This window comes from Zhurongbacter thermophilus, from assembly GCF_026184435.1.
In the GTDB taxonomy this organism is placed as follows: Bacteria; Coprothermobacterota; Coprothermobacteria; order Coprothermobacterales; family JAADFF01; genus JAADFF01.
The window spans coordinates 980,415-1,038,085 of sequence record NZ_CP046447.1; the positions used below are offsets into that span (position 1 = coordinate 980,415).

The 57,671-nt window shown below is 40.6% G+C and carries 57 protein-coding genes, 5 tRNA genes, 1 other RNA gene and 1 riboswitch (2 of these 64 cut by a window edge); of the genes, 14 read left to right on the top strand and 49 right to left on the bottom strand.

The features are described from left to right. The 6 genes from GM182_RS04840 to dcd all read right to left on the bottom strand — a co-directional run. On the bottom strand, nucleotides 1–2,252 hold the 5' portion of the coding sequence (locus GM182_RS04840; protein WP_449185994.1) for a DEAD/DEAH box helicase. Its footprint begins 517 nt before the window's first position; the window shows 2,252 of its 2,769 coding nt (coding positions 1–2,252); the start codon lies at nucleotides 2,250–2,252; its stop codon lies beyond the left edge, outside the window. Continuing rightward, nucleotides 2,197–2,778, bottom strand: coding sequence for an aminoacyl-tRNA hydrolase (gene pth / locus GM182_RS04845; RefSeq protein WP_449185995.1), 582 nt, complete (start codon nucleotides 2,776–2,778; stop codon nucleotides 2,197–2,199). The genes GM182_RS04840 and pth overlap by 56 nt, the downstream gene beginning before the upstream one ends. Before the next feature lie 3 nt (nucleotides 2,779–2,781). Then, nucleotides 2,782–3,426: a 50S ribosomal protein L25/general stress protein Ctc gene (locus tag GM182_RS04850; RefSeq protein ID WP_449185996.1), complete on the bottom strand. Its 645-nt coding sequence runs from the start codon at nucleotides 3,424–3,426 to the stop codon at nucleotides 2,782–2,784. A 71-nt stretch (nucleotides 3,427–3,497) separates the two neighbouring features. Next, entirely contained in the window at nucleotides 3,498–4,460 is a 963-nt protein-coding gene (locus tag GM182_RS04855; protein ID WP_449185997.1) for a ribose-phosphate diphosphokinase, read from the bottom strand. After that, nucleotides 4,441–5,829 (bottom strand): bifunctional UDP-N-acetylglucosamine diphosphorylase/glucosamine-1-phosphate N-acetyltransferase GlmU, encoded by a 1,389-nt coding sequence (gene glmU, locus GM182_RS04860; protein WP_449185998.1) that lies wholly within the window; start codon nucleotides 5,827–5,829, stop codon nucleotides 4,441–4,443. The genes GM182_RS04855 and glmU overlap by 20 nt, the downstream gene beginning before the upstream one ends. A 5-nt stretch (nucleotides 5,830–5,834) precedes the next feature. Then, nucleotides 5,835–6,404 carry a dCTP deaminase gene (gene dcd / locus GM182_RS04865; protein WP_449185999.1) on the bottom strand — a complete coding sequence of 190 codons (570 nt, stop codon included), beginning with the start codon at nucleotides 6,402–6,404 and terminating at the stop codon, nucleotides 5,835–5,837. Between the two features lie 57 nt (nucleotides 6,405–6,461). On the opposite strand from dcd, the gene GM182_RS04870 reads away from it, so the two are divergent. Further along, nucleotides 6,462–6,989: a cysteine hydrolase family protein gene (locus tag GM182_RS04870; RefSeq protein WP_449186000.1), complete on the top strand. Its 528-nt coding sequence runs from the start codon at nucleotides 6,462–6,464 to the stop codon at nucleotides 6,987–6,989. Here the strand turns inward: GM182_RS04870 and GM182_RS04875 are convergent. Continuing rightward, nucleotides 6,986–8,656 carry an NAD+ synthase gene (locus tag GM182_RS04875; protein ID WP_449186001.1) on the bottom strand — a complete coding sequence of 557 codons (1,671 nt, stop codon included), beginning with the start codon at nucleotides 8,654–8,656 and terminating at the stop codon, nucleotides 6,986–6,988. The genes GM182_RS04870 and GM182_RS04875 overlap by 4 nt on opposite strands. A 65-nt stretch (nucleotides 8,657–8,721) precedes the next feature. Here GM182_RS04875 and GM182_RS04880 point away from each other — a divergent pair, with 65 nt between their 5' ends. Beyond that, complete coding sequence (locus GM182_RS04880) at nucleotides 8,722–9,237, top strand: hypothetical protein (RefSeq protein ID WP_449186002.1); 516 nt, start codon at nucleotides 8,722–8,724, stop codon at nucleotides 9,235–9,237. On the opposite strand, the gene GM182_RS04885 is transcribed toward GM182_RS04880, so the two are convergent. Continuing rightward, a complete protein-coding gene (locus GM182_RS04885; protein ID WP_449186003.1) occupies nucleotides 9,212–9,484 on the bottom strand; it encodes a hypothetical protein in 273 nt (90 codons plus the stop codon). The genes GM182_RS04880 and GM182_RS04885 overlap by 26 nt on opposite strands. Nucleotides 9,485–9,513: 29 nt before the next feature. Between GM182_RS04885 and GM182_RS04890 the strand changes: the two genes are divergently transcribed. Next, entirely contained in the window at nucleotides 9,514–10,983 is a 1,470-nt protein-coding gene (locus tag GM182_RS04890) for an NFACT RNA binding domain-containing protein (RefSeq protein ID WP_449186004.1), read from the top strand. 16 nt (nucleotides 10,984–10,999) lie between these two features. Here the strand turns inward: GM182_RS04890 and GM182_RS04895 are convergent, their stop codons facing one another. The 33 genes from GM182_RS04895 to GM182_RS05055 form a co-directional block, all read right to left on the bottom strand. Then, on the bottom strand, nucleotides 11,000–12,247 hold the full coding sequence (locus GM182_RS04895) for a S41 family peptidase (RefSeq protein ID WP_449186005.1): 1,248 nt from the start codon (nucleotides 12,245–12,247) through the stop codon (nucleotides 11,000–11,002). 13 nt (nucleotides 12,248–12,260) lie between these two features. After that, nucleotides 12,261–13,457, bottom strand: a complete 1,197-nt coding sequence (locus tag GM182_RS04900) for a murein hydrolase activator EnvC family protein (RefSeq protein WP_449186006.1) — start codon at nucleotides 13,455–13,457, stop codon at nucleotides 12,261–12,263. Beyond that, a complete protein-coding gene (locus GM182_RS04905; RefSeq protein ID WP_449186007.1) occupies nucleotides 13,454–14,377 on the bottom strand; it encodes a cell division protein FtsX in 924 nt (307 codons plus the stop codon). The genes GM182_RS04900 and GM182_RS04905 overlap by 4 nt, the downstream gene beginning before the upstream one ends. Continuing rightward, nucleotides 14,349–15,062 (bottom strand): cell division ATP-binding protein FtsE, encoded by a 714-nt coding sequence (locus tag GM182_RS04910; RefSeq protein WP_449186008.1) that lies wholly within the window; start codon nucleotides 15,060–15,062, stop codon nucleotides 14,349–14,351. Before GM182_RS04910 ends, GM182_RS04905 begins: the two co-directional genes overlap by 29 nt. Beyond that, nucleotides 15,046–16,174 (bottom strand): peptide chain release factor 2 gene (prfB, locus tag GM182_RS04915; RefSeq protein WP_449186009.1). Its coding sequence is split into 2 segments (ribosomal slippage): nucleotides 15,046–16,101 and nucleotides 16,103–16,174, totalling 1,128 coding nucleotides; the frame shifts between segments, so codons are not numbered across the junction. Before prfB ends, GM182_RS04910 begins: the two co-directional genes overlap by 17 nt. Further along, nucleotides 16,174–18,543, bottom strand: coding sequence for a preprotein translocase subunit SecA (gene secA, locus GM182_RS04920; RefSeq protein ID WP_449186010.1), 2,370 nt, complete (start codon nucleotides 18,541–18,543; stop codon nucleotides 16,174–16,176). Before secA ends, prfB begins: the two co-directional genes overlap by 1 nt. A 6-nt stretch (nucleotides 18,544–18,549) precedes the next feature. Then, nucleotides 18,550–19,104 (bottom strand): ribosome hibernation-promoting factor, HPF/YfiA family, encoded by a 555-nt coding sequence (hpf, locus tag GM182_RS04925; protein ID WP_449186011.1) that lies wholly within the window; start codon nucleotides 19,102–19,104, stop codon nucleotides 18,550–18,552. Nucleotides 19,105–19,128: 24 nt separating this feature from the next. Then, nucleotides 19,129–20,946, bottom strand: coding sequence for a ComEC/Rec2 family competence protein (locus GM182_RS04930; protein WP_449186012.1), 1,818 nt, complete (start codon nucleotides 20,944–20,946; stop codon nucleotides 19,129–19,131). Beyond that, nucleotides 20,912–21,493 carry a ComEA family DNA-binding protein gene (locus tag GM182_RS04935; RefSeq protein WP_449186013.1) on the bottom strand — a complete coding sequence of 194 codons (582 nt, stop codon included), beginning with the start codon at nucleotides 21,491–21,493 and terminating at the stop codon, nucleotides 20,912–20,914. The genes GM182_RS04930 and GM182_RS04935 overlap by 35 nt, the downstream gene beginning before the upstream one ends. 1 nt (nucleotide 21,494) lies before the next feature. Then, nucleotides 21,495–23,969, bottom strand: a complete 2,475-nt coding sequence (gene leuS, locus GM182_RS04940; protein WP_449186014.1) for a leucine--tRNA ligase — start codon at nucleotides 23,967–23,969, stop codon at nucleotides 21,495–21,497. 5 nt (nucleotides 23,970–23,974) lie between these two features. Continuing rightward, nucleotides 23,975–25,363: a replicative DNA helicase gene (gene dnaB / locus GM182_RS04945; RefSeq protein WP_449186015.1), complete on the bottom strand. Its 1,389-nt coding sequence runs from the start codon at nucleotides 25,361–25,363 to the stop codon at nucleotides 23,975–23,977. A gap of 15 nt (nucleotides 25,364–25,378) precedes the next feature. Further along, entirely contained in the window at nucleotides 25,379–25,822 is a 444-nt protein-coding gene (gene rplI / locus GM182_RS04950) for a 50S ribosomal protein L9 (protein WP_449186016.1), read from the bottom strand. 74 nt (nucleotides 25,823–25,896) lie between these two features. Continuing rightward, nucleotides 25,897–26,124 carry a 30S ribosomal protein S18 gene (rpsR, locus tag GM182_RS04955; protein ID WP_449186017.1) on the bottom strand — a complete coding sequence of 76 codons (228 nt, stop codon included), beginning with the start codon at nucleotides 26,122–26,124 and terminating at the stop codon, nucleotides 25,897–25,899. 20 nt (nucleotides 26,125–26,144) lie between these two features. Then, nucleotides 26,145–26,687, bottom strand: a complete 543-nt coding sequence (locus GM182_RS04960; RefSeq protein WP_449186018.1) for a single-stranded DNA-binding protein — start codon at nucleotides 26,685–26,687, stop codon at nucleotides 26,145–26,147. A gap of 11 nt (nucleotides 26,688–26,698) precedes the next feature. Then, a complete protein-coding gene (rpsF, locus tag GM182_RS04965) occupies nucleotides 26,699–27,052 on the bottom strand; it encodes a 30S ribosomal protein S6 (RefSeq protein ID WP_449186019.1) in 354 nt (117 codons plus the stop codon). A gap of 65 nt (nucleotides 27,053–27,117) precedes the next feature. Continuing rightward, nucleotides 27,118–27,192: transfer RNA gene (locus GM182_RS04970), tRNA-Ala, on the bottom strand. A 14-nt stretch (nucleotides 27,193–27,206) separates the two neighbouring features. Then, a tRNA-Cys gene (locus GM182_RS04975) sits at nucleotides 27,207–27,283 on the bottom strand. A gap of 17 nt (nucleotides 27,284–27,300) precedes the next feature. Then, a tRNA-Gly gene (locus GM182_RS04980) sits at nucleotides 27,301–27,375 on the bottom strand. A gap of 85 nt (nucleotides 27,376–27,460) precedes the next feature. Then, nucleotides 27,461–28,201, bottom strand: a complete 741-nt coding sequence (locus GM182_RS04985) for an ion transporter (RefSeq protein WP_449186020.1) — start codon at nucleotides 28,199–28,201, stop codon at nucleotides 27,461–27,463. Nucleotides 28,202–28,267: 66 nt separating this feature from the next. Then, nucleotides 28,268–28,344, bottom strand: a tRNA-Asp gene (locus tag GM182_RS04990). A gap of 34 nt (nucleotides 28,345–28,378) precedes the next feature. Further along, nucleotides 28,379–28,737, bottom strand: an RNA gene (gene rnpB, locus GM182_RS04995) — RNase P RNA component class A. Between the two features lie 17 nt (nucleotides 28,738–28,754). Next, entirely contained in the window at nucleotides 28,755–29,102 is a 348-nt protein-coding gene (gene rsfS, locus GM182_RS05000; RefSeq protein WP_449186021.1) for a ribosome silencing factor, read from the bottom strand. Between the two features lie 5 nt (nucleotides 29,103–29,107). Continuing rightward, entirely contained in the window at nucleotides 29,108–29,674 is a 567-nt protein-coding gene (nadD, locus tag GM182_RS05005; RefSeq protein WP_449186022.1) for a nicotinate (nicotinamide) nucleotide adenylyltransferase, read from the bottom strand. Then, nucleotides 29,661–30,950 (bottom strand): GTPase ObgE, encoded by a 1,290-nt coding sequence (obgE, locus tag GM182_RS05010; RefSeq protein WP_449186023.1) that lies wholly within the window; start codon nucleotides 30,948–30,950, stop codon nucleotides 29,661–29,663. Before obgE ends, nadD begins: the two co-directional genes overlap by 14 nt. Nucleotides 30,951–30,956: 6 nt before the next feature. Then, nucleotides 30,957–31,241 (bottom strand): 50S ribosomal protein L27, encoded by a 285-nt coding sequence (gene rpmA, locus GM182_RS05015; RefSeq protein ID WP_449186024.1) that lies wholly within the window; start codon nucleotides 31,239–31,241, stop codon nucleotides 30,957–30,959. Further along, nucleotides 31,235–31,570, bottom strand: a complete 336-nt coding sequence (locus GM182_RS05020; protein ID WP_449186025.1) for a ribosomal-processing cysteine protease Prp — start codon at nucleotides 31,568–31,570, stop codon at nucleotides 31,235–31,237. Before GM182_RS05020 ends, rpmA begins: the two co-directional genes overlap by 7 nt. A gap of 2 nt (nucleotides 31,571–31,572) precedes the next feature. After that, nucleotides 31,573–31,887, bottom strand: coding sequence for a 50S ribosomal protein L21 (gene rplU / locus GM182_RS05025; protein WP_449186026.1), 315 nt, complete (start codon nucleotides 31,885–31,887; stop codon nucleotides 31,573–31,575). 73 nt (nucleotides 31,888–31,960) lie between these two features. Continuing rightward, nucleotides 31,961–32,707 carry an ABC transporter ATP-binding protein gene (locus GM182_RS05030; protein ID WP_449186027.1) on the bottom strand — a complete coding sequence of 249 codons (747 nt, stop codon included), beginning with the start codon at nucleotides 32,705–32,707 and terminating at the stop codon, nucleotides 31,961–31,963. Beyond that, entirely contained in the window at nucleotides 32,704–33,699 is a 996-nt protein-coding gene (locus GM182_RS05035; RefSeq protein WP_449186028.1) for a FecCD family ABC transporter permease, read from the bottom strand. The genes GM182_RS05030 and GM182_RS05035 overlap by 4 nt, the downstream gene beginning before the upstream one ends. Continuing rightward, nucleotides 33,696–34,901 (bottom strand): ABC transporter substrate-binding protein, encoded by a 1,206-nt coding sequence (locus GM182_RS05040; RefSeq protein WP_449186029.1) that lies wholly within the window; start codon nucleotides 34,899–34,901, stop codon nucleotides 33,696–33,698. Before GM182_RS05040 ends, GM182_RS05035 begins: the two co-directional genes overlap by 4 nt. Before the next feature lie 56 nt (nucleotides 34,902–34,957). Further along, nucleotides 34,958–35,132, bottom strand: a riboswitch (cobalamin riboswitch). A gap of 12 nt (nucleotides 35,133–35,144) precedes the next feature. Then, on the bottom strand, nucleotides 35,145–36,131 hold the full coding sequence (gene trmB / locus GM182_RS05045; RefSeq protein WP_449186030.1) for a tRNA (guanosine(46)-N7)-methyltransferase TrmB: 987 nt from the start codon (nucleotides 36,129–36,131) through the stop codon (nucleotides 35,145–35,147). Between the two features lie 27 nt (nucleotides 36,132–36,158). After that, nucleotides 36,159–36,863, bottom strand: coding sequence for a rhomboid family intramembrane serine protease (locus GM182_RS05050; RefSeq protein WP_449186031.1), 705 nt, complete (start codon nucleotides 36,861–36,863; stop codon nucleotides 36,159–36,161). Continuing rightward, nucleotides 36,863–37,714 (bottom strand): SDH family Clp fold serine proteinase, encoded by an 852-nt coding sequence (locus GM182_RS05055; protein ID WP_449186032.1) that lies wholly within the window; start codon nucleotides 37,712–37,714, stop codon nucleotides 36,863–36,865. The genes GM182_RS05050 and GM182_RS05055 overlap by 1 nt, the downstream gene beginning before the upstream one ends. 83 nt (nucleotides 37,715–37,797) lie before the next feature. Between GM182_RS05055 and GM182_RS05060 the strand changes: the two genes are divergently transcribed. Genes GM182_RS05060 through GM182_RS05095 form a run of 8 tightly spaced genes read left to right on the top strand, consistent with a single transcriptional unit; the run spans nucleotide 37,798 to nucleotide 45,387 of the window. Continuing rightward, on the top strand, nucleotides 37,798–39,027 hold the full coding sequence (locus tag GM182_RS05060) for a molybdopterin molybdotransferase MoeA (protein WP_449186033.1): 1,230 nt from the start codon (nucleotides 37,798–37,800) through the stop codon (nucleotides 39,025–39,027). Continuing rightward, nucleotides 39,024–40,886 carry a substrate-binding domain-containing protein gene (locus GM182_RS05065; protein WP_449186034.1) on the top strand — a complete coding sequence of 621 codons (1,863 nt, stop codon included), beginning with the start codon at nucleotides 39,024–39,026 and terminating at the stop codon, nucleotides 40,884–40,886. Before GM182_RS05060 ends, GM182_RS05065 begins: the two co-directional genes overlap by 4 nt. Beyond that, nucleotides 40,887–41,843, top strand: a complete 957-nt coding sequence (gene moaA / locus GM182_RS05070; protein ID WP_449186035.1) for a GTP 3',8-cyclase MoaA — start codon at nucleotides 40,887–40,889, stop codon at nucleotides 41,841–41,843. Between the two features lie 4 nt (nucleotides 41,844–41,847). Beyond that, the gene (locus tag GM182_RS05075) at nucleotides 41,848–42,603 is read left to right on the top strand and encodes a cyclic pyranopterin monophosphate synthase MoaC (RefSeq protein WP_449186036.1); all 756 of its coding nucleotides are present in this window, start codon (nucleotides 41,848–41,850) and stop codon (nucleotides 42,601–42,603) included. Between the two features lie 2 nt (nucleotides 42,604–42,605). Beyond that, nucleotides 42,606–43,262 (top strand): hypothetical protein, encoded by a 657-nt coding sequence (locus GM182_RS05080; RefSeq protein WP_449186037.1) that lies wholly within the window; start codon nucleotides 42,606–42,608, stop codon nucleotides 43,260–43,262. Beyond that, entirely contained in the window at nucleotides 43,259–43,771 is a 513-nt protein-coding gene (locus GM182_RS05085; RefSeq protein ID WP_449186038.1) for a MogA/MoaB family molybdenum cofactor biosynthesis protein, read from the top strand. The genes GM182_RS05080 and GM182_RS05085 overlap by 4 nt, the downstream gene beginning before the upstream one ends. Before the next feature lie 10 nt (nucleotides 43,772–43,781). Next, on the top strand, nucleotides 43,782–44,696 hold the full coding sequence (gene lipA, locus GM182_RS05090; RefSeq protein WP_449186039.1) for a lipoyl synthase: 915 nt from the start codon (nucleotides 43,782–43,784) through the stop codon (nucleotides 44,694–44,696). Next, nucleotides 44,662–45,387: a CBS domain-containing protein gene (locus tag GM182_RS05095; RefSeq protein WP_449186040.1), complete on the top strand. Its 726-nt coding sequence runs from the start codon at nucleotides 44,662–44,664 to the stop codon at nucleotides 45,385–45,387. The genes lipA and GM182_RS05095 overlap by 35 nt, the downstream gene beginning before the upstream one ends. On the opposite strand, the gene GM182_RS05100 is transcribed toward GM182_RS05095, so the two are convergent. The 4 genes from GM182_RS05100 to coaBC are packed head-to-tail and all read right to left on the bottom strand — an operon-like array spanning nucleotide 45,382 to nucleotide 49,949. Next, entirely contained in the window at nucleotides 45,382–45,852 is a 471-nt protein-coding gene (locus tag GM182_RS05100; RefSeq protein WP_449186041.1) for a hypothetical protein, read from the bottom strand. The two genes, GM182_RS05095 and GM182_RS05100, sit on opposite strands and share 6 nt — an antisense overlap. Beyond that, nucleotides 45,843–46,961 carry a radical SAM family heme chaperone HemW gene (hemW, locus tag GM182_RS05105; protein WP_449186042.1) on the bottom strand — a complete coding sequence of 373 codons (1,119 nt, stop codon included), beginning with the start codon at nucleotides 46,959–46,961 and terminating at the stop codon, nucleotides 45,843–45,845. The genes GM182_RS05100 and hemW overlap by 10 nt, the downstream gene beginning before the upstream one ends. Beyond that, nucleotides 46,958–48,757, bottom strand: a complete 1,800-nt coding sequence (gene lepA, locus GM182_RS05110) for a translation elongation factor 4 (protein WP_449186043.1) — start codon at nucleotides 48,755–48,757, stop codon at nucleotides 46,958–46,960. The genes hemW and lepA overlap by 4 nt, the downstream gene beginning before the upstream one ends. Further along, entirely contained in the window at nucleotides 48,741–49,949 is a 1,209-nt protein-coding gene (gene coaBC / locus GM182_RS05115; RefSeq protein WP_449186044.1) for a bifunctional phosphopantothenoylcysteine decarboxylase/phosphopantothenate--cysteine ligase CoaBC, read from the bottom strand. The genes lepA and coaBC overlap by 17 nt, the downstream gene beginning before the upstream one ends. Before the next feature lie 52 nt (nucleotides 49,950–50,001). Between coaBC and GM182_RS05120 the strand changes: the two genes are divergently transcribed. Further along, nucleotides 50,002–50,376, top strand: coding sequence for a helix-turn-helix transcriptional regulator (locus GM182_RS05120; protein WP_449186045.1), 375 nt, complete (start codon nucleotides 50,002–50,004; stop codon nucleotides 50,374–50,376). Nucleotide 50,377: 1 nt separating this feature from the next. On the opposite strand, the gene GM182_RS05125 is transcribed toward GM182_RS05120, so the two are convergent. The 4 genes from GM182_RS05125 to GM182_RS05140 form a co-directional block, all read right to left on the bottom strand. After that, nucleotides 50,378–50,467, bottom strand: a tRNA-Ser gene (locus tag GM182_RS05125). 12 nt (nucleotides 50,468–50,479) lie between these two features. Beyond that, nucleotides 50,480–51,682, bottom strand: a complete 1,203-nt coding sequence (locus tag GM182_RS05130) for a hypothetical protein (RefSeq protein WP_449186046.1) — start codon at nucleotides 51,680–51,682, stop codon at nucleotides 50,480–50,482. Then, nucleotides 51,675–54,485 carry an AAA family ATPase gene (locus GM182_RS05135; protein WP_449186047.1) on the bottom strand — a complete coding sequence of 937 codons (2,811 nt, stop codon included), beginning with the start codon at nucleotides 54,483–54,485 and terminating at the stop codon, nucleotides 51,675–51,677. The genes GM182_RS05130 and GM182_RS05135 overlap by 8 nt, the downstream gene beginning before the upstream one ends. After that, the gene (locus GM182_RS05140; protein ID WP_449186048.1) at nucleotides 54,460–55,047 is read right to left on the bottom strand and encodes a hypothetical protein; all 588 of its coding nucleotides are present in this window, start codon (nucleotides 55,045–55,047) and stop codon (nucleotides 54,460–54,462) included. The genes GM182_RS05135 and GM182_RS05140 overlap by 26 nt, the downstream gene beginning before the upstream one ends. Before the next feature lie 69 nt (nucleotides 55,048–55,116). On the opposite strand from GM182_RS05140, the gene murJ (GM182_RS05145) reads away from it, so the two are divergent. Together murJ (GM182_RS05145) and murJ (GM182_RS05150) are read left to right on the top strand one after the other, a co-directional pair. Beyond that, complete coding sequence (murJ, locus tag GM182_RS05145; protein ID WP_449186049.1) at nucleotides 55,117–56,619, top strand: murein biosynthesis integral membrane protein MurJ; 1,503 nt, start codon at nucleotides 55,117–55,119, stop codon at nucleotides 56,617–56,619. Further along, nucleotides 56,616–57,671, top strand: the 5' portion of a protein-coding gene (gene murJ / locus GM182_RS05150; RefSeq protein WP_449186050.1) for a murein biosynthesis integral membrane protein MurJ. The gene runs 465 nt beyond the window's last position; 1,056 of the gene's 1,521 nt are visible here — the first part of the coding sequence; it begins with the start codon at nucleotides 56,616–56,618; its stop codon lies off the right edge, out of view. The genes murJ (GM182_RS05145) and murJ (GM182_RS05150) overlap by 4 nt, the downstream gene beginning before the upstream one ends.

Genomic DNA, 57,671 nt, shown 5'->3' on the forward strand with positions numbered 1-57,671 from the left:
AAGAAACGGGGATCCTTTGTACGAGGAGTTTCCGTATAAAAGAAGTAAACCCTCCCCCTTCCATCCCCACTTCTTCCCACACGACCTTTTATCTGATACAGAGAGGCAAGGCCCAAATACTTAATATCATTGACAACAAGCACATTAAAGTCCAGAAGATTAAGTCCTACACCAACAATAGATGTGGCAACAAGAACATCAACCTTCCCTTCAAACACATCGGAAAGTACATTTTCAATCTCTCTATCTGGCATACGACCATGTAATACCTCCACCCTCGCACCGGGAATAGCACTGGCAATAAGACCGGCATATTTTGCAAGGTCTTTTATGCGGTTGTGAACAAAAATAACCTTTTCTCCAGCAGCTAGTTCATCTTTGATAACTTCGAGAACGTTCTCATCTCCGCTACGTCGGGCAACAACAACATCCACCGGCTGTCTACCTTTAGGAGGTGTTTCTATAAGAGATATGCTTTTAAGCCCAGACATACCATGAAACAGTGTACGGGGAATAGGGGTTGCCGACATAAACAGATGATGCACATGAGGATATCTCAGTCTATAAAATTCTTTCTTTTCCACCCCGAACAAGTGCTCATCGTCAACAATAACAAGTCCCAATTTATCTGCTGTAATTTTATCGGTAAACACAGAATGCGTGCCAACAAGAATATCTACCTTACCTTCTATAAACTTCCTAAGATTGTCTTTACCTTTACCCTTGGCATAGAAACCAACATTGATACCAGCAGGTTCAAATCGCTTAGAAAAATCGCCATATAGCTGATGAGCTAATACTCCTGTGGGTGCAGCAACAATGACTTTATAACCAGAAGAAACCACCCTTGCCGCAGCCCTTATGGCAACCTCTGTTTTACCAAACCCCGTATCACCACAGATAATACGGTCCATTGGCTTGCCAGATGAAAGATCAGCATACACATCTTCTATGGCCTTTTTTTGATCTTTGGTAAGTGTGTAAGGAAATCCTTTTTCTACAATTTCTTCTATTTCCGGGTCACCGGTCATTACCGGTGCCTCTATATGCCTACGAGTCCTTTCCAGCTCTATAAATCGCTCTACTGCTTGCTGTATAATCTCTTCAAGTTTCTTGATCTTTCTCTTCCAACCCCGCCTTTCCACTTCGGTGATTTCAATAACACCACTGGCATTGGAATAAGGGTAAAGCATGCTAAGCATTGTTATTGGGGTGCGAATACGTACATCTCCTTTATATTTAATAACAATATGGGGTGTAGGCTTCTCCTCTATGGCTTCAACAACACCAATGCCACCATAGAGACGATGTATTACATAACTGCCAACTTCTATAGAACCACTAACATTTCTCCGTCTAACCCCAACAATTTCAGGCCATAAATCGTAATCCGTTAGGAGTGATATGTCTTGCGACTGATAACCATCTTCAAAAAAGCCTGGAACAACCTCAACGTCATCAGAAAATGAAAGCTTTTCGGCCTTTTTGACAGAAAAACCCAACCCATTCAAATAATTTACCGTCCTATCAACAAATGCCGTGATTACCTTAATAGTAGAAGATTGCTTAAAATCATAAACAGAAGGTTCTATTGTCTCAACATACTGCATATCATATTTAAAGGGCATAGAACCCACTTCATAATTCCAAATACGAGGGGCAATCCAAATTCGTCTCTTATAGCCTGCAAATTCTAAGTTATCGTCTGTTAAAGGTATTTCTTCTATAGCTATAGGCAATGATACAGATGGTATAGACGCTATAGGTATCTGGTCATCGGGCGAAAAGATGCGCAAGCTTTCTACTATATCCTCATCAAATAGCACTCTCACAGGCTGGCCAAAATAAAAATCGACAACTTCTCCCCTTCTCGAATACTCTCCTTTGCCCCGCACATATGAAACTTTTTCATAGCCAGCGTTTTTCAAGATATCGACGAGCTCTTCTGGAGTCAGTTCATCGCCAATTTTCAGGGTAGAAATTCCCTTAGAATAGGCTATCTTTTTCTTTCTAACACTCCGAGGAGAAACAAGCCCTATAGGAAAAGTACCCATATCAACAGGTCCTATAGGAGGAATATCAAAATAAGGTGCAAGTTTCAAAATAGCAGATTCTATATAAGAAGGAACATATAAAAGTGTTCCTTTATTCAGCAATCCTTCCCTACCAAGCTGCCACCATAGGTGGGGAATACTCTTAAAGATCTTCTGGGTTTCTTGTGTTGTAGTATTGCATTGCCTTGTCTTTGCCATCTGTAATAAACAACCTCACCATCTCATAGGTCCTCTCAAGAGCTTTTCTAAACATGGGAAGTTCTATCTCAGGAGGAGGTGATAACACATATTCTGGGATAGGAGTACCATCAAGAGGCCTACCTATCCCAATCTTGGCACGCCAAAAATCAGGGGTTCCCAAATGGTTTACAATAGATTTAATCCCATTATGTCCACCACTTCCCCCATCAAACTTCAGACGAGTAACAGCCACAGGTAAATCAAGGTCATCGTGAACAACTATAAGCTCTTCCAGAGGAATATGCTTATCTCTGACTAGCGGAGCAACACCTTCGCCGCTAAGATTCATAAAAGTAAGGGGCTTATACAACATAAGCCCCTTACCTTCTATTTCTACTTCTGATAACTCCCCTTTATAAGAGAACGTCCATTTCTTTTTTACCCTATTGGCATGCTTATAGATGTAATCTACAGCCCAAAAGCCAACATTGTGCCGCGTGGGATAATACTTATCACCGGGATTTCCCAGCCCCACAATAAGCACTGATTATTCTTCCTCCTCTGTTTTACCCCTACCACCAATAAGCTCGGGCTCCTCCATCTCTTCAACCTCTTCCTCAAGAGCTGCTTCTTCCTCAGGTGCAGTAACGGTAACAACAACCTCTTCTGGATCATGGGTTGTTCTAACACCCTCCGGAAGCTGAAGGTCTTCAACATGAATTGTGTCATCTATGCCAAGGTCAGACAGGTCAACGACAATTTTTTCAGGAATCTTATTGGCTGGAGCCTCAATCTCAAGCTCGTGAAGAACAATCTCAAGGATACCGCCTTCTTTAACACCTTTAGGCTCACCAACAAATTCAATAGGAATATCAACGGTAATTTCTTCATCCTCAGCAATTTTGTGAAGGTCAAAATGGATAACCTCACGGGTAACATTATCTCTCTGGATATCCTGAAGAACAGCAAGAAATGGTTCTTTGCCATCAATAGATACTTTGAAAAACACAACACCACCGTGGGCCTCTTTAACAGTTTTTCTAAAATCCTTCATATTAACCTTTATAGGAATAGGGTCTATATCCTTTCCATAGACAACACCGGGCATATATCCGGCTTGGCGAAGTCTCCTCACAGGCCTTGTGCCCTGCTCCTGACGAAGCTCGGCCTTAAGCTCTATCTGTTTTATCATGATATACCTCCTCCTTTCCAGTCTACTATAGCACAGTCAAGTTAGCATTATACCAGAAACAACACAAAATTTTACGGATTAAATAATACACTCACCGATTCGTTATTTCTGATTCTTCTAATTGCCTCACCAACAAGCCCTGCTACACTGACAATCTCTATTTTATCAAATAAAACATCTTCTGGTATCCTAATTGTATCTGTAAATACTATTTTCTCTACTGGAGCCTCTCGCAGTCTCTCAGGAGCAGGTCCCGAAAGGAGTGCATGTGTTGCATAGATATAAACCTCTTTTGCCCCCCTATCCTTTAGAGCCTTAGCTGCAGATGTAATGCTACCTGCAGTATCAACAATGTCATCTACAAGGATAACCCTCTTACCGTCAACTTCACCTATAATGTTCATAACTTCTGAAACATTAGGTCTGGGACGTCTTTTATCTATGATAACCAAGGGTAAATCCCCCAGTTTAGAGGCAAGGTCCCTAGCACGTTTCACACCACCAATATCTGGTGATGCTATAACAACATCCTCGAGCTCCCCAAGGTTAGCCTTAATATGGTCTACAAATAGCGGAATAGCTGTAAGATTATCGACAGGTATATCAAAGAAACCCTGTATCTGTGAAGCATGCAGATCTATAGCAACAACCCTGTCGGCTCCAGCAGATTGAAGTAATGAAGAAACAAGTTTGGCTGTAATAGGCTCTCTAGGCTTAGCCTTTCTATCCTGTCTCGCATAACCAAAGTAAGGAATAACTACAGATATCTCGGCAGCTGAGGCTCTTCTCAGTGCATCTATCATAATAAGCAGTTCCATCAAATGCTCATTGACCGGTGGTGATGTTGATTGAATAACAAATACCTCTGCCCCCCTAACAGAACGAAGAATATGAATACCTATCTCACCATCGGCAAACCTAAATATCTCCCTTGGACACAGACGATACCCAATATAACTGGCTATTTTTTCCGCCAGTGGTTCATTGGCAGAACCACTAAGCAAAATAAGTGGTCTACTTGGAAGACCCACCATGCATGCCCCCTTCCTGTTTCTTTCTCGCTACATATTTGCTAACCCATCCTTCTTTATTTACCTGTCTGGAACGGCCTATACCGAGTGCCCCCGGTGGTATATCCTTTGTAATAACAGAACCAGCAGCAGTATAAGCCCCCTTACCTATTCTAACAGGTGCAACAAGAATACTATCAGAACCAATGAATACATCATCTTCAATAAATGTAGGATTCTTGCTAAAACCATCATAGTTGCATGTAATAGTTCCCGCTCCAATATTGACATTTTTACCAACTGTGGCATCACCAATATATGAAAGATGAGATGCTTTAGTGCCCTCACCTAGTGTAGATTTCTTTACCTCAACAAAATTACCTATCTTCACCTTTCTCTCAAGGTGAGCCCCAGGTCTCAGTCTGCCAAAGGGGCCAACAACAGAATCCGGGCCAACATATGCCTCTGTTAGATGGGAATACTGTATATGACAGTTTTCCTCGATAGTAGAATCTTCAATATAGGTAGAAGGACCAATAATACTACCTGTCTTTATAACCGTATTACCCTTCAAAACGGTGTATGGAAGTATCTCCACATCATTGTCGATGACAACAGTTTCCTCAATATACACCGTTTCCGGCATGCGAATTGTTACCCCATCCATCATGAGTTTTTTCAGGTACCTCTTTCTTGCTATATCCTCGGCAACAGATAACATGTACCTATTATTGACACCAATATATTGCTTCGCATCATCTGTAATAAACACTCCCACACTATACCCATCGGCTATCATCATGGGAAACACATCGGTTAAATAATATTCACCTTGGGCATTGGCTGGTGTCAATTTATCGAGATACTTCTTGAGACTTTCCCCTTTAAACACATATACACCTGTGTTGACAAGTTTTATTTTCTTTTCTTCGTCTGTGGCATCGGTATACTCAACGATGGACTTTAGATTGCCCTTGTCATCAAGAACAATACGACCATAATAACCTGGTTCATCAAGTTCCATAGCCACTACCATGGCATCGTAATTCTTACCCTTCTCCAAAACACGTCTTATTTCGTCAGCCGTTATAAGGGGCATATCGCCGGGTAAAACAATGACTACACTATCAAGATAATCATATGCCCTCTTTAGTGCATCACCTGTTCCCAAAGGGGTATCTTGCACCACAACAATATCAGGTTTATAACGGAGTGAAGATACTAGTTCCTTACCCCGAGGGGAAAACACACCGATAACCTCATCTACTTCGGCATCCCTTAGAGACTTAAAGATTCTCTCTACCATTGCAAATCCTAAAACTTTATGAAATACCTTCTCAAGAGATGATTTCATACGCTTTCCTTTACCTGCAGCAAGCACAACAGCCTTCATATCCATTACCTCCTATCCCACTTCAGTCTACTAACAGTGGGGCCCCTCTGGCCCTGATATTTGCTTCCCGTTTTAATTCCATACGGTCTTTCAGCAGGGCTTTGCATAGCTTCAAATGATATCTGACATATTCTCATACCCGGATATAACGCAACGGGCATAACATTGATATTAGTAATCTCCAGTGTTATTGTGCCCTCAAACCCCGGATCAATAAAACCAGCTGTGGCATGGATAATAATACCCAGCCTACCAAGGGAAGAACGCCCATCTACACGTGCAACAAGGTCAGCTGGAACTTTAACATATTCCTCCGTTGACGCCAGAACAAATTCACCAGGATGAATAATAAAGGGTTCATCTTCTGATAATACAACCTTTTCGGTAAACAAAGTAGGATCATCAGCAAATGGGTCAATAAATGGCTTTTTTTCCCTCCTAAAAACAATAAATTCTTTTCCCAGTCTTAAATCAACTGATGAAGGTCCTACCTGTATATCTCTATCTGGCTCCGGATCAATAATAATATCTCCTGTAGCCAACCTCTGCAATATCTCCCCGTCACTAAGTATCACAAAAACACCCCCTAAATCAATTTACTTGTATATCATATCAAAGGAGGTGATGTCATTGTGAAGGCATTAATGATCATCGATATGATACATGACTTTGTAGACGGAAAGTTTGGAAGTGACGGGGCTAAGGCCATTATTCCCAATATCAAAACACTCATAAACTACGCCCACGAAAAGAAAATCCCTGTTATATATCTAAAAGATAGCCATACAGAAGGAGATGTAGAACTCAAAGTGTGGGGCCCCCATGCCATGGAAGGTGAAGAAGGCAGTGAAATAATACCAGAGCTAACTCCCGACAGAGGAGATATTGTTATACCTAAACACACTTACTCTGGATTTTTTGAAACACATCTTGAGAGCATTCTCAGGGAACTAGAAGTTAGTGAAGTTATACTTACAGGAGTTAGCACCAACATATGTGTTCAACATACAGCAGCAGATGCATTCTTTAGAGGATTTAGTGTTACTGTTGTTGCAGATGGAACAGCTTCTATTGATCCACAAACACATGAATACGCACTCCAGTACATGAAAAACATCTATGGTGCTAACATTGTAAAAACAGAAGAGCTGGTAGGTTAATCCCACCAGCTCTTTTTCACAATAGGATATCTTCTATCTGTATAAAAGGACATTCTTTGTAATTTAGGGGAAGGTGGTAGCTGTTTGCGTTTATATTCCACTCGTTCTATTTTCTTCACAAGCTCAAGTGTAAATTTCTTACCATAAGTATCAACAAGGTAAGAAATAGGCATACGTCTATCAATATAATCTTTCAAAAATTCATCAAGCCTCGTATAAGATGGTAACGACTCTTCATCGTACTGTCCTTCTCTTAGCTCCGCAGATGGTTTTCTCTCAATAATTGACTGAGGGATAATTTCCTTTTCTCTGTTAATATATTCTGCAATGGCATATACATCTGTCTTATAAGCATCACCCAAGGGTGCAAATGCTCCTGCTGTATCACCATAAAGGGTATTGTAACCCACAGCTATCTCACTCTTATTACCCATAGATAAGGCAAGTGCACCAAGTTTATTAGACAAGTACATCGTAATGACTCCCCTAATGCGAGACTGAATATTCTCATCCGCCACATCAAATTTTTCTGACACATCGGTAGAAGATAAAATAACATCTCTCATAATGCTATAAGTTTCTTTAATGGGAATTTCGTATATTTTAACACCAAGATTATCAGCAAGTCTGTGAGCATCGTTTAAGGTTTCTGATGATGTAATATGGGAAGGCATTGTAAGCGCTATGACATTATCTTTCCCCAAAGCTTCCGTTGCCAGAACAAGTCCAACGGCAGAATCTATACCACCAGAAACGGGAACAATAACCTTCTGAAACCCACTCTTCTTTACGTAGTCCTTTATGCCAAGAATGATGGCTTTATACATATCCTCAGGATATGAGGGGTATTCCTCTATCTTGGCATCGGCAACAAAGTCATCTGACAAATTCACATCTATCTCTATAGGTGGAATATAAGACAACCCATCATAAGGCTTAGCCTTAACAACAGGTAGATAAGGAGAAAATATCTCGCTATCTTCTTCAAATGATCTAAGGAGCATCTGTACATCACCACTGGGGTCTAAAACAAATGAAGCTCCATCGAATACTATACCATCCTGTCCTCCGACAAGATTTGCGTACACAACATAACTGCCTTTTGATGCCCATACACGGGCAAAGTCTAGTCTTCTAGAAAACTTACCTGTTTCAAAGGGAGAAGCATTGACAAAAATATACATGGAAACCGCAGTACGATTAAATATTTCTTCAGGCATGGTCCACATATCTTCACATACCCCAACGGCAAATGTCATATTTCCAACACTAAACACCCCATGATAAGGTTCAATAACTGTAAAGTGTCTTTTCTCATCAAATGGGCCATATGTAGGAAGACTAAGCTTAGGAACGAAATGGCAATCACCATCCACACATACATAGGCCCCATTTTGAACATGTCCTCCTTCACATTTGATTCCACCAAATATGAGTACACCTTGCCCAGTAAATGCTTTAACAAGTTCATTTTGATAATAAACAAGTTTATATACAAAATCGGGATTGGTTAGCAAATCTCCAGGATAATAGCCTGATATAGCCAATTCGGGAAGTACAATAATGTCGGCCTCAGATTGGTGAAGTTTTTTGACTTTTTCTATATTTCCCTGAAAATCCCCAATCACCGGATTATGCTGAATAACTTCTACTTTCACTTTAAACATGCCTCCTTCTGTGATATGCTATCTGTGCTAACTAATTTTATTGTAAACCATGGGAGGAGAGGAGCATGTGGATAATATTAAGCATAATAGGATTACTTATAGCAACATACCTTCTACTATTTCTAGGTTGGCATATACCCAATCATCTAACCGAAAAGGGTAAACCACCATATTACATGGTTGTATTATCTATTCTATACGCTGTCGTAGGTTTTATGGCACTCTGGGACCTCATACAACGAAGAAATACCTTGAATATTTATTATCTCATATTTGAAGGTGGCAGCATTATGCTCAGTGTGGTTTATACATATGCCATGCGTACACGATACGAAGGTGGTACTGTAGGTGTTTGGGCTAGAATCCTATACGCCTTAGGCTTTGGAGCATTCATATTCGGTATTATGTACGCCATCACCTATCACCTCACGGTAAGTATTATCAACGGTATATTTTCAGGTTTACTATGTCTACTACCTATACCAAAATGGCTCGACAAATATCTAACACCACCCTCTAAGGAATCCACAGCATGGTATGCGGTGCTTCACAAATTTAGGTATCCTCGGAAAGAAGATTAATATCTACACCATATGCATCCAGTGCATCCTCTACATATGGCACAGCGTTATATAACTCTTTCTCCATTTTGATCTCAACAAGAACATAATCTCCTGCCTCTGCTAGTTCTATAGCCCGGAGAACCTCCCTAACAGGGGTCGTCTTCTTTGCCGATATATTCCATCTCATAACAATCTTTCCATCTTCAACCAAGATACCCTCTATACCCTGTCCCCTTTGAAGTTTAGCAATTACCTCATGATGCATGTATATCACCACCTGTTATAATACAGACTATGGATATTATAGACATAAAAACTTGGTTGTTATCAATAAGTGGAAAATACGATAAAAGACAGGTTACCGGTGTTTTTTATTGTAAAGAATTACATAGTTATATTGTTGGCCTGAAAAACACAAATCTGTGGATATCAGTCCATCCAAAGTATCCATATATCGATATAGCCGACAGCGATAGGAATTGCCCCCGGCATAACCTTTCTGACCATCTAAAAGACATGTACATATCAGGATTTACAATTCTAAACTTAGACGTTGTACTTGAAATTACATTAACGCACAAATATCTACCATCCCAACAGAAATATCTCTATTTTGAAATGCAGAGAAACAAGACAAATCTTATATTAACCGACAAAGACAAACGTATCTTATATGTTCATAGGGAAGTAGAAGACAAACGGTATGGTCGCATGCTCTGGGGGGGTAGTATATACACACCACCACCTATAGAGGGGACTTATAGCATAGAAGACATTCCTCTTCTTTCTTCCCAGGAACACTTCATACTAAGAGGAATAGCCAAAGAAAGGCGAAAGTACTTCTCACTTGATGAGATATATACCCTATGGCAAAGTATAAGGTACGGTGGAGACACAAAGGAACTGGATAGTTATCTTCATGTGGTAAAACCCTCTGAACAAAGTGTTATAGGACTATTTTACGAACATTACATAACATCATTGGAAATAGAACACCAAAAAGCTATACAGAGAGAAAAGGATAAAAAACTAAGGCGAGAACGAAAACGATTGGAAAAACTCCTCTCAAAACTAGAAAAAGAATTACAATCTACTGAAGATTTCGAGAAATACAAAAAGTACGGTGACGGCATACTAACCTATTTGCATCATCCTATTTATGAAAAAACATTCACATTTACCGACTGGGAAACAGGAGAAAATGTTACTGTACCCATAGAACCAGGTAAAGACCCCAAAGAAATGGCCACCCACTATTACAAGAAATATAAACACCTAAAAAAGAAACGAGAAAATGTCATCAGACGTATTGAAGAAGTGAAGAGACAAATAGAACATTTAGAACTTAAAACAGATGAGGATGAGGAAGCAACACAGCACGTAGGCAAACCATATATGAAATTTGAAGATGAGTATGGGAATATTTACCTTGTTGGGAAAAACCAGATAGGCAATCATATTGTTTCATTTCATCTCGCATCGAAAAAACATCTGTGGTTTCATGTTAAAGATTTCCCCGGCAGTCATGTCATATTAAAACCCAAAGATGGTGTAATAACGGAATACGCTATCATAACAGCAGCCAAACTTGCATCTTACTTTTCCAAAATGAAAGATTCTTCCAAGGTTGAGGTCATATATACAGAGCGTAAGAACATTAAACCTGTAAAGGGTGAAATAGGATTAGCTATATACAGAGGAGAAAAATCCATTCTCGTTGCCCCTGAATCACCTGAGGAGATGGAAATGAAAAGACTACTTTGAAAAGGAGAAACCGGGATCACTTACCCAGTTTCTCCTGAAGATAATCTTCTGCTGTCTTCAAAATGACATCTGTTGCAGTGCTAGCCGTCTTCATATCCACCTTAATATCAGGCTCTACTCCTTTTCCTTCTACATGATATCCACCGGCGGTAATGTACTCCGCAATGGTAAGTTTCACAGCACCAGCATCACCAAGCGGTTCTAATTCCTGAACTGTTCCCTTACCATAGGTGCGTGTACCAACCAAGATAGCTTTCTTATAATACTTTAAATTGGCAGAAAATATCTCAGAGGCAGAAGCGCTAAAACCATTAACAAGAAGTACCACAGGTACAGATACAACCCACTCATGCTTTTTGGCATTATATTCCTCTTTTTTATCTCTCGCTTGAATAGTCAAAACATGTTTACCAGGAACAAAATAACCTAAAAGGTCTACCACCTCAGACACTAACCCACCAGGATTATTTCTAATATCAAGAATAATAGCCTCTGCACCGGCATCTTGATATTGTTTTAGCACTTTTGCGACATCTTCTGCACTACCTCTAAAAAACATCGTAGAAAAATCAACATAGGCAACCTTATGCCCATTGATATCAAGCCACTCATCCTTAAGTACTGCGGGAATATGTATTGTCTGCCTCTCCACCTCAAAGTCTAGCAGATCCTCACCACGAAGGACAGTCAATTTAACTTTTGTACCTGCGGGCCCCTTAATCTTAGGGGTAACAGCCTCTATAGGAAGCCCCGTAATATCTTCCCCATTTACCTTGACAATAATATCCCCATTCTTCAAGCCTGCTTTTTCGGCAGGGGAACCGGGGAATACCTTGACAATGATAATTCCCTGTTTATCTTTATTTTCTTTAACAAGAACACCTATGCCACTATAGTTGCCAGCAGTAGACTGTAAAAACTCTTTGTACTCTTGTGGATCAAGATAAGCACTATAAGGGTCAGGTAACGCATCAACCATACCATGGGCAGCACCAATATTTAGCAATGTAGCCGTTACAGCCTCAGGCTTATAATACTTCTGTTTGATTATATCCCTGATAGCGTTAAGAAGCTCCCAATCATCAGAAGACAAATTGGGACCAACAAACGTACGCACTATTTTGTCAAGGATAGTCGGCTTTCCTGTGGCAACTTTCTTTGCTGTTTCATATTGACCTAATAAAAAACCAGAGGCAAACACAATAGATAAAATAAGCACATAAATTAGAAGATTTGTGAAACTAAAACCTCTCTGTCTCTTCAACAAAAACACCTCCCTATGGCATAGGCGGCAAATACTTCAGAGGATCGACAAATTCCTTCTTACCACCTATTTTTCTGTATATAGCAAAGTGCAAATGTGGTCCTGTAGACCAACCTGTACTACCTTCATATGCTATAACCTGTCCTTGATAGACCTTTTGTCCTTCTCTCACAATATACTTTGACAGGTGAGCATACAATGTATAAAAACCGTTAGGATGTGCAAGGATAACCGTGTATCCATATCCGCCAAACCAACCGGCATATGCCACTATTCCAGATGCCGCAGCCTTGATGGGGGTACCAAATGGTGCGGCAATATCTATGCCATAGTGGAACATCTTTGTATGGTATATCGGGTGAATGCGCCATCCAAATTTGGCAGTAAGTACTCCTGTCATAGGCCATATAAAACCGGTAAATTTGCCATCACCTTTATATGCTTCAAGAAGAGCCAATAGCTGATAGAGCACTTGTTCCTCTTTCTCTTTATAAGCTATAAGTTTTCTCTTCTTTGCAAGATTCTTGGAATACTCAGCACTCAGAGAAGTATATATACGGCTATATTCCTTGTACTGGGGTTCTAACTCTGCCACAATTTTATTGAGTTCATCAATCTTTTTCTGCCTTTCCTCTCTTAACGCTACTATCTGACTTTCTATCTCCTTCAATTTCTGCACCTTGAGAGTATACTCTGCAAGAATATTTCTATCCATATCTACTACAAGCATCATTTCATAGTTATCCCTCATAAATTCAGTAAAATTGCGGATGTTTCCAAGATATGTAGTCCAGCCATATTTAGAATATTTATACCAAGCAAGAACACGAATAGCCATATCTTTTTGCTTTTCATCAACCTTCTTCAGGTAAAGGTTCTTATCAACCTCCAACCTTTTCAGCCTTGCATCGAGCTCATCCACCTCACTGGCCAGCTGTTCCTGTTTGGCTTCTAATTCCTTAATTTGCTGTTGAACTGAATACAGTTTAGAATATATGCCACCCTTCTGAGCAGCCAAACGATTAAGCTCCCTTGTCAGCTCTTCCAGTTCTCTATTAAGTTGTTCTATTTTCTTCTTCTGCTCCTCTATCTTTTTCTTTACATCATCTGCAGATGATACCTTATTAGATGCAAAGACCACAGAACCTGATGCAAGAATAAATGACAGAGACAGCAGAATAGCAATAAGGATAGTCCATTTTTTTCTCATAAGCCCTTGACCTCCATCTCAACAAGAAATCTTCTTATAGAGAACATAGCGGCAATAAGCGCCAACATCAACCCTACAGCTATAGATACCATATAGACAGGCAACATATTACCTACGGAGATATTACCTATACCTATGATAGCCTGCCCAAGGGCTTGTATTCCAGGGGTAAGTGCTTTTATAGCAAATGCAGCTCCAATAGTACCTATAAATGCCCCAGCTATACCATATAGCACTCCCAACAACACAAACGGAAAATAAATAAATACGTAGCTGCCACCTAGAAGCCTATACAATACAATTTCCTCATGATGAGATAATATTGCAGACGATATCGTAAGAAATATCATTACGAAGGTAATAAACAGAAACAGCACCATAACAGACATCACAACCGTTCGCGACACACTGACAATCCGCATAATTTTATTGGCAAAATCGGTGGGTACAAGAATATCGTCAAACACCCCCATCTTCTTTAAAGCTGCAGCAACCTTTTCCAAATCTTCAGGATTCTTAACATATACCTCTATAGACGGAGGAATAGGATTGTACGGAAGACTCTCTATTAGCGCCGAATAATCGGCAAGAGATTTCTCCAAATTCTTCAAAGCCTCTTCAGGAGGAACATATTTTACTGATGTGACACCGGGTATTTTTTTTACATCGGCAATAATGTCGGAAACTCCAGCATCAGTAACACTATCATTGAAAAATGCTACAATACCCAAATTGCCATAAATTGCTCCGGCAAAGTTTTGAGTAAAAATCAGTAAATAAGACACGGTAATCCATACAAATACAGCAAATGCTACAGATAGCACAGCACTGAGTGTGGCTATACCACCACCCCAGAATATAGAAAGAGCCCTACTAAAATATCTATCTAAATTAGTCTTGCGGTATCTTGCCTTTACCATAAGCATCAACCCTCAACTTTCCACCTTCTATTCTAATAATTCGTGTTGCCCTACGTGCCGCTATATCCACATTGTGTGTGGCGATTAGCATAGTAATATTGTATTCATCTCTAATATGCTCAAGGGCCTTTAATACTCTTTCTGAGGTAATATTGTCAAGCCCCGCTGTGGGTTCATCGGCAAGAAGAAGTTTGGGCCTAAAAGAAATAGCTCTTGCCAGTGATACAAGCTGTTGCTCACCACCTGAGAGCATAGAGGGAAAGTCCTTATCACGATCCTTCATGCCTACAACTTCCAATGCTTTATAAGCAAAAGATAAAACATCCTCCCGGGCAAATCCCCTTAAAACAAGGGGAATGGTAACATTCTCTATAACCGTACGATCCATAAGCAGCTTATAATCCTGAAATGCAAATCCTATATCTCGTCTCCACTTCTCAAGTGGAGGTCTTTTACGAGGAGTGATCTCCATGCTATCAAAGTGAACAGAACCTGATGTAGGCTTCCAAACGCCGTATATGGTATAAAGAAGAGTTGTCTTTCCTGCACCAGTAGGTCCTAGTACATATACCCTTTCTCCCTGATATACATCGAAAGAAATATCTGAAAGCACCCTCCGCTTACTGTACCCAAGGTGTACAGTAATATTGCGGAGGGCCAATATAACATCACTTGCCACTTCCATCATCCTTTCCAGCAGACCACTTAAGATAAGCTATGATGAATTCGTCAATATCACCATCTAAAACAGCACCCACATTACCTACCTCATAACCTGTACGGTGGTCTTTCACCATCTGATAGGGTTGCATCACATAACTGCGTATCTGATTACCCCATTCTGCAGATTTGTGTTCTCCCTTTAGTTTTCGCAGTTCTTCTTCCCTCTGCTTCTCATAATGTTGCAAAAGGCGAGCCTTGAGAATCTTCATTGCCTTTGCCCTGTTCTGATGTTGCGAACGTTCAGATGTAACAATAACAGAAATACCTGTTGGAATATGGGTCAATCTTACACCACTTTCCCTCTTATTCTGATGCTGACCTCCCTTACCACCAGAGCGAAATGTATCCATACGAATATCTTCAGGATTGATATCAATATCTACATCTTCATCAAAATATGGAACAACTTCCACTTGGGCAAATGAAGTATGTCTCCTCTTATTGGCATCAAATGGAGAAATACGTACAAGACGGTGAACACCTTTTTCTGCCTTCAGTTTTCCATATGCATAAGGGCCTTTGATAACCATAGTGGCACTTTTAACCCCTGCCTCTTCACCTTCAGAAACATCAAGCACCTCTACACTATAGCCATTTTCTTCGGCCCACCTCATATACATGCGCATAAGCATGGAGGTCCAGTCCATAGCCTCTACTCCACCTGCACCGGCATGAAGAGATAGCACAGCATCTTTATCATCATATTTACCAGTAAACAAAGTCTTTACCCAAAAACTCTCTACAGCTCTTTCCAAATCTTCTACGGCCTGCGAAAGTTCCTGAAGTAGTTCTTCATCACCTGTCTCTTCATGAAGCTCAAAGTAAGCCTCTATATCGGCAAACTGATTTTCCAAGTCTTCTATTTCCTTCAAAATATTTTCTTTCTCCTGCAAAGTCTTCATTAAAGAAGAAGCCCTCTGGGGATCATCCCAGAGGTCAGGGGCAGAAGTTTGTTTTTTTAACTCTTCAATATCAGATTTTACTTTAGCAAGGTCAAAGACGATCCCTCGCTTCCCTGTATTTTTTTTCTATCTCTGACACCCTTTCTTTCAGCTGTACGATATTTTCTATCATTATCCTTTCCTCCCTTCCCTGTCAGGGGCGTTAACCGTAATATTTAGATTCAAAACAGACAGCGTTCTTATTGTATCTCTTCTAATATTATTGAGCATCATCTCAAACATATTCCTTGCCTCATATTGATATTCGACCAGTGGATCTTTCTGGCCAAATGCCCTCAATCCTATTCCCTGCCTTAGTTGTTCCATTGTTTGAAGATGATCTATCCAGTTTCTATCAATAGTACTAAGAAGCACCTGTTTCACCACCTGCTTCCAAACATCTTCACCCCACAACTCCTTCTTCAACTGAAGGACTTTTCTAATACTCTCTTCAAACCATTTCTCTAAATCTTCTTTATCTTCTGGAAGATATCCTTCCCACTCAACTTGTTTGCCAGTAAGAAGATATAGTTCCTGTTGTGCTTTTTTTACAATCTCTTCAGGAGTCAGCTCATCAGACCACACAACATCTGCCAAATACTTGGCATAGTTTCTAATAATAGAATCAAGTATATCTTCCACGTTATCTGAAAAGAGAATCTTCCTTCTCTGGTCATAAATAATATCCCTCTGCATATCCAAAACATTGTCATATTCAAGAAGTCTCTTTCTAATATCAAAGTGGTAATTCTCTACCCTCTTCTGTGCTTTTTCAACTGCCCTTGTAATCATAGGATGTTCTATAGGTTCATCGTCAGGAATATTAAGTTTATTCATAAGATTTTTAATGCTTTCTCCACCAAAGAGTCTCATAAGTTCATCCTCAAGAGAAAGATAAAACCGTGTAGAACCGGGATCTCCTTGACGACCGGAACGACCTCTCAGCTGGTCGTCTATACGACGGGCTTCGTGTCTCTCTGTGCCTATAATGTGGAGTCCCCCTAATTCTTTTACTCCGGGGCCCAGTTTGATATCTACACCTCTACCGGCCATGTTTGTAGCAATAGTGACCATACCCTTCTCACCGGCATGGGCAATAATTTCCGCTTCCTTTTCATGATATTTAGCATTAAGTACCTGATGGGGAATTCCCTTTTTCTTAAGAAGATTGGACAAATACTCAGATTTTTCAATAGACCTTGTACCTACAAGCACAGGTCTACCAATCTTATACATTTCTTCTATCTCTCTAACAACAGCATCAAATTTGGCCTTTTCTGTCTTATAGATAACATCAGGGTAATCTTTTCTAATAACAGGCTTATTGGTGGGTATGACAATTACTTTCAAGCCGTATATCCGTTCAAATTCTTCAGCAGATGACTCAGCTGTACCAGTCATACCAGCAAGCTTTTTGTACATTCTAAAGAAGTTCTGGTAAGAAATCGTAGCATATACCACAGATTCTCCTTTTACCATAACACCTTCTTTGGCCTCTATAGCCTGATGGAGCCCATCAGAATATCGTCTACCATACATAAGACGACCTGTAAATTCATCTACAATAACAACTTCTCCGTCTTTGACTATATAATCAACCTCATTTTTAAATAGATATTCGGCCCTAATAGCCTGTATAACTTTATGAAGAAGAGCTGTGTTCTCCAAGCTATAGAGATTATCGACATGCAAAAAGCGCTCTGCTTTTTTAATACCTTTTTCGGTTAGTGTTACCCACTTATCTTTTTCGTCCATTTCAAAGTCAACACCGGGAACCATGCGACGGGCCAATTTGGCAACCTTGTAGTAAATACGGGTATCTTCCTCAGCAGGACCAGAAATAATAAGTGGAGTTCGGGCCTCATCAATAAGAATAGAATCCGCTTCGTCAACTATGGCATAGTTTAGACCTCTCTGGACAATCTCATCGGGAGAACGTGCCATATTGTCTCTTAGATAATCAAAGCCCAGCTCGTAGTTAGTAGCATAAAGTACATCAGCTTTATATGCCCGCTTCTTACGATCTTTATCCATATCACTCTTGAGGTAATCAACAGTAATACCAAGAAACTCATAAACAGGTCTCATCCAATCGGCATCTCTCTTGGCAAGATATTCATTTACAGTAACAATGTGTACTCCCTCACCTGTAAGGGCATTGAGATATGCAGGCAAAGTGGCAACAAGTGTCTTACCCTCACCGGTTTTCATCTCTGCTACTTTGCCTTCATGAATAACCATGCCACCTATAAGTTGCACATCAAAGTGCCTCATACCCAAGGTACGCTTGGCTACTTCTCTAACAACGGCAAAAGCCTCAAAAAGGAGGGAATCCAGAGATTCCCCCCTTTCTAGCCTGTTTTTAAATTCGGCCGTTTTGGCCTTTAGTTCATCATCTGACAGTTTTTCTATCTCAGGTTCCAGTGCATTAATTCGCTCTACCTTTTTCCAATACTTCTGAAGTTCTCTTTTCTTCAGGTAGTCTGTAATCAACTTTAACAATCTACATCACTCCACTATCGATTCAATCATGCCAAGCGTACCATCATCTCTCCTATAAAGAAGGCACACATGACCTGTCTCGCCATCAAGGAACATGAAAATCCTATGATCTCCCAGTTTCATCTCCTCAAGGGCTTCTGCCACTGTCATAGGTCTTAAAACAACAGTGCGATACCATTCTATTTCTTCGGGCAATTCTTCGCCCTCTTCTTCTGCATAAGTTTCCATACTCTCTTCTTTGATATGGGAAGCATGAATTTTATGTCTCTTGACAAGTTTCTCTTTATACCTTCTAACACTTCTTTCCAAAACATCTGAGATAGTATCTATAGCCTCACTTATCATGGCAGTTGTCTTCTCAGCATGGAAGGTCTTTCCAGCGGCATAAAGTGTAACTTCCACCTTGTATAGCTCACCATCCTTATGTGGCTGTCTATTAATAACCACATGGGCACGCTGGATATTGTCGTAGAAACGTTCAAGACGGCCAATCTTCTCTTCAACATAGTCTTTAATGTGCTCAGAAACATTGTAGCCTCTACCTACGACCTCTATCTCCATAGTTAACACCTCCAAATATTTGTCTTACACTATATATTGTAAAGCATAAAGCCACCAATGCTTTAGTGGCAAGAAATATGCCTTACCGTCACGGGAAACAAGAACAACGAGGGTTCCACTTTCATCCGTCTTATATATTCTAACACCGTGAACCTTTAATATTCTAATTGTAGCAGGTCTTGGATGTCCATACGGATTTTTACCTACAGATATTATGGCATATTGTGGTACTATAAACTTTACCAAGTCTCCTGTATGTTTATCATAAGCTCCATGGTGAGGCATCTTTACAATATCTGCATGTCGTGGGGTAACTTCTAAGAAGTAAGACAATCCTCTTTTTTCCAAATCCGCAAGAAGCCATTGATTATGAAAATACACTACAGCTGACCGCTCGTTATCAGACCAACCTCTTCTGCATGGAGCAAATTGTATAAAGAAATCCTTCGAAAATGAAACTCTTTTATTACATATATTCTCACCGCGCAAAACTGCTGTATATCGCATTTTCAAGATATCTTTCAGATACTTATCAAATCCTCCAGTGTGGTCTCTATCGGAGTGTGTAAGAAGCACAACATCCACAGTATTCACACCCAATGATTTTAAGGATTTTAGTATATTCGACAACACCCACGGATATGGTCTGCCACTATCCACGAGCATACGCGCCTCAGGAGACGATAAAATAAGACTATCTCCTTCTCCTACATTAACATACACGCTTCTATAGGGAAACATATACATCAGCGTCAGATGCAAAACGAGAACCAAAGCAATGATAACTCCTCCAACCATCTTAATTTTCTTCGAACCTGTTCTTATTAAAACAAGACCTACAAAAGCAAATGCAACATAAGAAGGCACATATACGTACATGGGAAAAGGTAAATAAGGAACCCCGATAATCCAAGATAATCCTTTATCAATGGCATGGCCTATGATTTTCAGTGGTAATACTAGCCACATAAGGGAAACTCCCATAAAACCAGTAAATAGAACACTAAACAAGGGAAAAGCCAGTGTAAATATAGAAATACCAGAAAAGTACCAAGCAGAAAGCCCCCATATAGTCCATAACATAACATCATATTTGTGGGTTTGAAAACTATAGATAATACCAACTGCAATAAGCAATGACAAAATATAAGACACAGAAAACACATATGCTGGAACAAAGATAGCAACAGTAAGAGTTGTAATAATAACAAGTGAGCCAATATCTACCTGTTTCTCTCCCGTAAATTTAACAAGTAAAAGAACAACAAGAAATACAATGGCACGAATGATAGAAGGAGCAAAGCCAACCATAAAACCATATAAAAGCATAACTACCAAAAGACCCCATATAGGTATACCTAAAACATAAAGGAATGCTCCCGCAGCATCAATATGTGTACCCGAAACAGCAAACAAATGTGCCATACCGTATGATGCAAATTTCTCACGAATTTCAAAGGGTACTTTAAAACCACCAAGCATGCCAAAGAGAACCTTTGCAGATGTGCCCGACATTTGTAGCGATGCCGTCTTCATGCGGTCCTTCCAGAAAACATGTCTCACATCTCTATACAAACGAGTTGCAGTTTTTATATAGGCTGTATCTGTAGCTGTTAAAAGGACATCACCGGGGAAATACTCATCGGATACATAGGTAATATGAAAGGGATTACTTAGCTGTGCAGCTTTTGAGGCTCCGAGCACCACATAAACATGATCGGGGTAGAGATGTGACATCAACACACGCATCAACAATATCAATATAAGCAGTCCGTAGAACATTAATCTGACAGCAATAACCCTCTCTCTATGGCACTTGAATATATGGTTTAATTTTGGCAAGTGTCTTTTCTCCTATACCTTGCACCTTTAGGAGGTCTTCATATGTAGTAAACGGTCCATATTGCTCTCTATATTCAACAATCCGAGATGCTAATACAGGCCCAATACCTGGAACCTTCTCAAGCTCAGAAGCTGAGGACATATTAACATTGATAAGACCATCCTCACTTCCTGATGTTTTTACTACCCCCTCATACATCCTTGGTGGTATATATATCTTCATACCATCTACCAGTTTCATAGCAAGATTAACGGCAATCATATCTGCCGATGCTGTAAAGCCTCCTGCAGCCTCAACCGCCTGTTGAAGCCTACTACCAGTAGGTAACGTATAAACACCGGGGTTTATAACCTCACCTACAACATAAACGGCTATCTGCCTATTAGAATGAGAAGATGTGTTGTTTCCCGAAGAGGTTAATGATGACAGAGCACACGAAACAGATGCTTTTCTATATCCCATATGATAGCCAACAAAAAATAATAAGGTGGCCACAACAACCGTTATGGCCACCCACTTCATCCACACACTAATATAATCTTTCATCCTATTTCACAACAAAGTTCACCAGTTTACCCTTAACATATATCTCTTTGACGATTTGCTTACCATCCAAGAACTTTTTAACATTGGGAATCTCTTTGGCAAGCTTCAATATCTCATCCTTAGATATCTCCGCATCAACATCAAGCTTACCTCTGACCTTTCCGTTGACTTGGACAACAACTGTAATAGTATCTGCTTTGAGATACTTCTCATCATATTTGGGCCATGGAGACATATGTATAGAATATGGTTGTTTCATCCTCTCCCACAGTTCCTCCGTAATATGAGGAGCAAACGGTGCCATTACCTGTATAAATGTTTTAGCACCGAATACGGCAACCTCAGGTCTAACATCCTTATATATCTTCTGGAACAGGTTCATATATTCCATCATTGCAGCAATAGCCGTGTTGAATCTGAAATTGTCTTTCATATCGTATTCAACTCTGTAGATAAGCCAATGTGTTTTGCGAATAAGTTCCTTTTCCTTATCGGTCCATGTGTCCTCCGGTGGAAGCTCCTTATCAAAGTCATCTACACTGTCTATAAGGTCGTTAATAGTATTCCATACCCTCTTAAGAAATCTGAATACACCTTCAATGCCCTCTTCTTTCCAGTCAAAATCCCTTTCTGGGGGAGCGGCAAACAGGGTATACATACGGGTGGTATCGGCACCATACTTCTGCATCATCTCATCAGGATCGACAATATTACCCAAAGATTTAGACATCTTGGCACCGTCTTTCAGAACCATACCCTGGGTAAACAGATGCTGGAATGGTTCATCTACAGGGCTATATCCAATATCATAGAGGAACTTGTTGATAAATCTTGCATACAACAGGTGAAGCACTGCATGTTCGGCCCCACCAATATACTCATCAACGGGCATCCAGTATTTTACATCTTCTTCCTCAAAGGGTTTATCTTCACTGTGAGGACTGGGATATCTCAGATAGTACCAAGAAGAGTCAACAAATGTATCCATTGTATCGGTCTCTCTTCTGGCAGGACCACCACATATAGGACATGTTGTCTCCACAAATTCCTTAGATGTAGCCAGTGGGGAAATAGCACCTTTCGGCTCAAAATCCACAACCTCGGGGAGCTTCACAGGAAGCTGATCCTCAGGAACAGGTACAATACCGCACTTTTCACAATAGACAACAGGAATAGGTGCTCCCCAATATCTCTGACGAGATATAAGCCAGTCTCTAATACGGTACATGTAGGAACGTTCACCAAATCCATGTTCTTCGGCATATTTTGTAAGGGCCTCTTTGGCCTCTTCTGATTTCATACCGCTAAATGGACCACTATTGACAAGGATACCAGGCTCTGTGTAAGCCCCTTTATCAAAGTCCCACTCACCCTCTTCAGGAACAATAACAACCTTTATAGGCAAGTTGTATTTCTTGGCAAAGTCGTAGTCCCTTTCATCGTGGGCTGGAACAGCCATAATAGCACCGGTACCATAGTCTACAAGAACATAGTTACCCACCCATATGGGAACTCTTTCACCATTGTAGGGGTTAATAGCATATTTACCAGTAAATATACCCTCTCTCTCAAGTGTAGTAGACATACGCTCGATATCAGACATATTCATAACTTTTTCCTTAAAAGCCATAACTTCTTCCTCATATGGGGTACCCCTCACAAGTTTCTCTACAAGAGGATGCTCTGGAGCAATAGCCATAAATGTCACGCCATAGATAGTATCAATACGGGTGGTAAAAATCTCAACATAGTCATCAAAGTCTTCCAATTTAAACCTCACCTTTGTACCCTTACTCTTACCAATCCAGTTTTTCTGCTGAACAACAACCCTTTCAGGCCAATCGAGTTTATCAAGGTCTTCAAGAAGTCTATCGGCATAAGCAGTAATCTTAAAAAACCACTGTTCAATTTCCTTTTTCACAACAGGTGTACCACACCTATAACATTTACCATCAACAACCTGTTCATTGGCAAGCACTGTCTTACAGTTGGGACACCAATTAACTTTAGCCTTTTTCTTGTATGCCAGTCCCTTCTCATATAGTTTTAGGAATATCCATTGGGTCCATTTATAGTATTCTGGGTCACATGTGGTGACTTCTCTATTCCAATCGTAAGAAATACCCATACGCTTAAGCTGTTTTCTCATGTTAGCAATATTGTCATAGGTCCATTTTTTAGGATGAATACCATGCTTAATAGCGGCATTTTCAGCAGGCAACCCAAAGGCATCCCATCCCATAGGATGAAGAACATTATATCCCAGCCTCCAATAATAACGGGCAACAACATCACCAAGTGTATAGTTCCTCACATGGCCCATGTGAAGCCTACCAGACGGATAAGGAAACATCTCAAGTACATACTTCTTAGGCTTTGATTCATCGCGCTCTACCTCGTAGATATGGGTGTCTTCCCACTTTTGCTGCCACTTTTTCTCTATCTCTGTAAAGTTGTATTCATACTGTTTTGCCACAATTGTCACCTCCCAGGTGTATGGGCTTCTACAGTGTAGAAGTGCATAGCGTTTCTATCAAATTTTAACTTAATTTCGCCAGTTCTACCATGCCTATTTTTCGCTATATCTAGAGAAATATCAGACACATTACTATGTGCGATCTCTTCATCACGCTCATAATAATCCTCACGATACAGTAGAATAACGACATCGGCATCTTGCTCAATACTACCAGATTCGCGAAGATCAGAAAGCATAGGTCTTTTATCTTGTCTCTTTTCTACCTCACGAGATAACTGGGAAACAACAATAACAGGTATATCCAGCTCACGGGCTAGTTGTTTGAGCTCCATTGTCATCTGACCTATCTCCTGTACACGGTTAGACCTATTTCCCCTTGTACCCTTGATAAGCTGAAGATAATCTACTACAACAAGTCCTAACTTCTTGTCATCGGGGAGTTTCGTATTAAGCTTTCGTGCACGGCTCTTAATATCAAACACTGTCAAAGCACTGGTATCATCTATATAAAATTCAAGCTTCTCCAGCTGAGATAATGCAATGCCAAGCCTTCTTGCTTCATCATCATTTCTAAAACCACGGCGCATAACAGCCATAGCATTAAAACCACCAACATTGGATATAGCCCTCGCAGCAATCTGCACTGCCGGCATTTCGAGTGAGAAAAAAAGCACTCCATAATGCCGTGCCACTGTTAGAGCTATATGAAGTGCAAGTGCAGTTTTACCAACAGATGGACGGGCAGCCACAATAATTAGGTCAGAGCGCCCCAATCCACCATTAAGAATATCATCTAGTTCGGGAATCTCTGTGGGAATAACAAGACTATGGGCATGATCGGCATTGTCAAATTGCTCAACATAAGAAACAAATTCATTGACAGCCTCCATAATATGAACAGCACTACCCAGTTCCCTGTCACCAAGATGCTCGAAGAGTTTCCTCTCTGCTTCATCTATGATTTTTTTCATTGTACGATCAGGCATGTTGTCATACTGCTTGGCTAACTCTATTAGAGAACGACCTGCCTCAGCAATACGGCGGAGCATAGCCTTCTCAACAACAATATCTAGGTATCCATCCCACAACATTGGCACATCGGCAAGAGTATACCTCACAGACATGTTAAGCAATACCTCTTCGATCTCCTGGGTATACTTTCCTTCTCGGGATAAGTATTCCTTTATACGAGGCAGAGATAAGCTTTGCTTGTTTTCGTGTATTTTCTTAAAAACACGAAATATCTCTCTGTGTATAGGTTCATAAAATGCGTCCTCATCAAGACGAGATACCAGCTCCTCCAGTCTCTGAGGATCTGTAAGTGTAAGTGCAAGAATTGCCCACTCTGCCTCACTATCATGAGGAAGCCCTTGAACAGGCACATCAGCCATATAGATACACTCCCCTTATGCCTTAGTTGCCCTGACAACAATCTCTGCCGAAATATCCTTGAATATTTTAACCTTTACCGGAGTATCTCCCAACAGTTTGATAGGTCTTTTCAACTCTATCTGCTTTTTCTCAATGTCAAATCCTCTATTTTTTAGTTCAGAAGCAATGTCTTTACTGGTAATTGCAGAAAATAATTTTCCACTATCACCGGCTTCTCTTCTAATTTCCAGAATCATGCCATCAAGCTTTTCTTTAATCTCAAGGGCAGCCTGTCTCTTCTTCTCTTCTTTAGCCTTCTTTGCCTTTTGTTTCTTCTCTACTTCCTTAATAATGCCCTCATTGGCAGGCACAGCCAATTTTCTTCGAAACAAGTAGTTAACAGCATAACCCTCAGATACATTTACAATTTGTCCTCTTGAACCCAGTCCTGCAACATCTTTGGTCAGTAATACCTTCATAAGCAAAGAGGACACCCATATGGGTGCCCTCCCTCACCTCCCTATATCAGTTTTTTTGTTTTTATTTTACACTATTACACAATGAGGTATGGCAGAAGAGCCATCTCTCTGGCACGCTTAATAGCGCGAGAAAGACTCCTCTGATGGAAAGCACAAACACCAGTTACTCTTCTGGGAATGATCTTACCTCTATCGTTTAGATACTTCTTCAGTCTACCCACATCCTTATAATCTATCTCTCTTATACCCTCCATGCAGAATGGGCATGTTTTCATCTTTCTTCTTTTTCTTCTATATGCCATATAAATCCCTCCTTTCTTTCTTATGGAAGAACATCTGGATCAAACGAGTCATCGTCAAATGAATCATCGGGAAAATCTGGAATATCATCATCAAATGAATCAACCTCTTTGCGAGGTGATACTGACTCCTCAAATGAATCCAGAGCATCGATGTCCTTATCTATATCACCAAGCTCTTTGATGATATCTTCTTCCTCTTCTATCACTTCTGGTCTAGCAGCATTACCAGATGTTGAAAGAATCTGAACACTATCGGCTGCTACTTCTATACTCTTACGGCGTATACCACTACGGTCTTCATAGGAATCCACCCTCAGCTCACCAACAACAGACACGAGTGTTCCTTTTTGGAATACCCCACTGGCAATGAGCTTTTCAAGACCGTCAGCCCTTCCTCCCCATACAGCAATGGGAATAAAATAGGCATCTACATCGTCATTTTGCCTCTTAAAAGATTTTTTCACAGCAATACGAAAAGTCAATTTCTTGGTAGTACCCACATATCTGATATCGGGCTGACTGGCTACCCTACCAACAAGAACCACTGTGTTGTTGGCATTCATAACGCTCCACCTTACTCCGCAGACTCTTCTGTAGTCTCAGCAGAAGGAACAAGCTTATCTTTATACTTCTTTTCCAGTTTCTCTTTTCTCAGAAGCATAAAGCGGAGAATATCCTCATTAATCTTAAGAAGATGTTTGAACTCCTCAAGGTTTTCTGGTGGAAGTGCAAACAGAAAAACAGTGTAATAGCCCTCTTTAAATTTCTCCACTGGATAAGCAAGCTTACGCTTACCCCACTCATCAACTGGCTCAACAAGTTCTCCACCAAACTCTTTAATTCTCTCAAGTACCCAATCGTTAATCTCTTTGTACCTACCCTCTTCTACGGGCTTGACCAAAATCATAAGCTCATAAATACGTCTCACTCAACATACCTCCCTTCGGACGAGTTTTTTTCTTCCTCGGCTTCGCCCTGCGGCGAAGCAGGGAATGGTGGAGATGACGGGAGTCGAACCCGCGACCTCCTGCTTGCGAAGCAGGCGCTCTCCCACTGAGCTACATCCCCACACCATAACAAAATGGAGGCGGCGGCGGGATTCGAACCCGCGAATAAGGGATTTGCAGTCCCCCGCCTTTGTCCACTTGGCTACGCCGCCTCACTAAACCTTGCCCATGGAGCGGGTGACGGGATTCGAACCCGCGGCCCTCAGCTTGGGAAGCTGATGCTCTACCCCTGAGCTACACCCGCTCCATACCATGTTTCAGTATAAATAACATACTGCTTTAATAGGATACCACAGAGATATATTGTTGTCAACGGGAGGGTTTTCCCTCTACTGGGAAACTAAATCTTCCTCATTTTTCTTTCGAAGTTCTTCTATAAAACCAGATGCGAGAATACCAGCAGGTAAACCGAAGAGACCAATACCCAATATAGCCAAAATAGAACCAACAATCTTACCCAATGCCGTCTGCGGATAAACATCTCCATAACCTACAGTAGAAAGTGTTACTATCCCCCACCACATAGCTTCAGGAATACTATGAAAAGTTTCCGGTTCTATGTAATACATGAGACTGGCAACGATGATAAGGAGTATACCTATAGCAATCATTGATGAAACAAGCTCATCCATAGTTTTCTTAAGTACCCTTACAATAAGAGACATAGCCCTAAAATATCTTTCAAGTTTTAAGATACGCAATATACGAAAAATTCGCAGAATCCTCAAAATACGCAAATCGACAGACAAAAGGGGTAAATAAAACGGAAGAATAGAAAGCAGATCAACAATAACAAGAGGTTTTAAAGCATACCTTATACGGCCCCATATGTGGTGAGAGTAATCTGGATGCACAGTACACGACCACAAACGGAGGATATATTCCGCAGTAAAAACAAAAACAGAAAATGTCTCAAATGAGTCAAAGAACATACGATAGCTATAGTAAATGGAATCAACAGTACTAATAATAACAGCTATAACATTTGTAATAATAAGAACGGCAAAGAACTTATCTACCGGCTCGTCAGTACTTATTTCTAAGTAGTAAAATATTTTCTCTTTGCTCACAACCATCACCACCCAACCGGAAATGGAACATGAGCAAGCAAAGTTTAAGAGGTTCAAAAATAAAAGTGGCGGGGACGACGGGATTTGAACCCGCGATCTCCGGCTTGACAGGCCGGCGTGTTAGGCCCCTACACCACGTCCCCACCTATATATCGCACATATATTATACACAAAAAAGGTCCCAGTGAGAAGTAAGCCGGGTTCTGTACCTTCCCATAGGGAAGGTGGTGCTCATGTATCTGGGCTATCCTTTACAGGATAGCTCATGCAGCCTACCCGGGGGCATTGGTCGGGCCAACCTGCCCCCATATTTGGCCTTGCTCCGGACAGGGTTTACCATGCCTTCTTCCTCGCGGAAGAAGCGGTGGGCTCTTACCCCACCTTTTCACCCTTACCCCACCACAAGGGTGAGGCGGTATATTTTCTGTGGCACTTTCCCTCGGCTCGCGCCGGCCGGGTGTTACCCGGTGTCCTGCCCTGTGGAGCCCGGACTTTCCTCAGCAGGTTATACCTGCTGCGAGCACCTTTCTCACTGGGACCTCTTATATATACCTTACTCAGACTGTTTATATTCAGCCAGCCTAAGCATCTTATCCCAAAACTCTTCAAGTTTATAGTACTCTCTTGCCTCCGGAGTAAAGATGTGTACAATAATAGGTCCTATATCTATAAGCTTCCAAGATGTGGGGTCTCCCTCAGAGTGATATTCAATGTCCCTAACATCAAGCCAATCTTCAAGTTCAGAGATTAATGCATCGGCATGTATAGGAGAATTAGCGCTGCAGACAACAAAGTAATCGGCAATATTAGTAGCCGGTGCTACATGCATGATATTAATATCCTCTGCCTTCTTGTCATCAAGAACTTTGACAACATTGTCAAGAAGCTCCTTTAGTTCCAAAACATTCACCTCCTGTATAAGTTATGTTTATGTATATAGTCTATAACAGTATCGGGCAAAAGCCCCTTTAATGGAAGTCCCATTAGTAACTTTCTTCTAATATCGGTAGAAGATATTCCAATATAACATGGCATCGTTATAGTAAATGCCTTTACAATAGACAGAAGGTCTCTTCTAATAGGCACACAGAGTCTCGGAACAATCATAAAGCGCATATCCCTAACAATGTCATCAAAGTGATACCATGACAGAATAGTGTTAAAGCTATCGCTACCCAGAAGGTACCAATCCCTATCAGTGGCGTGGCGGTGCCATGTATTAATAGCATACCGTTCGTCTCTCTCCCAATCGGCCACAGAAAATCCTTCTATACCTTCAATAGCAAGCTTTACCATTTCAAATCGGTGACTGTAGGAAACTTCAACAGACTTATGTGGGGGATCAGCCGTTGGAACAAAAACCACCTCATCGACAAGACCTGTAGATAGGGCTATATATGCCATTTCAATATGCCCCATATGAATAGGATCAAATCTACCTCCCAATATAGCCCTGCGTTTAGAAGAGGTCAAAGGCTTTACCCTCCAACCAAATGGTATCTCCTTCTTTAGCACCTCGTTTGCGAAGTTCCTGCTCTATTCTCAGTTTCTTGAGCCAGTGCATAACATAGTTGAAGCTAGCTGTGTTGTTGAGGTCATATGACATGAGATATCTAATAATAGGCCCTGTAACCTTCCATTCACCTTCACCAATTTTCTCAATCTCATAAGTGTAAAAGGGAACAGGTGGTAGCTTGATAAGCTCGTATTCCTCAGGCTTCTTACCATAATGTTTAAATACATGTCCCTCAACCTTAGAACGAATCAGTCTTCTCAAGTCATCAAGACCTTCGCCTGTGACAGCTGATACAAAAACAACATCTTCATCTTTAAAACCATGCTTTCTCGCTATATCCAGAAGCCTTTCTTTGGCATTTTCGTCGTATGCTAATACATCCATCTTATTAAACGCAAGTATAGACGGTCTTTTTACAAGTTCGGGGTTATATTCTTCAAGTTCTTTTTTGACAATCTCCAATGCCTCCTCTGGAGGTGTATCGAAGCCAGAGGCATCTATAACATATGTTAACAGTCCTGTACGCTCAATGTGCTTAAGAAATTCAAGTCCCAAACCTTTACCCTCATGGGCATCCTCAATAATACCGGGCATATCGGCAATCACCACAGACCTGCCATCTCCAAGGTCCATAATACCAAGCACCGGGGCAAGGGTTGTAAAAGGATAGTCGGCTATCTTAGGATGAGCCGCAGTTAGGCGCGATATTAGCGTAGATTTACCGGCATTGGGAAGACCCACGAGGCCAACATCGGCGACGAGCTTCAATTCCAAAATAAGATCTCTCTCTTCACCGGGATAACCTTTCTCTGCAAACTTAGGAGCTCTCCGCGTAGGGGTGGCAAAGTGAACATTACCCCTACCTCCTTTGCCACCACGGGCAACAAGGAGTCTCAGCCCCGGTCGGTTAAGGTCAGCTAGAACCTCTCCCGTGTCTGCATCTTTTACAATAGTACCCACAGGCACTTTAATGATAATGTCCTTACCTTTCTTTCCATAAAGCTTTTTACTTCTACCAGGTTGGCCGTCCTCGGCCTCAAATTCATCTTCATAGTGAAAATCAAGGAGAGTTAGCAAAGAAGGGTCGGTTTCTAGGTAAACCGACCCTCCATCTCCGCCGTCTCCACCATCAGGACCACCACGGGGAACAAACTTTTCCCTTCTGAAGGTAGCCGCCCCGTCGCCGCCCTTTCCACCTTTTACATGTATCTGTGCCTGATCTGCAAACCTCATATCCTATTAGTCAGCTAGAGGAATAACATCTACATACTTGCGACCACGTCTACGGGTAAACTTTACAATGCCATCAACTGCTGCATGAAGTGTATAATCAGAACCAAGATACGTATTCTTGCCGGGATAGAAACGTGTGCCTCTCTGTCTAACGATAATATTGCCAGCTCTAACAATCTGTCCATCGTGTCTCTTCACACCAAGATACTTAGGATTGGAGTCACGACCGTTTTTGGTGGAAGAACCACCTTTATGGTGAGCGAACAATTGAAGATTCCACTTAATTACCATTTCACCCTTACCTCCTTCCTAAATCTCACATAGGGTCTGTACTGCAGAGATATACCCTCTGCAGCCTCAATAAGCCCCTTAATAATTGTCTTCTCTACAGCATCAAGCTGTAAATCTTTTACATAGAGCCTAAAAAAACCTTCTTCTAATTCTATTTCTACTCGCTTAGACCTATAAATATTCACGAGTGTATTAGCAACATACTGTGCCAGTGTTGAATACGCGGCACATACAATGTCCTTGCCCGTACCAGCCATACCAGCATGACCCTTAAATGTTATTTCTCTAATATGGCCATTTCTGTCTGTTAGGACAAGGACCTCTATCAAGATTATTCAGCTCCCAAAGATGTAATCTTTATCAGAGTGTATCTAGGTTTGATATTCTTGCGCTTTCTGTAGTTGCTTTTTGCACGATACTTAAATACCCTAATCTTCTTACCTCTAAACTGCTTCAATACATCAAAATCAACTTTAACAGATGGCAGATAAGGATCACCCATATATACCTGACCATTGTCATCTTTGTAAAAGAGCACCTTAATGTCATTCTTCAAATCGTCCTTCTCCCACCAGCCAGGAACGACAACAGGCTTACCCTCTTTTATCTTAAACTGTTTGCCAGCCATTTCCACTATTGCGTACATACTCGCCCTTCCTCCTTTCACCTATCTCACAGTGTATACATCGCCTGCTATTTTACCAGAAAAGTATAACATATCAAAGCCCAAAGACACCTATATACTCAGTAAAAGGTATACCAAATACCTTCTCAAACGCCGATTGTAAAAACATATCTGTCTTACCCGTGTATATTATTTTACCATCTTTTATACCTACTGCAAAGTGGCTCACAGCCTTCACAAATTCTATATCGTGGGAGGTAAAAATAACTTGATGTTTTTCACTAAGAAGACGAATAATATCCACAAGCATATATCGATGATACGGGTCAAGAAATGATGTAGGCTCATCAAGAAGAATAACCTTGGGGCTTTGAAGCATAACCATCGCTGTTAAAACAAGCTGTCTCTCTCCTGAAGACAGAGTAGAAAACAATCTATCCTTAAGGTGGGTAATACCTAACGTATTCATTACATCGTAGGCCTGTCGAATGATATTTCGAGGGTACCCACCTATAGGTTTCATATATCTGTACATACCGGCCATAATAACATCTATTACTGGAACAGACGCAGCATATGCCCTATCGGGAAAAAGCACACCGACAAGAGAGGCTCTTTCTTTGGCCGACAGGCGATGAATATTTTTTCCATCAATAAGCACTTTTCCAGTATGAGGTCTATAAATGCCAACAATTGTCTTTAACAAGGTTGTTTTTCCAGAACCATTTGGCCCCACAATGGCAAGAGGATACATATCACCCTCAAGATTTAAGGAAATATCGTGAAGCACCTGCTTATCTTTTTTGTATCCAAATGATACATTTTTCAGGATAAGACTCACAACCATTCACCACGCACAACAAGGTATAAGAAAAACACACCACCAACAACAGAGGTGAATACACCAATAGGGATCTCCATAGGGTACATAACACCTCTGCTTAAGAAATCCCCCACTACAAGTAAAATGGCACCTATCTCCATGGACAAAAGCAGTTTAGATAAGTGTTTGTCTCCTACCATTAAACGGGCAAGGTGTGGAGCCATGAGTCCAACAAAAGACACAATACCATAGAATGCAGCAACAAAGGCTGCAGCAAGGGATGCTAATACAAGATATATAAGTCTATAAACAAAGACATTAACACCTACACCATGTGCTACTTCATCACCTATAAGCATAATATCCAGAACCCTATGGGTCGATACAATAACTATGAAAACGAAGATAAGAACAATGCTTTGAAGCAATACCTTTTTTCCATCGGCCATGGCAAAGCTTCCCATAAGCCACGCCAAGATATTATGTAATGAATCATTCCACATAATAAGAACAAGTGTAATACCTGCAGATACCAATGATGAAATGACAACACCTGAAAGAACAATCTTTAACCGATTGCCCCTACCTAAGACATACGAAAATGCAAATGACAAGATAGCAAACACAAATGCATAAAGCCATACGGGACCAGAAAGATGAAAACGATAGGCTATCACGGCTCCTAAAGATGCACCGGCGGAAACACCAAGAAGATAAGGGTCAACAAGGGGATTCATGAGTGTAGTTTGATAGAGTGTTCCACCTATGGCAAGAAGCATACCAGAAATGGCAGCAGCAAATACCCTTTGAAGGCGAAATATAGCTATTTTATCGGTGATATTAAAGGAAGCACCAGATAACCATTTAATAAATACATCAATGGCAGCATACGGAGAGATATAAATAGCCTGCCCAGGCTTTATGCTACTATAAGAAACAGCCAGTAGCATGGTAAAAAGGAGGAGGACAAAGCCTCCTCCTATCAGTGCTATTTGCCTATAATTTTTCATGGTAGCAGGAGGTAGATTTCTCTATAATCTCCATTCCATACAACATCTTTAATACCCATGCAGTTTAAAACATCTCTTAGACGGATATATATACCCGTATTATCAGTCTTTACTTTGCATGTTTTACCCTTATAAACAACAAAATCAGAACCTATCTCTACTCCTAATATCTTTTCCGCACCATCTTTGGAAATATATGTGCGTCCTTCCTCGGCATTAAGATACACGGCGACAGCCCCGTTATCATCTCCCAGCTCATGCTTGTAATACGCCTTGGCATAGACTCTATCGTTAAGACCTATAGCAACAACTTCCTTGTTAAATGTTGTCGGTTGAACAATATGGGCCAGCTGAACAAGACCATAAACAATGCGAGGTCCTGGTCTGAACACCCAATCATCATTGACATAATAGACATTTCCATTTTTTACGGCCTTTAGGTCTTTCCAAGGAAATTCATTAAGAAATGCAGGTCTTCCTGCATATGCCATGGAATTTTTCGGCATGATGATAATATCTGGATCGTTCTGCAAAAGATATTCCGGGTTTACCATAGGCCAAGGGCTCTGAAGATCGGAAGCAATATTATTAACCTTGATATCCTCTAACATTTGACCAATAAATGTTGTCTTGTTTGTGGACATAATAGGGTTATACCATAACACAAAGAATACCTTTTTGTCCTGATGATTACCGGTGAATGCCCTAACGGCCCTTTCTATAGCTTCCACCTTAAATGCAACACCCTGAGCATTTCTGTATAGACCTGTTACAATACCTACCTTACGGATATCATTGGCTATATCTTTCAGAGAGTGAGGATCAAGCACCATCACAGGAAGCTGGGCAGCAAGCTTGTCAAACAGTTGTTTAGGGAAAGATTTAGCAGAGATAACAAGGTCAGGTCTAAGACTAATAATCTTCTCATAACTCGGTGTAGAAAAGCCACCTATGCTTGGTATTTTCTTCACCTCAGGCGGATAGTTATCAAAGTCTGTACGACCGACAACACGATCACCCGCGCCAATGGCAAACAAAATCTCAGTGATAGATGGAGCTGTAGACACAATACGCTTAGGGGTTTTGTAGAGTCTCACCACTCTACCTACATCATCAACAACCACTGCAGAGTACACATTGGTGATAAATAGAGAAGAAACAAGAAGCAAAGATAACAAGAAAATAGCCAGCTTTCTCTTCATAGCTAGCACCTCCTTTTAAAATTTGGTGGAGGTCCCCGGTTTACCCCCACGCGAGGCTTCCGCGGCATGGCAAGGCAGGTCTCCTGACTCAGGGCATACCCTTGTCGCCTTCCCGGGTTTCCCCAGTGGCATATTGACAAGGGCTTTTAACCCCTCACAGTTGCGGGGCAGTGCCGGATTTTCACCGGCTTCCCTATTAAGCCTCACGGCACCTTGCCATGGCTTGGTTATACAAAACATATATTAACCTAAATTGTGCCTAACAACAAATTTATCTCCAACAGTATCCTTAATATGTCTCATGAGACTCATAAGTGATTTGGTTCTAAATGGAGAAGACAGTGGGTCAAGCTTCATAAGAAATACATCTTCTCCCTCTTTGTCTTCTGGACGAATCCATATATAGAATGATTGGAAAAACCCCTTATCTATAGTGTAACTACGAAGCAATATTTCTCTATCTCTATAAAATACTTCTCTAACACCATAGCCTTTATCGGCAGCAGGTCTATAATTGAAACCTTCTAAAGACTTCATATCACCAAGAAGCTCTTTCCACGGCTTTTTTATTAGAGCATGTGGCATATAGTCAGCCCCCTTTATAAACAATCTTTCATAATCATCTGCATAATCCTTATCCTTGACAACTCTTACCAAGAATATATCTCTACCCTCTGCAAGCCATTTCTGTTCATACTTTGTCTGAACTCTACGGCTGGGATTTTTTTCTAGCTTTATAGAAAAAACACCAATTTTTTCAGCATTTTCCCGTGCTTCTTCAGCATACCAGTCAACATCTGTCATAAGTTCAAAATATCCCCCAACCTTTAGCACACGGGCAAGTACATGCCAAAAATCTTCCCTAACAACCCTTCGTTTGGCATGCTTTTTTTTAGGCCAAGGCACAGGAAAGTTCATATACACACCATCTACTGAGTTTGGTGCAAAAAATTCTGCAAGACCTAAAACACCATCAAAGAGGAGCATTTTCACATTATTTCTTTGCTCTCTTTGAAGCCGATATGCAGATTTTAGAAGTGATGTCATTGACACCTCAAATCCTACAATAAGAGCATTGGGGAAAGCTTTAGATAGTGTCAGCAAATATTCTCCCCTACCAAATCCCAACTCAACAAATAATGATGTAGCATCAGGCTTCATCATATGCCAAGGAATAGGCATGGGCATGTACTGAGGCTTTAGATACAGATGGTGTGGTGGAAAGTTCATAACATCCCCTCCTACAACTATCAAATGTTAGTAATAGTAGTAAATTCTATCAGAATAAAATTTATACCTAATAGGCCTATGATTTCTCACAACCAGACCTATCCACAAGCCTGCTACAAATCCTCCAACATGTGCCCAGTATGCAACAGGACTCATAACGTCTACAATACCACTAACAAGCTGAAGAAGTATCCAGTAGAAAAGATACCAATAAGCAGAAATATAAACAATAACAGGGAAAATACCAATAATCAACAGAGTTTCAATAGGCGATGCTGGGAAAAATATCATATAAGCCCCAAGCACACCAGAAATAGCAGCGGAACCGCCAATAAGAGGCATTGTGCTTGTGGGAAACACCAATGCATGCATTAACATACCAACTGCCGATGCAAAAAGGTAAAATAAAAGATATATATGATGTCCCATAACATCTTCTACATTATCCCCAAATACATATAAAAACCACATATTTCCAATAATGTGCATCCACCCACCATGAAGGAATGTTGAGATAAGTATCATTGATAATATTCCCCATATATCAAATACCTTCACCATATACCAAAATTTAGCAGGCACAAACGCGTGTGTTTGTATGAATGCCTGAAGGGCATCAGCAGGCATGGATAGTTCAAAGAAAAAAGCAAGAAAGGACACCAGTATTATGACATAAGTCATAACTGGTGCCCTGCGGGTGGGGTTAATATCCCTCAGCGGTAGCAGAAACATTATTTATTCCTCCAATCTCCTGTAGAATGGGGAATGTAACTAACACTGGGTCGACGGCTAGAAGGCTGAGGATAAAACTTCATCAGCATGTATACCTCAGTAGGTACATCGGTGCTAATCTTGATTCCATCTCCTCCATGCTGGGGTTTCAATATCTCGTTAAGAGTTTCCTTAAACAGTGGATAATCGTGAGTCCAAGTACCCTGAGAAAGGATGTCAGCTATTCTCTCTGCATCATCCTCCGTATAATGCTCGAGGAGCATTTCTTTGACAAACTCTTTGACCTGCTTTAAGGCTTTTCTTGACATATCAGCCTTAATCAGCGTGGCATCGTCTACTTTATCTGCCCCTTTCTCCTCTACTGCTTTGACAATAGATGCAGCAGGTTCAGTTCCAAGCTGAGGATCTACTGGACCCAAGACGGCATTTTCATCCATAATAATTTCATCTGCAGCAAGGGCTATTAGGGTTCCACCAGACATAGCATAGTGTGGAACAATAACCCTGGTAGGGGCCTTATGTCTCTTTAGGGCCTTAGCAATCTGCTCTGCAGCAAGCACAAGGCCTCCCGGGGTATGAATAATAAGGTCTATAGGAACATCATCGGGTGTAGAACGAATGGCGGAAAGTACAGCCTCGGAATCGTCAATATTGATGAAACGGGAAATAGGTAAACCAAAGAAGGAAATAGTCTCTTGTCGATGAATAAGGGTAATAACCCTACTCTTCCTTTTTTTCTCAAGTCTTGCCAACAGTATATTGCGCATATTCTGCAAATGCCACTGTTGCATAGCGGGCTCCATGAGCATAAAGATAAATAGAAGCCACCACAACATACTCATAAAATCCATTTTCATCACCTCCACAAGTATTCTATCTGTCTACTACCAGATTAATATCGTGATTTATAATTTAAGCGAGAGGAGGTGCTTGTATGGCATTTTTATATTTGGTTTCGCCTTCTGAAAGGCTAACCCCTGCTTATCATAGGTTTGCACGTATAAAAGAAACAGAAGACATTAGTATTTTCCAAGCCAAGGGCAGAGTACTAGCCAAAGATATTTACAGCTCAGAAAACATTCCACCATTACCCCGTTCCACAGTAGATGGATATGCTGTCAAATCAGAAGACACAATGGGGGCTTCACCTGAAACACCTGCAATGCTCCTTAAGATAGGAGAAATCCACATTAGTGAACTCCCCAAAGAGAAAATAGCACCAGGCCAGACGATGTACATTCCCACAGGTGGAATACTGCCTGAAGGGGCAGACGCAGTAGAAATGATTGAATACACTGAAGAAATACCACCATATGTAGAAATGTATCGCAGTGTAGCACCCGGTGAAAATACCGTACAACCGGGTGAGGATATAAAGGAAGGTATGCTTCTTATCTCTAAGGGAACAAAACTTCACGCCAGACACATAGGGCTTCTCGCGTATGCCGGTATTACAACAGTTACAGTGTATAGAAAACCCAAAATAGCCATCTTCTCAACAGGAGATGAGATTGTTCCACCAGATACCAAGCCCGGGCCTGGCAAAATGCGTGATGCCAACAGACCTATGCTCAAGTCCTTGTTTGCAGATATGGGAGAAATCCTCAATGTCTCCCCGACCATTATTCCCGACGAACGAGAAGCAATGGAAAAAGCCTTAAAAGAAGCTTTGGAGACAGCCGACATTGTCATGCTATCGGGTGGTTCTTCGGCCGGCACAAGAGACCTTGTTGTTTCTGTCATAGAAAGTATGTCTAAAAGTGAAATACTGTTTCATGGTCTGCGTATTAGTCCCGGGAAACCTACCATAGTGGCTGTTGCTGGCGGAAAACCGATATTGGGACTTCCCGGGCACCCTGCCTCATGCTTTGTATCGGCCAAACTCATAGGTACAAACATTGTAGAATATATATCAGGCAGCGATAGACAAACACCCTTTGTCTTTATACGAGGGGTTATGAAAACAGAGGTTTACAGCAAACCCGGTATAGAAGAATATCTCAGGGTAAAATTAGATTTCTCAACATCACCACCTACTGTTGAACCAATGATTACCCAATCAGGAATAACATATACGCTTGCAATGGCAGATGGTCTTGCAAGAATACCACCAGAAAAAGAAGGGCTATCTGCTGGTGAGGAAGTTGAGGTGATGTTACTGTGAAAAAATTTCATAATACGACCCCATGGGATAATGTGCTATCTCTTGTAGAAAACACGTTAAAGTCTATGCTTAAGCCCCAAATAGAAGAAATACCAGTAAAAGAGGCTATTGGTAGAGTATCTGCACGAGAAGTATGGGCAAAGCGTAACGTACCTCACTTCCTTGCAGCTGCAGTGGATGGCTATGCTGTGAAAAGTGACAGATTTAAAGAGGCACATACGGCAAACCCCATAAGGGTTGCCAAAGATAGTGTCCGGTATGTCAATACAGGAGATCCTGTCTACTTTCCCGAAGAAGATGCCGTATATATGCAAGAAGATGTTTTAGAAGATGGAGAGTTCTTAGTATTCCACAAGAGTATATCTGTCGGCAAGGGAATTCGCTTCCTTGGGGAAGATGTCATCAAAAACGATCTTATTGTGTGGAGAAACACATATCTTCTCCCAGAGCACATAGCCCTTATGAGAGCAGCTGGTGTAAAGACAGTAGAAGTCTACAAACCTATAAGCGTCACTATCATACCCACGGGTGAGGAAATGAAGGCCCCAGAAGGGGATCTCAAAGAGGGAGATTTACCAGAGACAAGTAGTCTCATGGTAGCCCAGTATGTTGAAAGGTTTGGAGGAACAGTATCCAAGATATACTCCCCTGTTCCCAATGATATAGATAAGCTATCTCAGGCACTAAAAGATGGTTTGCAAAATGCAGATATCGTATTATTTATTGGTGGCTCTTCAAGGGGAAAACATGACCTTATAGCTCCACTGATAGAAAATATGGGCACTCTACTTGTTCACGGCATACGTATAAGACCATCAAAACCCACAATAATAGGTATAGTAGAAAACAAACCTGTTATAGGACTGCCAGGATATCCAACAGCTACATACTATATACTTCAACATATAGTGAAACCTTTAATAGAAGTATTTATGCCCAAAGACAAAGAAATACCTCATCAAACTGAAAAGGCAACTCTCAGCGTGCATGTGCCATCACCTGGCGGTGTAGCAGAACTACTCCGTATTGTCGTAGGCAAAGCTCACGATGAAAAAAACCATGCTATTACACTAGGTAGTGGCTCCAGTAAGCTATTTCCCATTACCATGGCCAATGCACATTTGTTTATACCAGAGGGCAGTGAAGGATATAAAGCAGGTGAAGAAGTTGAGATTATTAAGGTCAAAGGTGGACATCCTCTTCTGGCAATGGCAAGTGATGATATGGCATTTAAATTGCTTCTATCTCTGCTAAGGGAGAAAAACATACTCGTATCCTACGCCAAAAAAGGTTCACTTGGCTCTATTGGAGCATTTAATAAAGGACAGGTGTACTTGGCAGGTGCCCATCTGCTTGATCCACAAACGGGTCAGTACAATAAACCCTTTATAAAGAAACCTGCCAAACTTATACTGATGGCAAAGCGAGAGCAAGGATTTATTGTCCAAAAAGGCAATCCGAAAAATATATCGTCCTTTGAAGATATACGGCGAATAAAATTTGTAAACAGAGAAAAAGGTTCGGGCACACGTATGTTACTTGATTATCTTCTGGCGAAATATGGTATTTCGCCCAGCGAGATTGATGGCTACATGCTTGAACGATTCTCGCACTTACAAGTAGCCATGACCGTTGCCATAGGTATGGCAGATGCAGGACTTGGAATAAAAGCAGCTGCCGATGCTCTCGACCTTGACTTTGTACCTGTGCATACTGAGGAGTATCATATAATCATACCCGAAGGTGATGAAGCACTTGCCCAAAATATCATAGACGTGCTAAGAAGCACAAAATGGCAGGCCAAAGTGCAAGAAATTGGTGGCTATGATGTGTCTGCCAGTGGAAAGGTGGTTAAATAAATGGTAGACCCTTTAGGAAGAAAAATAGAGTATATTCGCATATCGGTTATAGACCACTGTAATTTTATGTGCAAATACTGCACAACAGGCACTCATGGATTTGAAAAGGTACCTAAAGAAGACATACTTTCGTTTGAAGACATTGCCCGCATAGCAGAAGCTGGTAAACACTTAGGTATTAACAAGATAAGACTAACAGGCGGAGAGCCTCTTGTTAGACATCCGCTTCCAAAACTTGTTTCCATGATAAAAGATGTCGGTATAGATGACATAGCCATTACCACAAATGGTTATTACCTGTCAATTTATGCAAGAGAGCTAAAAGATGCCGGTTTAACTTCAGCCAATATCAGCATAGACGCCGTAAATCCAGAAACATTTAAAAACATCACCGGCGTAGACGCTGTTCACCTTGTACTAAAGGGTATAGATGATGCCATAGATGCAGGTATTAAGGTTAAACTCAATACTGTTGTCATGAAAGACATTACCATCAAAGAGCTACCAGCCCTACTGGATCTGGCTCGTTCCCGCAATGTTCCTCTAAGATTTATAGAGCTAATGCCCAAGATAGATACGGAAACATGGAATGATATGTTCTTTAAAATCACAGACTTAAAAAAGTACATTGAAGAAAATATATCTCCTTTAACCCCTGTTGATGCCCAACTCGGTAAAGGACCAAGCACATACTACCAACTGGAGGATGGCACTATTGTAGGTTTTATAGCCTTTTTCTCTATGAACTACTGTCAGAGGTGCAATCGTATTAGAATAGACAGTAGAGGTAATATATATCCGTGCTTGTTTGCTCCGATAAAATTACCAGGACTGGACAAAATAAGAGCAGGACTGGAAGAAACAATAGAGTTTCTCAAAGAAGGGATAAAGGCAAAACCAGAACATGGTGATCCCAACGCAGCATGGAGTGTTGAAATGAGAAACATAGGAGGGTAAAAGTGTGAAGCCAACGCACATTAAAGCTGGATTACCACACATGGTAGATGTCACAGATAAGAATGTTACAGCCCGCAAGGCTACGGTATTTACAGAAGTTATACACACAGGCAGAACCATAAAAGATGTTAAAGAATCACTTGTCAAGGCTTCTTTGACTAGCACAACGGCAACGAAGCTGCTACCCCAGTTTATCCCAATGACCCACCCTATTCCATTTACATACATAGGTTCTGAGACACAAGGATTAGAAAGCGATGCATTTGAAATATATACAACTGTTAGAGCTAACTGGTACACAGGTATGGAAGTTGAAGGTTATTTAGGTAGCTTACTATATGCGCTGACATTTGCAGCACATCAAGATAGAGCATTCTACCACTTTATAATCAGGCGGAGTATGCTCCTTTATAAATCGGGCGGGAAATCAGGAACACTAAAACGACAAATAGGTAAAGTAGAAAACATTATGTTGTCTGGAACAAAAACCAAGCCATTTGTCAGCATAGGAAAGCTAGACCCTCTCTTTATTACCAATTATCCACAAATGGCAGAAAAAGATAATTCGTATCCACTTATTATTACTAATACCAATCTATATTGTGCCAAAGGATATATAGAAATAGGACCTCATGTTATGACAATAACCTACAGAGAAATAGATGATAACGGTCATTACCTTTTAATGATAGCCCCCAGATGTGACAGAGCCGTCATTAGAACAGGACATAATATCACTAGTCTGTTAATGGAGGAATAGATATGAATGGGATGGCAAGACTAAAAGCAGGTGAAAGCTTGGGCAAGCTGGTATGGCCAGATGTTGAGGATGTCATCAGCACAACACCAAAGGGTGATTTGGATACCATCCTTTCAACGGCAAAGTTCGCCGCTGAAAATGCCATTAAAAATAGATATATGCTGGCACCTTGGCTTGATGACGCCATCATCAATAGATACGATATTACATATGAACCCAAACCACATTACATCGTTTCTCATGTAAGGATTGAGGCAACACGATGTCCAGGAGTTATTGCTATATTGGCAAATATTGTATCCTTGACAACTCTTCTTGATATGTTTAAAAGTGTTACCAAGAATGTTTATATATCGGACATTATTATGTCAGGAGAAAACTATAATATCAAAGAAATTTCTGTGCTCTCACTGCCAGAAGAAGGTGTATATATCGAAGCAAAAGAGGGAGATACTTTTCCACTTACTATCAATGCAGAAGTACCAGGTGCCATTGGGCTACAATCTGTCATTGTTAAAGAATATGATATGCTTCTTATAGGTGATCTATGGCTAGAAATAGTACCTGATCCAATAGGTATGCATATGGCCAAAGCCCTTAACAATGCTTCAGGAACCATTACCGATCATGCTTTTCTCATAAGGGGGATTAGGAAATGAGTCATCACCATCATCACATACCCAGAATAGATGTAAAGGCTGGCGTTGTTGTCTGCTCTGATAGGGCTTCAAGAGGAGAATATGAGGACAAAGTCATTCCTACAGTGAAAGAAATTTTTGCAGAACTTGGATGGCAACTGATATTTACGTCTATCGTACCAGACAATATAGAAGATATAAGAAAAGCAGCAGAAGAAGGCATTAAAGCAGGTGTCCATGTGATTTTTACAGCAGGTGGTACAGGGGTATCACCTAGAGACGTTACACCAGAGGCCATAAAGCCCCTTATTGCAAAAGAACTACCCGGTATAGCCGAGTATATGCGATATATTTCGTGGTCTAAGACCCCACATGCCTTACTTTCTCGGGCGGTAGCCGGTATAAGCCAAGAAGGGGTTATCATTATCACACTACCCGGTTCACCTAAAGCATCACGGGAAATCATACCTGCCTTAAAAAATGCCATCATGCATGCTATACCTATTATTCAGGGATACAAAATTGAGTGAGGTGAGGGAAGTGAAAGAAGATATTATGCGTAAACCTGATTGGATTAAATTCCATATGCATATCACCAAGGACTATGGACATGTAAGAAATGTGCTTGGTAGATACAATCTATCAACTGTTTGTGCTGAGGCCAAATGCCCTAATAGAGGAAAATGCTATTCCGATGGCACTGCCACATTTCTTATCCTCGGCGATATCTGTACTAGGGCATGTAGATACTGTAGCGTTAAAAAGGGGAAACCAGACCCTCTTGACCCAAACGAGCCTTTGAGAGTAGCCCTCGCTTCTAAGGAGTTAGAATTATCCTTTGTTGTCATAACATCAGTTACCCGTGATGATCTACCCGATGGTGGAGCACACCACTATGCGGAGACTGTAAGAAAGGTTAAAGAGTTAACAGGTGCAAAGGTGGAAGTGCTTATTCCAGATTTTAAGGGTAATATGGAACTTGTAGATATTGTGATGAAAGCCGAACCAGATGTAATGAACCATAATATAGAGGTTGTACCAAGATTATTTAGAAGGATTAGACCCGGAGCCAATTATCAGCAATCTCTGGATATACTGAGATATGTTAAAGACCACTACCCCAATGCCGTTATAAAATCTGGCTTTATGGTAGGTCTTGGTGAGAATAAAGATGAAGTATTTAAGGTATTAAAAGATCTGTACTATGCAGGTGTTGATATCGTAACCATAGGCCAATATCTCAGACCATCTAAACATCAAATGCCTGTGCATAGATACGTTACACCAGAAGAATTTAAAGAATATGAAGAATATGGTATGTCTATAGGTATCCCCGTAGTTGTTTCTGGTCCACTAGTAAGATCATCTTACAAAGCTAAGGAGAGTTATGAGATAATAATGATGAAAAGGGGGGATACGCATGAAACTAGAAAAATATATGCCGCTGCTAATTGAGGTAAAAGACCTGCTTATGGATGAACCAGATACAGCAGGCAGAAAGGCGCTCGGTATCATCGAAAACCTACTGAGAGATTTTGCACCAGATTATGGTATTGAATATACTGGGGATATTGAAGGGGAAACACTTGTAGAAATGCTTGCTGAAAAAGGTTTTATTCGAGATGAATATTTGAAAAAATCCTTATTGGAAATATGCGACATTAAATCCTGTCTACATACATCCAAAGGCTTTTTCCTAAAACCACAGACAGCTCGATTTATCATTACTACACTTGAAATGCTTATTAAGCACAACGCCAAGGAAGCAAGACATCTTATTAGCAACCGACCAGTTATTGCCGATGTATCAGACACATTGGGTTATGCCAAGGAAGTAATGATGGAAAGGGGATTTTCTCAACTTCCTGTCATGGACGGTATTCGTATCATAGGAATGTTATCACTAAAAGGCCTTATAGGTAGGTTAGCAAACACTAATGTAGAAAGATGGGAGAACTTAAAAATTGGAGATATCAAAGAATATCTTGAAGAGGCACACATCATAAATAAGGAAACATCTGTAGATGATATTCTACAGTTCTTTAAGGAAAATCCCACAGGTATGCTCATTGTTACCGAAACAGGTCAAGAAACCAGTAGAGTTATAGGTGTTATCACAGCTTCTGACCTCATTCCACTCCTATAGCCAAAATTTGCGATAACGAACACCGTCTTTATTCTGAAAAATCTCATTAAGGGTGGGAGAGACAACTTCCACCCTTTTTTCTTTACCTACAAACCATTTTCTATTTGCGTTAAATACATCCTCTGACACGCGAAAAGACATATTGGGAATATCATTTACAAGCATGGTCTCGTAAGGAACAAGCCATACCACCCCATCTACCTCTCTGTAAAACTCTGTTAGAAAATTATAGTCATAGGCAAAAAGCCATATGTGGGAATATATATCCAACAAAGTAGATAGATCATCTGATACATTTCCTTTTATAAATAGCACTAAAGCATCGGGAGAATATTTCTTCAGAGTATATCGCAGTTTCTTCTCAGACAAAGGCCTAAACATGGGAACATCACCTATAAAGGCTACTGTAGTCATTCTGCCTATCAAAGCTGTCATTGATATATCAATCAGTCCATTTATAACCATGGCTCAAGCATCTCCTCAATAACGCTATTTGAAAGCATAATACACTCAGGACTGTCTTTTACAAATAATCTATCATCAGTAATCTGTACACACTCCATATCTATTGCCCTACTTATAAGAATGCTCCAGTTCCCTCCCAGTCTCTCCCAGCGAAAACGGCTAATACCCTCACCTATCAGTCTGAGTGCCATAAGTCCATACTCCGTCAGAAGGTCTTTTCCCTTTACCACTTCGTGTTTTCTCTGGATACTACCCTGAAGATAATCTTTTATTGTAGGCACATTTTCATATCTTACAAAGTTGACAAAACCCCATGCAGATACTCCAACTCCAACATAGAAATCCTGATACCAATACACAATATTATGTTTGCTCTCATATCCAGATAGTGCAAAGTTTGATATCTCGTAATGGTGATATCCCATATCTCCCATAAAGTTATACAACCATACCATATCTTCATATAAAATATCTTCCTCTACAGGCCCCCACTTACCACCACGAATAAGGGCATGTGCCAGCGTGCCCTCGTGTATATCCATCATATACACAGACATATGGTTTGGTTTCATTGCCACAATAGTCTTAATGTCTTTTCTAAACGACATAGATATGCCATAGGGCAGATAAGTAGGATAAATCATATCCACATTGAAATTAATACCACTACTAGCAAGATACTCGATTGCCCTGATAGAATCTTTAGCCGTATGTTTCCTGTTCCAAGCAGACAAGAGTTCATCACTGAGTGTTTGCACACCAACAGATACACGGTTGATACCCATAGATACGATATGGGAGAGCCAATCACGGGATATATCTTCAGGATTGGCCTCAACAGTAAACTCTACAGGACCTCCCCACTTGCGCACCTTTACAACAATCTTCTCAAGAAGAGAAAGGGGTAAGGCTGATGGAGTTCCTCCACCAATATATGCTGTATATAAGGTGGCATCAGGCAATGCCTGATGCCACCAGTCTATTTCTTCAAGTAGTCTATCTACATACTGCTTTTCAATATCCTCCTTAAGCAAAGGATATGAAACAAAGTCGCAATATGCACATTTGTAACGACAAAATGGAATATGAATATACAAAGATAGCCTCAATCTTTGTTGCCCCCACTATCAACTTTTAGAACCTCGAGGAATGCTTCCTGAGGTATGCTAATGCGCCCAAATTTCTTCATACGCTTCTTACCTTCTTTTTGCTTCTGGAGCAGCTTTTTCTTTCTACTAACATCTCCACCATAACATTTAGCAAGCACATCTTTTTTAAGTGGTCTGATATTCTCACGGGCAACAATACGACCGCCAACTTTCGCCTGAAGTGCTATCTCAAATAGCTGTCTGGGTATCACTTTCTTCAATCTAAGGAGCACTTCTCTCGCCCTTCGTGTTGCATAGTCCTTGGGGGCAACAAACGACAAAGCATCAACAGGTTTTCCGTTGACAAGTATTTCTACCTTGACAACATCAGCAGGTCTATAGCCAAGAAAGTCATAGTCAAAGGAAGCAAAACCACGTGAAACAGATTTTAGCTGGTCAAAGAAGTCAAGAATAATCTCTGAATACGGAAGGTCAAATGTCAGATGCACCCTATTTTCAGATGGATACTCCATATGCACCATAATACCTCTACGGTTATGGGCCAGCTGCATAACAGGTCCAACATAGTCATTGGGAACAATAATCTCTCCTCTAACATAAGGTTCTTCTATGAGTTCTATCTCAGCAGGATCAGGAAAATCCGCCGGACTGTGTGCTTCTATAACCTCACCATTTTTCTTGGTAATACGATAAATAACATTAGGCGTTGTAATAACAAGCTCAAGGTCAAATTCTCTCTCAAGCCTTTCCCTAACAATTTCCATATGAAGAAGTCCCAAGAAACCACACCTGAATCCAGGACCCAGTGCCGGTGAGTTTTCTGGTTGGAAAAACAGAGCGGCATCATTCAATGCCAGTTTCTGAAGGGCATCTCTAAGCTTTTCAAAATCCTCGCTCTCCACAGGATACAAACCAGCAAACACCATGGGCTTAACTTTTCTAAAACCAGGAATCGGCTCACTGGCAGGATTCTGGGCCGATGTTACCGTATCACCAACCTGGGCATCGCGAATATTCTTAATTGTGGCAGCAACCCATCCAACCTCACCGGGGCCGAGTTCATCTGTCTGAACCATCTCAGGTCTAAAAATACCAAGTTCGTTAACTTCATACTCACTACCTGTTGCCATGAGCTTTATCTTCATGCCTTTGCGTATCACTCCGTCAAAGACACGAACATAGATAATAACACCACGGTAGTTATCATATTTACTATCAAAGATAAGAGCCCTCAGAGGTTTTTCTGTATCACCGCTGGGAGCAGGTATTCTCTCCTTTATAGCCTCTATCAGTTCATCAATACCCCACCCCATCTTAGCAGACACTAAGATAGCATCTGATGTATCTATACCGATAAGGTCTTCTATCTCCTGTTTAACCCTATCGGGGTCAGCTGCTGGGAGGTCTATCTTATTGATAACGGGTATAATCTCAAGATCGTTTTCTATTGCCTTGTATGCATGGGCCAGTGTCTGAGCCTCTACTCCCTGGGTGGCATCCACAACAAGAAGGGCGCCCTCACATGAGGCAAGGGCACGGGACACCTCATAAGAAAAATCTACATGGCCAGGGGTATCAATGATATTGAATCGAAAACCATCTATATCAAGCGATACAGGGTGAGATTTAATTGTTATTCCCCTTTCCCTTTCAAGGTCCATTTGGTCAAGATACTGCTCTATATTCTTTGCCTTTTTATTTCCTGCCCTTTCCAAAAATCTATCTGCAAGCGTGGATTTTCCATGGTCTATATGGGCAATTATAGAAAAGGTTCTTATCTTATCCATCGGAAACATGTTTTATCACCTCTTGCCATATACTTCTACTTATATCTCGCTTAGTACCATATGGTATATGTCTCTTTGCACCATCTTTAAATATAACATAGACCTCGTTATAATCACTACCAAAGCCTATTTCTTTTCGAGAAACATCATTATAAACAATAGCATCTATACCCTTATCATTCATCTTCTGTACAGCCCGCTCAACACCCGATGCTGTCTCTGCAGAGAACCCTATAGTATACACATGTGGATATAGAGATTTAACCGTCTTCACAACATCGGGAGCAGGAGAAAGATGTATAACCATATCACCTTCACGCCTGTTGAGCTTACCTTCATGATATTCAGGAATAAAATCACCCACGGCAGCGGACATGATAAGCATATCGGCATGTTGCAGGTGCTTCTTTAATAAGTCTACAAGGTCGTAGGCTGTATCAAAATACTCTACCCTCGCAAAATGAGGTGCATCTACACGGCTACCTTTACCCAGAAGCAATATGACATTTGCCCCAAGAATCCATGCTTCCCTTGCAAGCTCATACCCCATTTTCCCAGAAGATGGGTTGGATATAAATCTTACATTATCAATAAAGTGTCGTGTAGGTCCTGCCGTTATCACCACTGTTTTACCCTGAAGAGGTTTGTGCTCCACCATGGCATACTCAACATAATCAATAATCTTATCTATTTCAGGAAAACGACCTTTACCTGTATCACCACATGCAAGATACCCGCTATCTGGAGGCACCATTATATGTTTGGGATAAGCCAATACCATCTCTAAATTTCGCTGGGTTGAGGGATGTTCATACATAGCCGTATTCATAGCAGGGACAAGCACAACTGGTCCTGTAAAGGCAAGGTACGTATCAAGAACAATATTGTCGGCTATACCAGACACCATTTTGGCAAGAGTATTGGCAGTAAGTGGTGCCATAACCATTACATCGCCCCACTTTGCTGCTTCAACATGAGAGGCCCGTCTCCACTCTGGATGGTCATCACCACGCATAACGAAGTTTCCACTAAGAGATTCCACCGTTCTAAAACCAATAAATTCCTCTGCCTTAGGCGTCATAAGCACCTGCACTGATGCACCAAGTTTATGCATAGTACTTGTTAGATATGCCCCTTTATAGGCAGCTATGCCACCTGTTATAGCATGAAGTATATGTCTACCTTCCCACCTTTTATCCACCTTTAACGCCCCCTTTTTCATATGATACACTACAGAAAAAGGAGGGATAGCAGTGCCAGGAAGAAGAGGCGTTGGACGAGGAATGCGATGGGGAGGATATGGAGGCTGGTTTTTAAAACTTTTACTTCTCTTGCTTATAAGAAACGAACCATCCCATGGATATGACCTTGCGGCTAAACTGGCCCCCTTTGGCTACACAATACAAGGCCGTGGAGGAATGGGACCTATTTACCGTGTACTACGAGAACTAGAGATGGAAGGGCTTATTGTATCTTCTTGGGAAACACCCGGTCCCATGGGAGGTCCCGCACGAAGGATATATACTATCACCCCATTAGGTGAACAGACCCTTCGCCTGTGGATAGAAGAGCTAAGAAGTCAAAGAAAGATGATAGATAATATCTTAAAGTTATATGAGGGAATGTAAGTGGCGGAGGGAGCGGGACTCGAACCCGCATGGCCGGAAGGCCACCCTCGGCTTTCGAGGCCGGGCCCTTAGCCAATTCGGGCATCCCTCCACCGAGTATGTATTATAACACATGACTATTTAAAGCCCACTGGTAAGCAGCTCTGAAGTAGCTTTCCCCTTTTTGTTTTATAGAAGCTTTCATGTTCTCATCTGACATGGCCGCCATAAGGAACATAGATAATGCCATAACCTTCCTTGCTTTAATGGCCCTTATATAACCTATATCATTCCTCTGAGCCATATATGAATCCTTGTATATATTCAATCTATCAAGCCACCAAGTATCTTCTGACATATTGGGAAGCTCATCGTTCTTTTTATAATAGGCAAATAACACTTGAAATAATTCATCTGAAGTAGGCATAACTACGCTAGCCTCTTCATCATAGGTAATACTAACCTCTCTCTGTACAATATCATCTTCTCGAGATTGAGGCATATAGCGACGAATATAAGATACCGGTGTAAATAATCCAGCTATTGGTATCAGTGAAAAATCAAAGTATATGTCAACATTTTCTAAAAGCTTATCACGAATGCGTTCTACATCATGAGAAGAGGCATACAAGAGAAGATAACTTTTCCTTCTTAAATGTCTTATCTCTTCAAGGTGCTCTCTAATAAATGTCAGCTCGGTATCAATAATACCCGCTAATGCTGTTAGTGCTTTGGTAAAGTCTTCATCATCAGACATCCTTGATGCCAACGATTTAATAGACTCATACTCTTCCACCAGTCTTTCATATAGGTCCTCTCCACCACTATCCAAAACAAACTTAGCACTTTTCCTAATATTACTTAAGGCTGTTGTCAACAAACCTATATTTTCAGCAACAAGTCCCTCTGATTCATATACCCTTAGCATAGAGAGAATACGCAAAATATGTGCTATTTCCCTTTTGGTAGGAGGAGTTTTATAAAATGTAGCTATTTCCACCAAAATATCAGATATCAGGAACAAAAATAGCCTGCCATGGAGTGTTAGCTCATAGATACCACGAGTCTTCTTCAACAAACCTTCTTTGACAGCCAATAGCAATATTTTTTCCACATCATCTCCTGAACTACCATATCGCTTTTCAAATTCTGTATAGATATAATGATTATCAACAAGTGTAGAAGATATATTACCCATGAGCACTATATGTAAAAGTCTAACTATGTCTATAAATTGGGGACTTCTTATGAGCTTGCCCCAATTATGAAGCTGCTGCCAACTTTCACCATACGCTTGAAGAAGCTGGGTAAATGCAACCTTATTCAACCTTGATAACCTCCGATGCCATATTAAATACATTGCGTGTAATGTGATAAATAAGAGTATCGTCTCTATCGGCTACAACCTTAGGAGGTTCTACCATTGTAAAAACATGTATCTGGCCGGGCACCTTTTCTAAAAGAAGTCTCAACAACTTCCCAAAATTGACTTTATCAAGATTGGTCTGTGCCTCATCAATCATAAGAAAATGCACATTGCCTGTTTTAACCATCCAGGCAGCTAAATATAGACTAAATGCCACTAATATGCCTTCACCACCAGACAAACGCATTACATCATAATCATTCCAAACTCCATCTCTTGAACGAATAGAAACCACAACATCACCGACAGTCTTGGGAGCATCTGTATCTATATGTATCTCAATTTTTCCATCAAATCCAAAGGTTGAAAGAAAATCGGAAAAAATATCAGTTATCTGAGACTGTATTTGTCTAATAGAATTGATGAGATTCTGCTTCAACTGCATAAGGTCACCCAGTGCCTCAGCTTGCCATTTTTCTACTTCCTCAAAACGTCTTTTCATATTCTCTACGGTTTGTTTCATTTCTTCATATCTAAGGGTAACATCTTCTACCTGTCCCATACCCTGCAATTTAGCCTCCAGTAGGGCGATTTGCCTATCAATAGAAAGGGTAGACATATCTCCTTGATATAAGGAGGCATCCGCTAATAAATCTTTGTCATAGACACTGAGTTTTGCAGACAATGAAAGCATTTTATCTTTCAAAGAAAGCATTTCTCTTTTCTCTTTGGATACAAGAGAACGTAGCTTAGAAATATCTTTCTCTAGATAATTCTTATCGGTAGTGGCTGAAGATAACCTAGCAACAATATCTTCTATCTTTTTCTTATCGGGTGCATCTCCCTTTATCTCTTCCAGTTGCCTGTACAATCTGTCTCTACGCGTTGTTAAAGACAAATACCGCTGATATCTTAGTGTATCTTCTGCCAGCTGCTTGTCATCTTTCAACGATTCTATTTGCCTGTCTATCTCACGAATTTCTTCTAAAATACGAGAGACATCAGGCATCGTAGACAATTTTTGTTCCAGAGACTGGATATCCGTTTTAACAAACCTTATTCTATCTTGATGTCTCAAGTAGGCTTTATGAGCCTTTTGAAGCTTTTTATATTCTTCTTCCAAATGCTGCAACTTCTCTTCCAGTTCATCTGTCTGAACATCTTCCACTTGTTCTGACGATATAGCCAGATGAAAGTTTCCCTGTTTTTCTTCCCATATGCCCCACCAATCCCACATCTCTTCATGGATAATAGCAAGGGCACCAGCAGAACGCACCTCATCGGCAGACTCCTTATCTGGAACAATAAATATACGGCTCAATAACCGTCGAAGTGTTTCGTCATTTGTCTCAATATAATCTTGCAGTGATGGATATGGTAGAGGAGCAGGTTTTCCCAGTGGCGCCAGATCTTTTTCTAAAAATACTGCTAAAACTTTGGCCACTATGTCGGCGTATCTTGCATCCTTAACTATAACGGGACTTTTCGATAGCTTTTCCTTCCAACGTCTCTGTCTCTCTTTGATATCACGTATGTGCCTCTTAAGAGTAGATATTTCGTCGGCAAGCCCGCCAAGATAGACTTCATCTACAGGCTCGGGGATATTCTTAAGCAAATCTTCTAATTCTTTCTTTCTGTCTTCCAGTAAACGTGCAATAGACTCTCTCTGTCCCTTCATAGTCTCCTGTTTACTTTTCAAAGCATTTTTCTTCCGAATAAGTGCCTTGATTTCGCTGTCTATCTTGGCTATTACTGACTCAAGCTGTGGGATAGTTAGCATCATATATCTGTCACTGTGGGGTTCTTTAACATCACCCAAGCTCTTTAATTGGCCTTCTACTTTTCCTATATCTGCAAGAATACGATTCTTCTTTACTTCAAAAGTCTCTATAGCCTTTGTAAGTTTTTTATAGTCATCGGAGAGGCGGTGTTCCATTTTTTCAATATCCTTCAGCAAATTCCGTTTTTCTTCTAGCTCCTCTAAGAGAGTTTTCCGATGTCTACATAGCTCACCATATTTTCTGGCAAGTTCCCGAAGCTCAGTAAGTAGTTGCGCTGCCTGAACAACTTTTCGCAATTTCTTTAATTTTTCTATCTCTTCTTGAACCGCCTTATATTCCAGAAATCTTTCATATTGGGTTTTGACAAGCTCAAAGTTACGTGTTACATCTATAAGATCTAGTTTTGCCTCCTTATATATTTCCATAACCCTATCGTAGTCAAGTTTTTTCTCTTCCAGAACACCTATAAAATCCCGTATACCCATCAAGTCCATAAGAGCTGAAAAACGCCTTCTCCGATGCTCGGCCAGTCCCCTTTTCTTTATATGTTCCTCAACTGCAGAGCGAAAAGGCAAAGGAATAGACCCCATTTGTATAAACACCTGGGTAGGGGAGGCTCCTATAGAAGAAAAATATTCACTGAGCCTGGCATGAGAGATTCTCTTCCTTTCTTCCCCAATACGATAATGAACCCTCTTTCCTATCTGTTTTTCAAGATACACATGTAAAATATCCGACCTCGGAACCAGAGAGGAAGATACATCAGAAACATCAAAAATCCCCTCAACCTCGAGCAAATCCTCTCCCATGCGGATATCACCATCTTCTGGCTCCATCCCTATGAGAAATAAAAGAGCTCTGGCAATCGTCGTCTTACCTGAACCATTAAGTCCATAGTAGTAAATTAACTTGGCATTTTCATAATCTAAAATTGCTTCTTTATAAGAACGCACGTTTTTAATTTTCAGTAATTGGGGCTTCACTATCATCCCTCCCAATAATCTTCTTAACATCCTCCTCGGTAGCATTCTGCCACACATCCTTCATATTAGCTGCCACCTTAGATGTATCTATCAATCTTCTTAGTAATGCTGTAGGTCTAATAAAAATAAAATCTGTATCATCATCTCTTACCTGTATAAGCCCATAATCTTCTAATTTGGCAATAATTTTTTTTAACATCAAATTTTCCTTGCTTATTCCTCTTTCTTTCAACATATGAATAATATCTTCAGCAGGTACATAAGTATGTCCCTGTATTTCCTCAAATAGAACATACAATAAAAATGCCATGGTAAACCTATCTATACCTAGCATACGCCTAATATCGCCCTCAGGCACACTTTTCATACGCATAACAATCATGGCATATATTTCACCTGTTTCAGGATTACGGTCATACAAAACTTCAAAAAGTCCTCCACTTTCCTTCCTCACAAATTCGGCAAACTCCACAGTTTCATTCTGTTCCAGACCTAACCTATCTATTGATAACCATTTACGAGAAGATATAGCCATTTTCTCCATAATCTTTCTATATGACATTGTTTCATGCCTCCTCACAAACATCTGAGATTTATTATAACCATGTAATTTATGGGATAATATACGACGATGAAAGGTAATATACGAAAAGCATCGATATACACAATAATAGGCAAGTTTCTTAGCAAAATCTTGGGGCTCATAAGAGAGCGTATTACCAAGACTATGTTTGGTCTTTCTCCAGAAATGTCTATTTTTTCATTTGTAATAACACTCATAGGTCTTATAAGAAGTACAACAATCAAAAGCATCAACAAAGTATCGGTACCTCATATTCTCAAACACCAAGAAGATGAGGCTTCCATATCCAGTAGCTTTAGTGTGGTTATACTATTTAACATCCTTATTGGTATCATACTCATGATATTCAGTTATCCCCTTGCCAAATATACTTTAGGCAATTTGACATATTCGCCGTCTCTTATCCGATTTGGCCAAATCATGTACATAATGGCTGGAACCATCATCATCATCCTGTCTATTTCAGATACAGCGGAAAGTATTCTTAGTGGATTTCGCATATTTACCTACCAAATCATCAGGGAACCGTTAATAAACACTATCTATATTGCCAGTATACTTATATTTCCTTCAACTACTATGCTTATGGGAGGCAGACTCATCGGGGAATTGGTGTTTGCCGTCATAATTGCAGTAGCACTGCTCATCAATAAATATTTCATTTGGACAAAACCACATATTTCTCACATAAAGACAATCATTTGGCTTAGCATACCTGTTGTGCTTGGGACAAGCATCAACTTCATTAATACATTTGTAGATAGATACATGGCAACATTACTACCAGATACCAGAAGTGTTTCTGCTCTGGCCGCAGCAACAACTATAGCAATACTTCCATATGCCCTATTTGGTGAAGCTATTGCCAAAAGTGTATACACTGGATTTTCGGAAGCCAGCACAAACAAAGATATGTCTGAGTTCTCTTCGTATATAGGTAAGGTTTTATACTTAGGAGGTTGGTTAATTATACCGTCGGCAATTGGAATAGCCTCTTTATCAGATAACATTACATTTTTTCTTTACTATGGCGGTAAATTCCAAATGAATGATGTCACCCTTGTCTCTCTAGCAACGATGTTCTATGCTTTTCGCTATCTGTTTACATCTCTATACATTCCCCTCAATAATAGTCTTGTTGCATTGGAAAAGGGATATATTTCAATGTGGCTTGCCTTGATATTTGTTCCAATCAACATCATTCTTAATTGGCTACTAGGATTTCAATTCCACATGGGAGCTCCCGGATTTGCCTTAGCAACAGCTATTACATCAGGATTAATGCTTATATCTGTTATCATAATCCTTCTTCATATAACCCAAAGCAGGTTAGCCAGGAAACATACCTATGGTCTTCTAAAAGTTACTATTGCCTCTACTATTATGGCACTATCTCTACTATTTCTTAAAAGACTTACTGGTATGAGCAGAATATATACTATACTGCTTACCGTAATCGGTGCAATGATATACATTGTCATACTAGGAATGCTAAAAGATGAAGAGCTGTACCATATTATAAGGAAACTGGCAAGGAGGAAGACACAGTGAAACAACTCATTAAACCCAGATCTGTAAAAGTCAATAGCATTATCTCTTTCCTCGGCATATTTATTAGTCGTATACTGGGCTTTATAAGAGACATGCTTATAGGATATTTCTTTGGAACTTCTCCTGTTACAGACGCATTCAATATAACAATGAAGGTTATTTTCTACCTTGCCAATCAAATATCATCTGCATTCAATATCGGTTTCCTTAGCCTCTTCATACACGAAAAAGAAAAAGAAGGAGAAGAAAAGGCCAAACAACTTGCCAGCAGTCTCATATCGTTTGTTGCAGCATTAGGACTTGTAGTATCCATACTTATCTTTCTGCTTGCCCCATGGATTGGTAAATTATACCCGGGTATAAACGAAATTACATATAGCTATCTGGTAAGTTTTCTGAGATGGACATCGTTTGCCTTTTTCTTCATAATTACCAGTGGCATACTTTGGAGCTTATTTCAGTCTTATCACATCTTTACTATACCTTATCTTGCTGTGTTCATCCAAAATGCAACAATAGTTATCGTTATATACGTTTTTCACACATCTCATGCTTTGCCTTTATCTGTACTTATAGCAACAACGCTTATGTTCATTTTCACAACCATACCCGTCAAACATGTTCTTCGCATAAATATACGCAAACCATCAAGTGATATCGTAGCCAAGTTTCTGGCCATATCAAGTCCTACCTTGATAAGCACTGGTATTATCTACTTCAGCGTCCTGGCTGACCAGATAATGGCATCATTTATGCCTACAGGTTCTATTACACGACTAGAATATGCCAACAAAATAGCATCGTTACCACCAGCTATGTTTGGTATAGCCATAGCAGGAGCATTTTTCCCTAGATTGTCAGAACTCGTTAGCAGAAAACAATGGAAAGATTTTCAGACATTGTTGGAAAACGGTATATCTGCTATATGGTTTTTAACAATCCCTTCGGCTGTGGGACTCATTTTCTTAGCGGATAAGATAGTTCACTTACTTTTCTACTTTCCTGGCGGTAAGTTTTCATTGGAAGATGTACACCTAACAGCTATGGCCATG

Bases quoted from the DNA above. Each gene is read 5' to 3' on its own strand.
- GM182_RS04850 (WP_449185996.1), bottom strand. From the start codon at position 3,426: ATGATAAAACAGATAGAGCTTAAGGCCGAGCTTCGTCAGGAGCAGGGC.
- GM182_RS04855 (WP_449185997.1), bottom strand. From the start codon at position 4,460: ATGGTGGGTCTTCCAAGTAGACCACTTATTTTGCTTAGTGGTTCTGCC.
- glmU (WP_449185998.1), bottom strand. From the start codon at position 5,829: ATGAAGGCTGTTGTGCTTGCTGCAGGTAAAGGAAAGCGTATGAAATCA.
- GM182_RS04875 (WP_449186001.1), bottom strand. From the start codon at position 8,656: ATGTTTAAAGTGAAAGTAGAAGTTATTCAGCATAATCCGGTGATTGGG.
- GM182_RS04880 (WP_449186002.1), top strand. From the start codon at position 8,722: ATGTGGATAATATTAAGCATAATAGGATTACTTATAGCAACATACCTT.
- GM182_RS04885 (WP_449186003.1), bottom strand. From the start codon at position 9,484: ATGCATCATGAGGTAATTGCTAAACTTCAAAGGGGACAGGGTATAGAG.
- GM182_RS04890 (WP_449186004.1), top strand. From the start codon at position 9,514: ATGGATATTATAGACATAAAAACTTGGTTGTTATCAATAAGTGGAAAA.
- GM182_RS04900 (WP_449186006.1), bottom strand. From the start codon at position 13,457: ATGAGAAAAAAATGGACTATCCTTATTGCTATTCTGCTGTCTCTGTCA.
- GM182_RS04905 (WP_449186007.1), bottom strand. From the start codon at position 14,377: ATGGTAAAGGCAAGATACCGCAAGACTAATTTAGATAGATATTTTAGT.
- GM182_RS04910 (WP_449186008.1), bottom strand. From the start codon at position 15,062: ATGGAAGTGGCAAGTGATGTTATATTGGCCCTCCGCAATATTACTGTA.
- hpf (WP_449186011.1), bottom strand. From the start codon at position 19,104: ATGGAGATAGAGGTCGTAGGTAGAGGCTACAATGTTTCTGAGCACATT.
- GM182_RS04935 (WP_449186013.1), bottom strand. From the start codon at position 21,493: ATGAAAGATTATATTAGTGTGTGGATGAAGTGGGTGGCCATAACGGTT.
- dnaB (WP_449186015.1), bottom strand. From the start codon at position 25,363: ATGGCTGATGTGCCTGTTCAAGGGCTTCCTCATGATAGTGAGGCAGAG.
- rplI (WP_449186016.1), bottom strand. From the start codon at position 25,822: ATGAAGGTATTACTGACCAAAGATGTTGCAGGACTGGGTTCAAGAGGA.
- rpsR (WP_449186017.1), bottom strand. From the start codon at position 26,124: ATGGCATATAGAAGAAAAAGAAGAAAGATGAAAACATGCCCATTCTGC.
- GM182_RS04960 (WP_449186018.1), bottom strand. From the start codon at position 26,687: ATGAATGCCAACAACACAGTGGTTCTTGTTGGTAGGGTAGCCAGTCAG.
- obgE (WP_449186023.1), bottom strand. From the start codon at position 30,950: ATGAGGTTTGCAGATCAGGCACAGATACATGTAAAAGGTGGAAAGGGC.
- rpmA (WP_449186024.1), bottom strand. From the start codon at position 31,241: ATGGTAATTAAGTGGAATCTTCAATTGTTCGCTCACCATAAAGGTGGT.
- rplU (WP_449186026.1), bottom strand. From the start codon at position 31,887: ATGTACGCAATAGTGGAAATGGCTGGCAAACAGTTTAAGATAAAAGAG.
- GM182_RS05035 (WP_449186028.1), bottom strand. From the start codon at position 33,699: ATGAAAAATTATAGGCAAATAGCACTGATAGGAGGAGGCTTTGTCCTC.
- GM182_RS05040 (WP_449186029.1), bottom strand. From the start codon at position 34,901: ATGAAGAGAAAGCTGGCTATTTTCTTGTTATCTTTGCTTCTTGTTTCT.
- trmB (WP_449186030.1), bottom strand. From the start codon at position 36,131: ATGAACTTTCCACCACACCATCTGTATCTAAAGCCTCAGTACATGCCC.
- GM182_RS05050 (WP_449186031.1), bottom strand. From the start codon at position 36,863: ATGTTTCTGCTACCGCTGAGGGATATTAACCCCACCCGCAGGGCACCA.
- GM182_RS05055 (WP_449186032.1), bottom strand. From the start codon at position 37,714: ATGGATTTTATGAGTATGTTGTGGTGGCTTCTATTTATCTTTATGCTC.
- GM182_RS05060 (WP_449186033.1), top strand. From the start codon at position 37,798: ATGGCATTTTTATATTTGGTTTCGCCTTCTGAAAGGCTAACCCCTGCT.
- moaA (WP_449186035.1), top strand. From the start codon at position 40,887: ATGGTAGACCCTTTAGGAAGAAAAATAGAGTATATTCGCATATCGGTT.
- GM182_RS05080 (WP_449186037.1), top strand. From the start codon at position 42,606: ATGAATGGGATGGCAAGACTAAAAGCAGGTGAAAGCTTGGGCAAGCTG.
- GM182_RS05085 (WP_449186038.1), top strand. From the start codon at position 43,259: ATGAGTCATCACCATCATCACATACCCAGAATAGATGTAAAGGCTGGC.
- GM182_RS05095 (WP_449186040.1), top strand. From the start codon at position 44,662: ATGAAACTAGAAAAATATATGCCGCTGCTAATTGAGGTAAAAGACCTG.
- GM182_RS05100 (WP_449186041.1), bottom strand. From the start codon at position 45,852: ATGGTTATAAATGGACTGATTGATATATCAATGACAGCTTTGATAGGC.
- lepA (WP_449186043.1), bottom strand. From the start codon at position 48,757: ATGTTTCCGATGGATAAGATAAGAACCTTTTCTATAATTGCCCATATA.
- GM182_RS05140 (WP_449186048.1), bottom strand. From the start codon at position 55,047: ATGTCATATAGAAAGATTATGGAGAAAATGGCTATATCTTCTCGTAAA.
- murJ (WP_449186049.1), top strand. From the start codon at position 55,117: ATGAAAGGTAATATACGAAAAGCATCGATATACACAATAATAGGCAAG.